The organism is Vibrio sp. CB1-5 (genome assembly GCF_059412285.1).
Genome location: NZ_JBJHPB010000037.1, coordinates 1 through 42,463, shown reverse-complemented (window position 1 = coordinate 42,463; position 42,463 = coordinate 1). Strand labels below are relative to the sequence as shown.

Annotated in this window: 50 protein-coding genes, 1 tRNA gene and 1 pseudogene; 24 read left to right on the top strand and 28 right to left on the bottom strand. The window is 46.2% G+C overall.

The features are described from left to right. Positions 1–108: 108 nt before the first annotated feature. Positions 109–939, bottom strand: coding sequence for a CheR family methyltransferase (locus ACJB0T_RS19980; protein ID WP_479290883.1), 831 nt, complete (start codon positions 937–939; stop codon positions 109–111). Between the two features lie 85 nt (positions 940–1,024). Beyond that, positions 1,025–1,960: a chemotaxis protein CheV gene (locus tag ACJB0T_RS19975; protein ID WP_042496983.1), complete on the bottom strand. Its 936-nt coding sequence runs from the start codon at positions 1,958–1,960 to the stop codon at positions 1,025–1,027. Positions 1,961–2,036: 76 nt separating this feature from the next. Between ACJB0T_RS19975 and flgA the strand changes: the two genes are divergently transcribed. The 3 genes from flgA (at position 2,037) to ACJB0T_RS19960 (ending at position 3,690) form a co-directional block, all read left to right on the top strand. Beyond that, entirely contained in the window at positions 2,037–2,783 is a 747-nt protein-coding gene (flgA, locus tag ACJB0T_RS19970; protein ID WP_479290884.1) for a flagellar basal body P-ring formation chaperone FlgA, read from the top strand. 127 nt (positions 2,784–2,910) lie between these two features. After that, a complete protein-coding gene (gene flgM / locus ACJB0T_RS19965; protein WP_479290886.1) occupies positions 2,911–3,228 on the top strand; it encodes a flagellar biosynthesis anti-sigma factor FlgM in 318 nt (105 codons plus the stop codon). Between the two features lie 36 nt (positions 3,229–3,264). Next, positions 3,265–3,690, top strand: coding sequence for a flagella synthesis protein FlgN (locus tag ACJB0T_RS19960; protein WP_479290888.1), 426 nt, complete (start codon positions 3,265–3,267; stop codon positions 3,688–3,690). A gap of 29 nt (positions 3,691–3,719) precedes the next feature. Here the strand turns inward: ACJB0T_RS19960 and ACJB0T_RS19955 are convergent, their stop codons facing one another. After that, the gene (locus ACJB0T_RS19955; RefSeq protein ID WP_479290890.1) at positions 3,720–5,042 is read right to left on the bottom strand and encodes a GGDEF domain-containing protein; all 1,323 of its coding nucleotides are present in this window, start codon (positions 5,040–5,042) and stop codon (positions 3,720–3,722) included. 353 nt (positions 5,043–5,395) lie between these two features. On the opposite strand from ACJB0T_RS19955, the gene ACJB0T_RS19950 reads away from it, so the two are divergent. Then, positions 5,396–5,743: a PilZ domain-containing protein gene (locus tag ACJB0T_RS19950; RefSeq protein ID WP_479290892.1), complete on the top strand. Its 348-nt coding sequence runs from the start codon at positions 5,396–5,398 to the stop codon at positions 5,741–5,743. A gap of 77 nt (positions 5,744–5,820) precedes the next feature. On the opposite strand, the gene ACJB0T_RS19945 is transcribed toward ACJB0T_RS19950, so the two are convergent. Together ACJB0T_RS19945 and ACJB0T_RS19940 are read right to left on the bottom strand one after the other, a co-directional pair. Then, on the bottom strand, positions 5,821–6,249 hold the full coding sequence (locus ACJB0T_RS19945; RefSeq protein WP_338165006.1) for an LPP20 family lipoprotein: 429 nt from the start codon (positions 6,247–6,249) through the stop codon (positions 5,821–5,823). A gap of 9 nt (positions 6,250–6,258) precedes the next feature. Beyond that, positions 6,259–6,894, bottom strand: coding sequence for a FlgO family outer membrane protein (locus ACJB0T_RS19940; RefSeq protein WP_479290894.1), 636 nt, complete (start codon positions 6,892–6,894; stop codon positions 6,259–6,261). A 159-nt stretch (positions 6,895–7,053) separates the two neighbouring features. Here ACJB0T_RS19940 and ACJB0T_RS19935 point away from each other — a divergent pair, with 159 nt between their 5' ends. Further along, complete coding sequence (locus tag ACJB0T_RS19935; RefSeq protein WP_479290896.1) at positions 7,054–8,190, top strand: flagellar assembly protein FlgT; 1,137 nt, start codon at positions 7,054–7,056, stop codon at positions 8,188–8,190. A 53-nt stretch (positions 8,191–8,243) separates the two neighbouring features. Beyond that, a tRNA-Arg gene (locus ACJB0T_RS19930) sits at positions 8,244–8,320 on the top strand. 667 nt (positions 8,321–8,987) lie between these two features. Here ACJB0T_RS19930 and ACJB0T_RS19925 read toward each other — a convergent pair. Continuing rightward, positions 8,988–9,947 (bottom strand): transposase, encoded by a 960-nt coding sequence (locus ACJB0T_RS19925; RefSeq protein WP_479290898.1) that lies wholly within the window; start codon positions 9,945–9,947, stop codon positions 8,988–8,990. Positions 9,948–10,411: 464 nt separating this feature from the next. Here ACJB0T_RS19925 and ACJB0T_RS19920 point away from each other — a divergent pair, with 464 nt between their 5' ends. From ACJB0T_RS19920 to ACJB0T_RS19880, 9 genes are all read left to right on the top strand, one after another. Beyond that, the gene (locus tag ACJB0T_RS19920; RefSeq protein WP_479290900.1) at positions 10,412–11,194 is read left to right on the top strand and encodes a DUF6851 domain-containing protein; all 783 of its coding nucleotides are present in this window, start codon (positions 10,412–10,414) and stop codon (positions 11,192–11,194) included. Between the two features lie 151 nt (positions 11,195–11,345). Beyond that, positions 11,346–11,921, top strand: a complete 576-nt coding sequence (locus ACJB0T_RS19915; RefSeq protein ID WP_479290902.1) for a phosphatase PAP2 family protein — start codon at positions 11,346–11,348, stop codon at positions 11,919–11,921. Positions 11,922–12,112: 191 nt separating this feature from the next. Further along, positions 12,113–12,472 carry a cupin domain-containing protein gene (locus tag ACJB0T_RS19910; protein WP_479290904.1) on the top strand — a complete coding sequence of 120 codons (360 nt, stop codon included), beginning with the start codon at positions 12,113–12,115 and terminating at the stop codon, positions 12,470–12,472. 96 nt (positions 12,473–12,568) lie between these two features. Continuing rightward, positions 12,569–13,078 (top strand): O-acetyl-ADP-ribose deacetylase, encoded by a 510-nt coding sequence (locus tag ACJB0T_RS19905; RefSeq protein WP_479290906.1) that lies wholly within the window; start codon positions 12,569–12,571, stop codon positions 13,076–13,078. 93 nt (positions 13,079–13,171) lie between these two features. After that, positions 13,172–14,347: an MFS transporter gene (locus ACJB0T_RS19900; protein WP_479290908.1), complete on the top strand. Its 1,176-nt coding sequence runs from the start codon at positions 13,172–13,174 to the stop codon at positions 14,345–14,347. A 122-nt stretch (positions 14,348–14,469) separates the two neighbouring features. Further along, the gene (locus ACJB0T_RS19895; RefSeq protein WP_479290910.1) at positions 14,470–15,471 is read left to right on the top strand and encodes a Gfo/Idh/MocA family protein; all 1,002 of its coding nucleotides are present in this window, start codon (positions 14,470–14,472) and stop codon (positions 15,469–15,471) included. Between the two features lie 216 nt (positions 15,472–15,687). After that, positions 15,688–16,989: a sensor domain-containing diguanylate cyclase gene (locus ACJB0T_RS19890; protein WP_479290913.1), complete on the top strand. Its 1,302-nt coding sequence runs from the start codon at positions 15,688–15,690 to the stop codon at positions 16,987–16,989. Between the two features lie 111 nt (positions 16,990–17,100). Continuing rightward, positions 17,101–17,469: a hypothetical protein gene (locus tag ACJB0T_RS19885; RefSeq protein WP_479290915.1), complete on the top strand. Its 369-nt coding sequence runs from the start codon at positions 17,101–17,103 to the stop codon at positions 17,467–17,469. Between the two features lie 254 nt (positions 17,470–17,723). Continuing rightward, positions 17,724–19,316 (top strand): BCCT family transporter, encoded by a 1,593-nt coding sequence (locus ACJB0T_RS19880; protein WP_479290917.1) that lies wholly within the window; start codon positions 17,724–17,726, stop codon positions 19,314–19,316. Between the two features lie 76 nt (positions 19,317–19,392). Here ACJB0T_RS19880 and ACJB0T_RS19875 read toward each other — a convergent pair whose 3' ends face one another. The 5 genes and pseudogenes from ACJB0T_RS19875 to ACJB0T_RS19855 all read right to left on the bottom strand — a co-directional run bounded on the left by ACJB0T_RS19875 (position 19,393) and on the right by ACJB0T_RS19855 (position 22,997). Beyond that, positions 19,393–20,010 carry a hypothetical protein gene (locus ACJB0T_RS19875; RefSeq protein ID WP_479290919.1) on the bottom strand — a complete coding sequence of 206 codons (618 nt, stop codon included), beginning with the start codon at positions 20,008–20,010 and terminating at the stop codon, positions 19,393–19,395. Positions 20,011–20,289: 279 nt separating this feature from the next. Beyond that, positions 20,290–20,427 (bottom strand): annotated as a pseudogene (locus tag ACJB0T_RS19870) (chitinase); the annotation flags it as partial. Between the two features lie 320 nt (positions 20,428–20,747). Further along, positions 20,748–21,833 (bottom strand): rod shape-determining protein RodA, encoded by a 1,086-nt coding sequence (gene rodA, locus ACJB0T_RS19865; RefSeq protein ID WP_479290921.1) that lies wholly within the window; start codon positions 21,831–21,833, stop codon positions 20,748–20,750. Further along, positions 21,827–22,573: a DedA family protein gene (locus ACJB0T_RS19860; RefSeq protein ID WP_479290923.1), complete on the bottom strand. Its 747-nt coding sequence runs from the start codon at positions 22,571–22,573 to the stop codon at positions 21,827–21,829. Before ACJB0T_RS19860 ends, rodA begins: the two co-directional genes overlap by 7 nt. A gap of 52 nt (positions 22,574–22,625) precedes the next feature. Beyond that, positions 22,626–22,997 carry a hypothetical protein gene (locus tag ACJB0T_RS19855; RefSeq protein ID WP_479290925.1) on the bottom strand — a complete coding sequence of 124 codons (372 nt, stop codon included), beginning with the start codon at positions 22,995–22,997 and terminating at the stop codon, positions 22,626–22,628. A gap of 281 nt (positions 22,998–23,278) precedes the next feature. Here ACJB0T_RS19855 and ACJB0T_RS19850 point away from each other — a divergent pair, with 281 nt between their 5' ends. Both ACJB0T_RS19850 and ACJB0T_RS19845 read left to right on the top strand, forming a co-directional pair. After that, positions 23,279–23,680, top strand: a complete 402-nt coding sequence (locus ACJB0T_RS19850) for a DUF2061 domain-containing protein (RefSeq protein ID WP_479290927.1) — start codon at positions 23,279–23,281, stop codon at positions 23,678–23,680. A gap of 172 nt (positions 23,681–23,852) precedes the next feature. After that, positions 23,853–24,683 carry a transposase gene (locus ACJB0T_RS19845; protein WP_479290929.1) on the top strand — a complete coding sequence of 277 codons (831 nt, stop codon included), beginning with the start codon at positions 23,853–23,855 and terminating at the stop codon, positions 24,681–24,683. Positions 24,684–24,762: 79 nt separating this feature from the next. Here ACJB0T_RS19845 and ACJB0T_RS19840 read toward each other — a convergent pair whose 3' ends face one another. Further along, the gene (locus tag ACJB0T_RS19840; protein WP_479290931.1) at positions 24,763–24,933 is read right to left on the bottom strand and encodes a hypothetical protein; all 171 of its coding nucleotides are present in this window, start codon (positions 24,931–24,933) and stop codon (positions 24,763–24,765) included. Positions 24,934–25,208: 275 nt separating this feature from the next. Between ACJB0T_RS19840 and ACJB0T_RS19835 the strand changes: the two genes are divergently transcribed. Beyond that, positions 25,209–25,550, top strand: coding sequence for a hypothetical protein (locus ACJB0T_RS19835; protein ID WP_446647264.1), 342 nt, complete (start codon positions 25,209–25,211; stop codon positions 25,548–25,550). A 226-nt stretch (positions 25,551–25,776) separates the two neighbouring features. On the opposite strand, the gene ACJB0T_RS19830 is transcribed toward ACJB0T_RS19835, so the two are convergent. From ACJB0T_RS19830 to ACJB0T_RS19820, 3 genes are all read right to left on the bottom strand, one after another. Next, a complete protein-coding gene (locus ACJB0T_RS19830) occupies positions 25,777–26,277 on the bottom strand; it encodes a DUF3332 family protein (protein WP_479290933.1) in 501 nt (166 codons plus the stop codon). Between the two features lie 328 nt (positions 26,278–26,605). Then, entirely contained in the window at positions 26,606–27,952 is a 1,347-nt protein-coding gene (locus ACJB0T_RS19825) for a magnesium transporter (RefSeq protein ID WP_479290935.1), read from the bottom strand. Positions 27,953–28,250: 298 nt separating this feature from the next. After that, complete coding sequence (locus ACJB0T_RS19820; RefSeq protein WP_479290938.1) at positions 28,251–29,057, bottom strand: crotonase/enoyl-CoA hydratase family protein; 807 nt, start codon at positions 29,055–29,057, stop codon at positions 28,251–28,253. A 277-nt stretch (positions 29,058–29,334) separates the two neighbouring features. On the opposite strand from ACJB0T_RS19820, the gene ACJB0T_RS19815 reads away from it, so the two are divergent. Together ACJB0T_RS19815 and ACJB0T_RS19810 are read left to right on the top strand one after the other, a co-directional pair. Continuing rightward, entirely contained in the window at positions 29,335–29,613 is a 279-nt protein-coding gene (locus ACJB0T_RS19815; RefSeq protein WP_479290940.1) for a hypothetical protein, read from the top strand. 215 nt (positions 29,614–29,828) lie between these two features. After that, entirely contained in the window at positions 29,829–30,068 is a 240-nt protein-coding gene (locus tag ACJB0T_RS19810) for a hypothetical protein (protein WP_479290944.1), read from the top strand. Between the two features lie 78 nt (positions 30,069–30,146). On the opposite strand, the gene yihG is transcribed toward ACJB0T_RS19810, so the two are convergent. From yihG to ACJB0T_RS19755, 11 genes are all read right to left on the bottom strand, one after another. After that, complete coding sequence (gene yihG / locus ACJB0T_RS19805; protein ID WP_479290945.1) at positions 30,147–31,031, bottom strand: 1-acylglycerol-3-phosphate O-acyltransferase, YihG family; 885 nt, start codon at positions 31,029–31,031, stop codon at positions 30,147–30,149. 204 nt (positions 31,032–31,235) lie between these two features. After that, the gene (gene pgpA / locus ACJB0T_RS19800) at positions 31,236–31,742 is read right to left on the bottom strand and encodes a phosphatidylglycerophosphatase A (RefSeq protein ID WP_112462109.1); all 507 of its coding nucleotides are present in this window, start codon (positions 31,740–31,742) and stop codon (positions 31,236–31,238) included. Then, the gene (thiL, locus tag ACJB0T_RS19795; protein WP_479290947.1) at positions 31,739–32,710 is read right to left on the bottom strand and encodes a thiamine-phosphate kinase; all 972 of its coding nucleotides are present in this window, start codon (positions 32,708–32,710) and stop codon (positions 31,739–31,741) included. The genes pgpA and thiL overlap by 4 nt, the downstream gene beginning before the upstream one ends. 90 nt (positions 32,711–32,800) lie before the next feature. Beyond that, positions 32,801–33,268 (bottom strand): transcription antitermination factor NusB, encoded by a 468-nt coding sequence (nusB, locus tag ACJB0T_RS19790; protein WP_353496797.1) that lies wholly within the window; start codon positions 33,266–33,268, stop codon positions 32,801–32,803. Then, the gene (gene ribH / locus ACJB0T_RS19785) at positions 33,268–33,738 is read right to left on the bottom strand and encodes a 6,7-dimethyl-8-ribityllumazine synthase (protein WP_004741508.1); all 471 of its coding nucleotides are present in this window, start codon (positions 33,736–33,738) and stop codon (positions 33,268–33,270) included. The genes nusB and ribH overlap by 1 nt, the downstream gene beginning before the upstream one ends. 175 nt (positions 33,739–33,913) lie before the next feature. Next, positions 33,914–35,023, bottom strand: coding sequence for a bifunctional 3,4-dihydroxy-2-butanone-4-phosphate synthase/GTP cyclohydrolase II (gene ribBA, locus ACJB0T_RS19780; protein ID WP_353496798.1), 1,110 nt, complete (start codon positions 35,021–35,023; stop codon positions 33,914–33,916). A gap of 76 nt (positions 35,024–35,099) precedes the next feature. Beyond that, on the bottom strand, positions 35,100–35,753 hold the full coding sequence (locus ACJB0T_RS19775) for a riboflavin synthase (protein ID WP_353496799.1): 654 nt from the start codon (positions 35,751–35,753) through the stop codon (positions 35,100–35,102). A 3-nt stretch (positions 35,754–35,756) separates the two neighbouring features. Beyond that, positions 35,757–36,866, bottom strand: coding sequence for a bifunctional diaminohydroxyphosphoribosylaminopyrimidine deaminase/5-amino-6-(5-phosphoribosylamino)uracil reductase RibD (gene ribD, locus ACJB0T_RS19770; protein ID WP_353496800.1), 1,110 nt, complete (start codon positions 36,864–36,866; stop codon positions 35,757–35,759). Positions 36,867–36,902: 36 nt separating this feature from the next. Then, positions 36,903–37,352 (bottom strand): transcriptional regulator NrdR, encoded by a 450-nt coding sequence (nrdR, locus tag ACJB0T_RS19765; protein ID WP_042496919.1) that lies wholly within the window; start codon positions 37,350–37,352, stop codon positions 36,903–36,905. 82 nt (positions 37,353–37,434) lie between these two features. Next, positions 37,435–38,208 carry a tRNA pseudouridine(65) synthase TruC gene (gene truC / locus ACJB0T_RS19760; RefSeq protein WP_479290953.1) on the bottom strand — a complete coding sequence of 258 codons (774 nt, stop codon included), beginning with the start codon at positions 38,206–38,208 and terminating at the stop codon, positions 37,435–37,437. Then, positions 38,205–38,501 carry a YqcC family protein gene (locus tag ACJB0T_RS19755; RefSeq protein WP_479290956.1) on the bottom strand — a complete coding sequence of 99 codons (297 nt, stop codon included), beginning with the start codon at positions 38,499–38,501 and terminating at the stop codon, positions 38,205–38,207. The genes truC and ACJB0T_RS19755 overlap by 4 nt, the downstream gene beginning before the upstream one ends. Positions 38,502–38,636: 135 nt before the next feature. Here ACJB0T_RS19755 and ACJB0T_RS19750 point away from each other — a divergent pair, with 135 nt between their 5' ends. Both ACJB0T_RS19750 and ACJB0T_RS19745 read left to right on the top strand, forming a co-directional pair. Continuing rightward, positions 38,637–39,686: a DUF3549 family protein gene (locus ACJB0T_RS19750; protein WP_479290958.1), complete on the top strand. Its 1,050-nt coding sequence runs from the start codon at positions 38,637–38,639 to the stop codon at positions 39,684–39,686. A gap of 9 nt (positions 39,687–39,695) precedes the next feature. Then, complete coding sequence (locus ACJB0T_RS19745) at positions 39,696–39,995, top strand: DUF3301 domain-containing protein (protein WP_112462101.1); 300 nt, start codon at positions 39,696–39,698, stop codon at positions 39,993–39,995. Here ACJB0T_RS19745 and ACJB0T_RS19740 read toward each other — a convergent pair. Next, entirely contained in the window at positions 39,886–40,464 is a 579-nt protein-coding gene (locus tag ACJB0T_RS19740; protein ID WP_479290960.1) for a GNAT family N-acetyltransferase, read from the bottom strand. The genes ACJB0T_RS19745 and ACJB0T_RS19740 overlap by 110 nt on opposite strands. An 828-nt stretch (positions 40,465–41,292) precedes the next feature. Here ACJB0T_RS19740 and ACJB0T_RS19735 point away from each other — a divergent pair. Together ACJB0T_RS19735 and ACJB0T_RS19730 are read left to right on the top strand one after the other, a co-directional pair. Further along, positions 41,293–41,580 (top strand): hypothetical protein, encoded by a 288-nt coding sequence (locus ACJB0T_RS19735; protein WP_479292299.1) that lies wholly within the window; start codon positions 41,293–41,295, stop codon positions 41,578–41,580. Next, positions 41,573–42,046, top strand: coding sequence for a YaiI/YqxD family protein (locus tag ACJB0T_RS19730; protein ID WP_479290962.1), 474 nt, complete (start codon positions 41,573–41,575; stop codon positions 42,044–42,046). The genes ACJB0T_RS19735 and ACJB0T_RS19730 overlap by 8 nt, the downstream gene beginning before the upstream one ends. Positions 42,047–42,125: 79 nt before the next feature. Here the strand turns inward: ACJB0T_RS19730 and ACJB0T_RS19725 are convergent. Next, on the bottom strand, positions 42,126–42,463 hold a 338-nt coding region (locus ACJB0T_RS19725; protein ID WP_495292927.1), incomplete at its 5' end, for a hypothetical protein.

Genomic DNA, 42,463 nt, shown 5'->3' with positions numbered 1-42,463 from the left:
ATTCAGGTTTCTTTCAACCTGACGGGTTTGCCAGCTTCGCTGGGCAAACAAAAAAAGCCTTGGTGATACACCAAGGCTTTATGAAGGGATAACCATTAACACAAATTATTAGGATTTGAGCTTATAAATAATGCCCGGATTGCAGCGCACCATTTCAAATTGGTCAGTCAAACCCGTCAGCGACTCTGATGCACCAAGCAGCAGATAGCCACCAGGGTTTAGGCTACGTGCCATTTGGTTAAGTACTTTGGCCTTCATGTCTGGCGAGAAGTAAATCAACACGTTACGACAGAAAATAATATCAAACTTACCCAGCAACGCGTATGAGTCCATTAGGTTCTGCGGCCTAAAGTTGACCAAACGTTTAACGTTGTCTTTGACTTTCATCTTGCCGTTACCAGCATCTTCAAAAAACACCCGGCGACGCTCCGGCGACAAACCGCGCCCGAGAGCTAGATTGTCATATTCACCGACTCGGCACATGTCGAGCATGGTGCTCGATATATCTGTGGCAGTAATCGACACATTTGGCAATAAACCAGGCTTTTTGGTTTGCGTTTCTAAAATGGTCATGGCCATCGAATACGGCTCTTGGCCTGATGAGCTTGCCGCTGACCAAATTTTTATTGGTCTTTTGTTTGCCGCCGCTTCAGGTAGGAGCTTATCAGCCAGCACCGTAAACGGGTAACCATCGCGAAACCATAGGGTCTCGTTAGTGGTCATGGCATCTACTGCGGCAATGCGCAACTCGCGGTTACGGCCAATGACGACCTCTTTTAACAGCTGTGACAAAGTGCCTAAACCAAACTTTGATACCAATGGGCTCAAACGGCTACGCACTAAATATTGCTTGCTATCACCAAGCACAATGCCGCATTGGGATTCCAAAAAGCGGCTAAATTCACGATACTCTTGATCGCTAATGGTTATCGCTGTCATTCAATTCTCTATACTACTTTACTAAAGGCTTGCTTTTTACGGCTGCACGCTACACAGCCGACAAGCTCTCATTGTTTTCTTACTTTTAGTCAGCGATGACTGCCGCTTTTACAGCGCCTCCAAGCTCTTCTGGGTTGAACTTGGCGATAAACTCATTGGCGCCCACTCGCTCAACCATCGCTTGGTTAAATACACCACTCAGAGAGGTGTGAAGGATAATGTGCAAATCTTTCAGCTCAGCGTGACGGCGAACCTCTGCCGTTAACGTGTAGCCGTCCATCTCTGGCATCTCAATATCAGAGATAAGCAGCGAGATTTGGTCGTGAATGTTACCTTCAGCGGCCATTTCCACCAGCTTGTTGTACGCTTCTTTACCATCTTTAACCAAAATGGCTTCAAAGCCAATAGACTCAATAGCTCGTTGTACCTGTTTTCTTGCAACAGCCGAGTCATCGGCAATCATAATGCGTTTAACCATTGGCTTCTGCTTTTTCTGCTCTGCCACGGCAATTTCTTCAACAATGCGATGATCCATTTCCTCACGCACCGGTGAAATCTCCGCAAGGATCTTTTCTACATCGAGAATTTCAACCAGCTCATTATCAATATTGGTAACGGCGGTCAGGTAGTTTTCTTTGCCCGCGCCTTCTGGTGGCGGCAATATCGACTCCCAGTGCATGTTGATAATGCGTTCAACAGAGCTGACCAAAAAGCCTTGAACACTTCGGTTAAACTCGGAAATGACCACAAAGCAATTTTCAATATCGGTGGTGGGTCTACCACCTACTGCTAAGCTCAAATCAATCACTGAAATAGTCTGACCACGGATGTGCGCCACCCCTTTGACTAACGGATTGAGGTTGGGCATACGGGTGAGCTTTGGACACTGCAGCACTTCTTTAACTTTGAACACGTTAATGCCGTAACGCTGGCGGCCCATCAAACGAAAGGTCAACAACTCTAGTCGGTTTTGACCTACTAGCTGCGTTCGTTGATTCACCGAATCCAAGATACCGGTCATAAGTTCATCTCCATCTCAAACTTTTAAGCTAAAAAAGTGATAGTCTATCTCGGCCTCAGAGAATCCGAGAAACAGAATGCTGTATTATAAGACATCTTTTTTGCATACTTCCAGCCGCACTTTTGGGCAAAAGTGTCACTGGCTTTGCCTCTTTATCGTCTGGCACGCGATATTCTTTAGCGTATTAACGCACGCAGCAACGCCTGAGCAAATAGAAAACATTCAAAAGGCTGCCCAAGCTCATGTTTTAGAGACCATTGAGCAACCACTTGGCGGTGAAATCGTGGCAACCCCTGGCCGGATCGACAGTCGCATCCATGCAACTGATTGCCCCTCACCACTCGAAACCTCGTCGTCGACAACGAGAAATACCAGTAGCAATGTGACTGTTTTGGTGGAATGCCCAGAAGATAACTGGCGTATCTACGTGCCGGTTAGAATGTCCATTTCGATGCCACTAGTGACAGTAACAAGACCACTCTCTCGCGGCAGTTTGGTGGAAGCTCACGATGTGACCATGACCATGGTGGACAAGAACCGCGCACGACGTGGCGGTTTTAGCGACATGAACAATGTCGTTGGTGCTAAACTGAAACGCAATGTGAAGCTTGGTGACGTTATCGAGCGCAACGATGTCTGCGTAGTTTGTCGCAACGAAAAAGTCGTGATACGTGCTGTAAAAGGCGAGATGACCATCTCCACCAAAGGCACCGCATTGTCCGATGGCGCTAACGGTGATCAAGTAAGAGTGAAAAATGATAAGTCTCAGCGTATAATTGAGGGAATTGTCACCGGTGTTGCAGAAATTACCGTTAATTTCTGATTTTTTTCTAAAGATTTTGATTTACTCGTCGATATGGACGGTATACACAAATACATTGTGTGATATTCAGGGCTACAATAGGTAGTCACAACCAACGCAAAATTGAGCAATTTAATAAGGCGAAACTATGGCAGGCATTGATAACATTCGATCTGGACAGACGCTAACGACGACAAGTCGCGCACCTGCTCGTTCGGACGCCAGCAAAGAAAGCGTGTCAACTCAAGTTGGTCAACCTTCAGCAAGGCAAGATGCGGTAACATTAAGCCAAGGCGGCAAAGCCATTGGTCAAATGCATCAGCAGATGGCGAGCCAACCTAGCTTCGACTCGGCAAAAGTCGCTGCAATTAAAGACGCTATTGCAAACGGTTCTTATACTGTCGATGCAGAAAAGCTGGCTGACAACATGATGAAGTTTGAAGACGAACTTGGCGGACTACGATAATCACATCCGCAGACTCACTAAGTTTAGGTATAGGTAATGGCAGCACTTGTTGATTTGATTGACTACCAACTCAAAAACGCAAAAGCCCTGTCTCTTCTTCTTTCGGAAGAGACCAAAGCCATCGCGTCGCGTGAATCCAGCGAGATTGAACGTATAGCAAAAGAAAAGATGACGCTGGTCGGCCAATTACAGCAGACCGACAAACGTTTAAGTGAACACCAAGATGTTCACCGTCTCACCGATGAAGCACCACTAGCCCAAAAAGTGGCAGACATTAAGTCAATCGTACTCGACTGCCAACAGCTTAACGATATTAACGGCCAAAGCTTGCAGCGGGCCCAGCTAAGCTTTAATAAACTCAACAACCTAATGCAGCAAAGCCACGGCAAAATAGGGATGACCTATAACGCTGGCGGGCAAACGCATACCTTATCGACACTTGGTACCAATCTAAAAGCATAGAGCTTAAAGCAACCTCTTAGACTGATTCTTTATCCTCCATGAGGCATTGGCTCTGCGGCCAAATAAAAACCCGTCGACACTCGATTTTTTCCATCTTGTTTGGACTGATATAAGGCTTTGTCTGCTCGCTCAAGATTGTCTTGCAATGTGGCTCTCCTATCGACATTCGTCACCCCCACCGAGCACGTCACGCGCAAATAAAGGCTTAACTGGCTGTCGGCAATCGACTTTCGAATACGCTCAGCAATCCGAGCGGCAACAGTGTGGTTTTTAGCACTGCAGATCACTACAAACTCTTCCCCACCCCAGCGTCCAATCACCGCATCCTCTCGTAAATGCGCCCTCAACGTGGTAGCAAGATTCACCAATATAGCGTCCCCTTCGTTGTGTCCATAGGTATCGTTAATGCGTTTGAAGTTATCGATGTCCAACATAATCAAAAACAGTGTCTCTTTATTATCCAGTTGCTGTAAGTAACGCTCCTGAATACCTTGGCGGTTGTAGAGACCTGTAAGTTTATCTAGCGAGGCCAGTTTTCTATACTTGTCCCGCTCTCTATTGGCATGGGTTAAACTCATGTCCAGAAGTGACGCCCTACTTTGGTTTACCTGAAGCGAGCGTTTAAGCGCAACAAGACGCGCTAACACATCAGCAGTGACAGCAAGCACCCATGCTGCGACCAGCAAAAACTGCACTTCAAATAGCGTCAACCATTTGCCGACAAACTCTACAGAGCGCACCGTTATCGTGGTGTTTTTTCTGGCGTGACTGTCGCCAGTCGCAATTTGAATGTCAGTGACATTGTCAAGCCGCGCCGAGTGGTCAGAGATTTTGGCGTGCAAAAATGACCACCATGAAGGCACGTAGAAGTTGGCAATCGGTAGCGAGTAAGAATAAGTAGGCTGATTAACCGGAATAATGGTTTGCAAATTGGCTCTAGAAATGGTCGCGGTTGATATCGCATCATGCTCGGCATTGAGCAAATAAACCAATACCGAGTCCTGAAGATCGGAGGCTTCTGAATAAGACAGCTTGATTTGCACAGAGTGAAAACGCCGCAAATCCAGCCCTTGCAGTGCTCGTGGAGACGTTGGGATCACCACACTACAAAAAGGAAACGTATTGGAACGGCGAGTCTGACACGAAAAACTCAAGGTGCTATCACGCTGAACAAAATGTCCAAGGGAGTTACCTCCGTTGATGGCATCATTCATCATTGAGACTCCAGGAACATCAAGTTCAATATGCTGGGTGATGTTCATTCCCCAGTGATACCACGCCAGAAAGCTCAAACTTAGAACGGCCAGCACTGCATAGCCATTCTCCCTTCTAATAATACGCCGCCAATGCACTATACTTCCCTCCCTGAAAGAAAGCGCTTACTAGATGTAGGGTATCTTAGCTTCTTGCAAATTGCCCGTAATCAACAAAAACGGATCGTGAAACCGTGTTTTCAATCACACCTATAGTGACTAGATTGAGATGAAAAACAACCTTTCCCACTCCTTATTAGCGCCGTATTGATACCTTACACAATCCCATATATTTTTCTTTTAATTAGATACTTAAGCCACTTAATTCCATTGGATCACAAAACTGAATCTCAATACTAGCCAGTCGACAAAGCCTATTGCTAATGTTGTCGATATCACCATGATTTTATAAAGTCACTATTTACCACAATACATGGAAGTGGGATTACAAAATGAAAGCGCTTACTAAAAATACCTCGAGTGAGCTTAGGGAACACCCTCGCTTTGCTATGCGTTACGCAAAAGGCTCTATCAGGAAAATGGGCCTATTTTCAGGCTATACCGCTATGAACATTATCGATATATCCAAAGGCGGTATCGGCGTGGAATGTCGAAAAATGCTAATGGTCGGCGAACGTGTCGAGGTGAAGGTCGGTAACAAAAGGTACACTGGCCAAGTGGTGTTTGGTAGTCAGATCCTAGGCACCCGTCAGCTTCGGGTTGGCATACAGTTCACCGACAAGCTTGGCATATCAGACATGTTGTTTTTTGGCGCCCCTATGCAAATTGCGATGGCTTAACTCATAAACAAACAGGGCGGCAATGGTTTACATTGCCGCCCTGTTATATTCCAACTGCCTTGAGCAAAGCCTCTATATTAGAATAAGGTTTGACGCTTCTTCTCTGGAACGCGGCGAATTTCACCGTAATCACGCAACCTGTCCATTTTTTCAATATCCAGTATTAGCTCGGTGACGTAGCTATCGCCCACTTTGTAACTACGTACAACTTCTGCGCCTCGGATAACGCCATCCACTGCACCCGTCGTCGACTCGACACCTAGGCGCTGATCTTGAAGATCCGCTCTTGCTGAGACGCGCAGGCCATAGACTTGCTCTGCCAGTTCACGATACGCATCAATCTTTGAAGCGCGCATTGCGCGAACTTGCTTCTCTTCATCATTACGACCAGTCTGCTCACTGATGCTGGCATAGCCCACCGCGGTCAATGTGTTCTGATCCATCGCGCCAATTGGAGTACAACCAATCATGACCATCGCGATTAAGGCGGCAAAAATTACTCTCATCTTCATTTCCTATGGGCGTAAAATCACGGTAGTCGGTGTTGTCATGGTTGGGTCTGAGCGAATCAACACGCCATCTTCCGTACGCATTTGGTTGAGCGTATCTAGGTCACGGCCAATTCGATCCGCTGGCAAGAAGCCTTGTGCCGATGCAACAACAACCCTCGACTGCATACCAATCACGCGAGCATTCACCAACACCCCCCCCTCTTGACGAAGCATGGTGCCAGTAAGGACAAATTGAATTTGCTGTTCTTGAGCAAGATCTTTCCAATCTCGACTCAATGCAAAATCACCCTGACTTGTCACTTGAATAGAGCCGGTCGTTTTAAAGTCCACTACTTTAAAACCGCGACGCTGCAACTGATGAATAAACCCTTCTGACACTGAGTTACCTAACCAGTTGGTCGCATCCATATTCTGCAAATCGACAAAAGAGGCCACGGCAACCGGTGTGCGTGATGACACGCTGGTGTTCGACGCCACCAACTCTTCCGTTAAACTCTCTACAAAGTAATCCATGGTATGACGAGGACTCTCCATCAGCATAAACTTGCTGCCCGAGTACGACTCTTTACCGTTATAGATTGGTGAGTAGGCACAAGCGGTCAGCGTTAACACTGATGCCATCAGTAGCCACTTTTTCATTTCACACTCTCCAAAAGTTATTAATTGGGTCGATTGTGGCAACCTTGATTCAGGTTGGAACAATCTTTGCTTTTCTCATTCTGTCCTAAATAAGAAAGCCCGCTCCAATATTCGCTAGAAAATAGTAAGCAAATATTGTTCCGTATTTGGAAAGGTTGTATGAAAAAAATCGTTTCTTCTTTAATTTCAACAGCATTACTGACATTCAGTGTCAATAATGCCTATGCCGAGTGGTATGAAGTCACAGGTACGTCGACCATTGTCTCCTCTGAGAAGGCGGCAAGGATCTACGCGCTAGAGGATGCCGTATACAAAGCGGTCGACTTCTCTGGCGCCGACATCGGTAGCCTTTCGACACTGGCACCAATGCTAGAAGACGATAAGGAGCAGTACCAGTTCATCGACTCCGAGGTTCGCCACATTGTCATCGACGACAAATACGTAAGCGGCAACCAAATGGTGGTAAAAGCGCGTATCGACATCTACCCGACGGCAAAGGCTTGCCATAAAGAGCAATACAAAAAGACCATTGGGGTTGCCATGTTCGACATTGTCGATCCGCAGCAAGCGGTAATGGGACAAATTTATAAGCTGGGTGAAGATTACAGCGCTGTCATCGATAAGCAGCTTGCCGCACGCTCTTACAGCTTTGTCTCTGTCGGCACTACACGCTACGAAATCAACAAACGCCAACCTGAACGAATCAAGATGATCGCCGATGATCTCGGCGCGCAGTACATTGTCACTGGCGCGATTAGAGATCTTACGGCAACAATAGAAGCAGGTGGCTTACTAAAAGACGATCGCATTAATCGCCAATTCGCCATGGACATGGCCATCTTTGACGGCAAAACCGGTCACGAGATCTTCCAACATACCTATCGCGAAATTGCTCAATGGCCATTTGCGAAAACCAGTAAAGTCGATACCAAGAGCGCTCGTTTCTGGACATCAACCTATGGAGAAATGATGCAGCGAGTCAGTCGTAACATCATGCTCGACTTAGAAGCAGAGATTTCCTGCAAGATGACGCTACCTGAAGTAGTGGCCACCTACGGCAACAAAGTGACCATCGACCTTGGCCGCGTACATGGCGTGCAAGCTGGCGATAAACTACGTCTATGGCACACTGGTTCCTTCATTGACCAAAATGGCCTACCACGCAACAAAGTCAGCCGCAGCGACATTACCTTAACCGTCTCACGTGTTTATGAGCGTGACGCTGAAGCGACTGTCGATCAGCCAACGTTAGCCAACAGCATTCAGATTGGCGATGTAATGCACAAACAGAACTAATAGTGAAAAATCGGGCTTAACTTATTCATATTATTGAGTAATATAAGCCCTAAGCTCCCGTGGCACAGCTGGATAGCGCGGCCCCCTCCTAAGGGGCAGGTCACAGGTTCGAATCCTGTCGGGAGCGCCATTTTTAAAGGGCTAGCAAGTTAGTGATCGCTAGCCCTATTAAATTCCCCCCGTTTTTAGTCAAACAATTAGTCAAACAAGAAAAACGTTACTGTCTTGTCTAAAATCAGCTAACTTCGATGCACTTAAAACCAAACTAGACTCATTTCGCTGCGCCTTCAGCACACTTCAACACTTTTAGTCAACGTTCAGACGCTATTTTTTAGACGGCGTTTGCAACTCTATGAAATGCCCTTAGCTGACACCTGCTGCTTTCTCTAACCTAACGACTCCTTTATACGAGATCAGGAAGCCAAGAAATATGCATGATTCAGCACCACCAGCTGAGTGGTTCGCTATTAGCAATGCTCAACTTAGAGATGAAAATAAAGACGAGATTATCGAGGGTCAAGCTAAAGGGTCTTTTTGTAAAGCTGTACACCTGCTTTACCAGGCGGACTTAGTGCTCAATAAAGCCCTTATAAGGACACACACCTCAAAAATCTAACGCACTCAAAATTGAAGCATTAGCAGATAGCCCTCTCGTTCAGACAAAACATGGCAAATTTGAGTATGTTAGTACGTGTAGGAGGTAACTGGATGAGAGTAAAGACGTTTATCAGGCACACATAAAGCAAGCACTGAGTAGTACTTTGAACTGACTTAAAAATTGACTCGAAACTTTAAGCTTACTCTAAACGATACATGTAGAGCTTCTGCTTGTTCAGCACTGTTTTCGTCTGTTCCGCCAACATGGGCGCCCCGAGCGCGGTTGCCCGTGACTTCTCCATCTGCGTGCATACTTTTAGCCAATTCAATTGCTTGATATTTAGACGCCCCAATATTGGTGGAGTTTTGTCATTCATGGAAGCTTTCCCATCCCGAAGTTGACGTGCGGTCCAATCTACTAATTCAATGTAGTCAATTAAACGAAACGGGATACCATCCAACATACGATTGCTTGGATTGCCCACAAAAGGATGAAGACAAGGTGCTGTTTCTAGATTTCGATTGAGTGCGTCAATTCTAACCTGTATGGAAGTATATTCGGAATCTTCTGGTGTTGTCGCTATACCAGCTCGTACTGGGTTTAGATCGACGTAAGCCATTGCGGCCGCCAATGCTTTTTCGTCTAGTAACGCTTGGCTTTTGAATCGGCTTTCCCAAAAGTGACCTGTACAGTTATCCTCTCGGTTTGCTCTACAGGCGATGTCATAATTAAGCTCTTTCATGAACCAACTGAGGCTCCACAGCCTTTCTCTCCACGTTTCTATTATTTCTAGACACTTCTCCTCCTCAGCGTGAGACGAGAGCTGCTGAGTCTGCCAACGTTGAATTAGACTTGGCAGTTTATGCTCCCGGCCCCAACGCTCAACTACATCATCAAGAGAAAGTGCTTGGGCGGATTCCCTGTTGAGATTTAGAACCAAGTGATAATGATTACTCATGATGGCATAAGCACAAATATCAATGCAGTAAATTTGAGCAAGCGTATAAATCTTTTGTTCAATCCATTTACGTCGGTGTTCATAACTCGTGTTGGTTGAGGCGTCCTCACCACATAGGAAACTACGACGAACACAGCGAGAAACGCAGTGGTAATAAGACGTTGCATCTATGGAAACAAGTTGTTTTCGAGCCGTTGTCAACGTTTTATCCTCCGTTTAGCCTGAAGGAACTCTAGCAATCAATCGCTAGAAACACCGTTGACAGACCGCCAAATTAAGCAAAATCATACTATTTTCATACTTTTTGGTGTGTGTCCTAGCAAGTTTCGCAAGTTTCTATTCGATTGGTTTGAGTAGACTAAATTCAAATTAGGATAAACTGCTCCAAAAGTATGCATAGTACCAGAGCAAAACCGCACTATTGTGTCCTCCACACATTGGAGGACACACATCTCACATGCACCTACCCCGCCAACACCCGTGATTCTGCTTCCATATTTGCAATAAATCCTCGTTATTGACCATCTTGTTATTAATTTATTTATCACCTACTCCCGTGATAGGTACAACAACGTCAATCGATGTAAATCGAGTTATGTCAATGAGTTTCAACCCGCTTGAAGCTTATTGATACCAAACACAAACATGTAGAAAAGGATAACAACATGAAAGCTAGGAACTATTTTTCAAGGCTAGTCCTTCCACCTATTCTATTCTCTCTGCCAAATATAGGGTATGCCTTTGAGTGCCCAGAAGGCGCTCCGAATATATGTGCACCCGCTACGGTCATCGAGGCTACAGTCCCCAATCTGTTGTCGACGGTTGCTCCTGGTGACGCTCCTATCGTCCTTCGTACGACAACCTTAATCACCGCGGCCTGGTTCGATGCAATTGCGCCGTATAGCACACAGAGTCAAGGCGTTCACTCAAACTTAGGCCGCCTTGATGCCGGAGATGGAAATAGCAAACGAAACATCGCCATTATGTATGCGAGTCACGAAGTATTGATGAGTTTGATGCCGCAATTTGCCAACGACTGGGATCAGATGCTGAGTTCGGTTGGGCTGGATCCACAAAATCAGACTTTAGATCTCAACCAACCCGCCGGCGTTGGGAACAGGGCAGGTCAAGCGATTGTCGCGGCCCGGGAGACTGATGGCATGAATCAACTGGGTACCGATTGTAATGAGTACTTTCCTAAACCTTACGCCGATTGCACTGGCTATAAACCACGGAATAAGGCAGAAGCACTGAAAAATCCAAGACGATGGCAACCAGATACATTGAGCTCTGGAAATGGCCTGTTTTTTTCACAACAGTTCGTTGTGCCACAGTTTGGTCAAACCACGCCATTTAGCTATCAAACACCAACTCTAAAAGCGCCGTTTCCTAGTAAGTCTTACGCAGTTTCGTTCTCTGGAATCCCCTTACCAGCATCAGGCGGATGAAGTCATTGAGGCGCAAATCAACTTAACCGATGAGCAGAAACTCCTATCTGAGTTCTATGACAATAAAATCATTAGCTTAGGTTACTCAACTCTCGCAGCTAGTTTTTATCACGGCTTGTCACTTGAACAGTTTGTTCAACTCGACTTTCTAGTGAACGTAGCAGCATTTGATACAGGAATTACCATCTGGGACAACAAAAGAAAATACGATGCCGTCAGACCCTTTAGCGCCATTGGCTATATCTATGGAGAAGAAGCTATTAGTGCTTGGGGTGGTCCTGGCTTTGGCATCGTCAGCAATCTAAAAGGCAATGAATGGCGTCCTTATCTTCAATCGGCGAATCATCCCGAGTACCCTTCAGCCAGTGCGAGTTTCTGCCGAGCACATGCCACGTCAACTAAGCGATATTTGCATGAGGAAATGGGGTTATCGCCGCAAGAGGCAAACGACCTAAGCTTTTGGGTTCCCGGTTTTCTACCACCTCAATTTGCTGTGTTGGACAAGCAGCCGGGAACATCCATCGTCGAACCTGGTGTGACACCACAATCCCACACCGTTTTGGGATGGAGTACATGGGATGAGTTCTCCGATGATTGTGGTATCAGCCGCCTTTGGGCTGGGGTGCATTTCTATGACTCTATACCAGCGGGTCAGGCGATTGGCGATCCTATAGGTTCACAAGCCTATGAATGGTTGAAAACCTATATTGAAGGTAGCGCCTATTAACGGCACTTGACACTGCGGCGCAATAACTGGGAACACAGAGTAGCCTCGACGGAGTGGTCTACCTTGTGTTCCCTAAAAGTTGTAAAACACAATCATTGTTAAATTAATGTTAATGCGGTAGCGTGGTACTACAGCGCCTCAATGATCTCACTGAGCGTTGTAACTTCTCACCCTCACTAAATGGAATGACTATGACAACAGAGAAAACACTCCGACGAATCTCTCCAGATTTGAGCCAGCAACAAGCCACCAGCACTGATCCGAAAAAATGCCTCTCAGGCAATCCTATGCAACGAGTTCACAATCAATTCGCCAACAGCAAAGAAAACTTTTTCTGTGGCACTTGGGGCTCTACAGAAGGTAAGTGGAATATCAGCTACAGTGAAGATGAATTCTGTTACATCATAAAAGGTAAAGCCATTATTACCGATCAGGCAGGTCATAGCGAAACCGTCGTGCAGGGTGATGCATTTGTTATCCCAGCTGGCTTTGAAGGGACTTGGGAAACCATAGGCGAAGTGGAGAAGTTCTACTCAATGTATGAGGAGTAATCCTCAGCCAATTAAAAAACGGCAAGTCACCGTTATCCGCCTTTGCGTTATTTAGCTTAGAATGCATCATGACCTATCATGTTAAGGGCTTTAACTATGCAAAACATCTTTTTAATCAACGGTGACATAACCAAGGCTAGCGTCGATGCTGTTGTGAACGCCGCCAATACAAGAATGCTGGGAGGCGGAGGTGTTGATGGTGCGATTCATCGCGCAGCGGGACCTGAGCTGTTAAAAGCTTGCTATGAAGTGAAAGAAGTGGACGGCAAGCGCTGTCCGTTTGGCGATGCGCGTATCACTAGCGCAGGAAACTTGAAGGCCCGCTACGTTATCCATACCGTGGGGCCAATTTACGATAAGTTCGCCCATCCCGAAAAGGTGCTAGCCTCAGCATACAAACAATCACTCGATCTGGCTCTAAAGTACGACTGCAAGAGTGTTGCCTTGCCTGCTATCTCGTGTGGCATCTATGGCTACCCACCCCAAGAGGCGGCGCAAGTTGCCCTCGAAGTTTGCCAAAGAGAAGAGTATCAATCACTAACGATGACCTTTTATTTGTTTGGTGATGAAATGTTGGCTATTTGGCAGAGCGTGTTCGATCACTGAATCAAAAGGATGCACACCAAAAGAGTGTGAGATTGCTTTTCTGTCAAATTCCGTCACCATTAACACCATCAAAAGCACCACATAAGAAAAATAATGAAATCACTACCATGGAACGCCTGGTTGCTCGCGCTAGTGCAGCCTTTTGTCTTGTCTGTTGGCGCACTGAATGTGTTTTTAGGCGGGATTGTCGGCGCGCAGCTTCATTCTGATCCTACGTTCGCCACCTTGCCAGTCACGGCGTTGATTGTCGGTGTATCGCTGAATGTTTTTCCTGCTGCTCGAATTCAAAAAAAGCTTGGCAGAAAACGTGCATTCGTTTTAGCCGCTATCGTAAGTAGTGTCAGTGCTCTTGGTGCTGCTTGGAGCATTGAGGGTGGCAGTTTTTGGGGATTCTGCGCGAGTGCATTCTTGCTTGGCACTCAATTGGCGTATGTGGGCCAGTATCGTTTTGCCGCGATTGAAAGCTGTGAAAGTCCCGCTCAGCACCCAAGTGTTATTAGCTTAGTTTTAGTCGGAGGCATCGCTGCGGCGTGGGTTGGGCCTGAGCTACTGAATATAGGTCAGTCGATTACTCTATTCGATGCTGAATATGCTCGCGCCTATGCTGCGCTTGGCATTTTAGAGCTGATTGGCGCTGCTATTCTTGCTTTAGCAATGAAGCCGCTCAATGTTCAGGAGAACACAGCAGAAGCGGGGGACGCTAGAAGCTTATCCATACTATTTCAGCAGCCCATGCTGTGGCTAGCGATAGGCTCTGGTCTCACAGCATACGCAGTCATGGCTTTTCTTATGACGGCAACCCCACTGGCTATGTCAGGACATGGACACGATATTCAAAGTGCCAAGTGGGTTATCCAAAGTCATGTTATGGCAATGTACCTCCCTTCACTCATCACCCCACTTATCATTAAACGTATTGGTGTCTATAAGCTTATTACTCTCGGCTGTGTGGTCTTCCTCGCTTGTATCGCGGTAGCCTTGCTAGGCCACTCTGTTCATCATTATTGGTGGGCATTGGTTGCACTAGGAGTCGGCTGGAACTTTCTGTTTATTGGTGGAACCTCGCTATTGCCGCAAACCTATAAACCTAGTGAGCGCTTTAAAGTGCAAGCAGTGAACGACTTTTCAATCACAGCCTTTCAAGCCTCTGGTTCGCTTGGCGCTGGGATCGTGCTCTTTACTCAAGGCTGGACATGGATGCTGCTTGCCTCGCTATTCCCGGTAAGCTTGTTGCTGTTGCTCAACTTGGTGATGAAGAGGCAGCAATAGATTGGCAAACGAGTATCTAAATACGTAATCAAACTTGCATAACCCAATAAACTCATTATTTTAAATAGGATTAGGCCATACAAAGCACCTATTATTGCAGAGAAGGTGCATAGGAGAATCACTTGACCAAAAAAATACGCTGGGGCATCGCAGGCTTGGGCAACATTGCCCATCGATTTGCAAAAGATCTAACCGTTCACGTTGAAAACGCAGAGCTTTTTGCAGTTTCAGCAAGAGACCTCAGCCGTGCCAAAGAGTTTTCTAAACAATATGGCTGCGAAACAAGCTATGGCTCATACATGGAGCTCGCCAGCGATAGCAATATTGACGCTGTCTACGTGGCGACCATCCATCCATTTCACAAAGAGCTAGTAGAGCTTTTTCTAAACAACGGCAAACATGTGCTGGTTGAAAAACCCGCTCTCACTAATTTAGCTGACTGGGATGCGATGGCTGCGCTCGCGAAGAGCAATGGTCTGCTGCTCGCTGAAGCGATGAAAAGCGTGACGTTTCCGGCGTATCGCGCAATGAAGCAGTTTATCCTCGACAATAAGGTTGAAATTACCTCAGTTGAAGCGTCATTTGGCAACTGGCACGAGTACGACAGTGCTTGGCATCTGTTTAACCCTAAGCTTTGTGGTGGCGCTACGTTAGATGTCGGCGTTTATGGTCTTTGGTTATACGCGGATTTATGTCGGCTTGCGGGTTGTGCGATTGACACACCTACAGTCGAGTACGTTCAAGACAATGAACAAAGTAAAGTCGACGAGAACGCTACCTTTTCATTTGATGGTCCATTGAAAGGCCGCATTTGCGCCTCAATTACACGCGACCTGCCACGAAATGCCATTATTCGAGGGCCAGAGCTAGAAATCGTTATGCACGAAAAATGGTGGAGTTCTTCGACCATAGACATTACCTACCAAGGTGAAGTGACCCAAATCGCTATGCCAATCAAAGGTGGCGGATTTGCTAACGAAATCGAGCACTTCTCATCATTGTTGCAAAACAATGTCCACCACTCGGACATCCTAGGCCATGAAACAAGTAGAAGTGTCATTCGTGTTATGGAGGCCTGTTTGACCCATGGCGGTTATGCAGATTTAGTTAGCAAAAGAAACTAACAACTATCGCACAAGGGGCTACCCAAAAGTGCATTCTCATACTTGATCGGTATCTCGAACGCTTCATACCGATCAAGTTGCCACTTTCAAATGCTTCAGGCTTACGGCCTTAGTTAACAGGAGCGATGCTGTAGAATTTATTGAGTGTACTTTGACTCTCTCAATTCAAGACCTATTATAATAGTGAAGCTTTTTGAGTCACTAAAGGTGTTTCTATTGGACAATACAGCAATCAACCCGGAAGCATTGTTAGAAGTATTTGAAGCCTCTCCCGTAGCCGTGCTTATAATGGATGACCACGGTAATACAAAATACAGTAACCGTGCCGCTACACACTTATTTGGTTATACTCACGATGAACTTTCCAGTATCAACACAGCGCTTATTCACCCACAAGATATACAAAGGCAGTTGATTGCCCACCAATCTCTTCACAAACAGCCCAAAAACACCCAAATCATATCAATTCGTTACATAGATAAAGCCGGCCATTTAATTGTAGCTAACCTATATATTACAGCTAATTATGACGACTCAGGTAAGGTAATAGGTTTTATACATCAAATCATCAACCTTTCGACCGAAAGGCAACTTCATGCCGATGAGGTACTGCAAGAAATGCTATTTTACTCAGGTGATGGCATATATGTGGTTGACGCCGAGTTTGGGCATATTCTTAGTTGCAACCATGAAGGGCATCAACGGCTCCAGTACTCTAAGCAAGAAATCCTCAGGCTTAGAGTCTCTGATATCAGTCCACACTTTAATGATGACATCGATGAAAAAATCCCAGATAGCGCACCAGATTTTGTACAAAGTTTTACGTGGCAACAATATACATCAACCATAAAACAAGCCAAAACAATGTGTATTGAAAGCAATCACAAACGCAAAGATGGTACGATTTTTCCAATAGAGATAAACGTAACTTACGTAGAGAAAAGTGGGAGAGAGTATATTGTAGCGGTCGTACGAGATATTTCTAAGCGACGACTACAGCTGGAAAATAAGCTAGCAGAAATGAATCTAGACCCATTAACCAAGCTGGCTAATCGACGACTTTTCAACCAAAAGTTAGAGTCTCTATTCAGAAAAAACATCGGTCGCAAGGCAGCATTTTTGTATATTGATGTTGATAAGTTCAAATCATTTAATGACTTATATGGCCATGCATGTGGGGACCTTGTGTTGAAACACGTTGCTGATAGTTTGAAACGATATACGAGGGAAGATGATATTGTTGCTCGGTTTGGTGGGGATGAGTTTTTGGTTATGCTTTTAGGTATCAAAGATGACCATCATTTGCAGGGCATAGCTAATTACCTTATCAAAGCACTATCAATTTCTCTTCAACTACAGAATGGAATCACCTTCCAATGCGAAGTGAGTATAGGTGGAACGATACAAAGACTGCGAAGTAAGGATTGTAGCTCTGCTATTGAAGTCGCAGATAAAGCCATGTATCACGCGAAAGAACTTAAAGGCAGCTCATTTATTTTTATTGATAGTTACACGTAACTCGACTTTGTTTCTTGATACTTCCCGAGTTAAAGGAACGCCACCCCATAAATGCAGTGCTTCTACCGTTTATGTACCAAGAGAGTACCCAGTAATCAAAAAGAGGTAATTTTGGCCAGCGTTATCCAAGAATGTAACCGTGAGCTTAATAAAGTTGTCCATTATTACCCGGAGGAAGCGCGCAATAGTGTGGATTGCCTGATGGCTCAGCTATTGTGCTGCGAAATTTTTCTGATCCAATTTCCAATCCTTAACCATTTTAGAGGCAAAAGTTCTCCTTGGTATCATGTGCAGAACTTGCGCCATGCCCTGCTCACTAGCCCTCATCAAGGTGCTGTAAAGTGTTATGAAGAACCGATATTCCAAGGCTGGTCGATGGCCAAAATTGATGACGCTCGAGTCTATGAAAAACCAATTCCAGACAGAGTACGTAAAGCTTATCTCGACTATCAAGGCTTTCTTGAGCAGCTAAGAGCTTAGGTCACAAGACAGCAATACTCGTCCTAGTGAATAAATCGATTCAACCAGTAACTATCGAGCTTCCAGAACCCCCTCAACCATGTCATACCACACTCATAGCAACAGCTTGAGCGCTCAAAAAACTTCTGAACCTGAATACGCTTTGTGTTAGGATGCTCGACCATTTTATGATGTAGGTCACATTTTTACTGCATGGCCACATTTAAATCCACAGCGCGATAAATAAACTGCGCTCCGTGAACAGTGATTATTTAATGTCAAATTCCAATACGGTTGAGGCTTGCTCAGCCGCATCGATATCCGCGTATGATGCGATTTATCCACCTGAACGCATCAAGAGCCTTGCTGAAAAACTAGAAATGAACAACCCTGTATTCTGGCTCAGCGGCTCTTTCCTAACGCTCTTTGTCCTCCTTGCATTGACACACCCTATCGCCCTTTCCAACGCCGTAAATTCAGGCTTTGACCTTGCCACCCGTTATTTTGGTGCCTTTTGGCAGCTGCTTTTGCTGGCTAACTTCATTATTGGTCTCGCGCTTTGTTTTGGCCGCACGGGTGATGTAAGGCTTGGTGGAATCGCACGCCCTGATGTTGAAAGCTTCAAGTGGATGTCGATTGTACTTTGTACTCTGCTCGCAGGTGGCGGCGTCTTTTGGGCCGCAGCCGAACCTATCGCTCACTACTTATCTCCACCACCACTATTCGGCTCTTCTTCACCAGAAAACAACGCTATCAACGCGCTGTCACAATCCTTTGTTCATTGGGGCTTTCTTGCTTGGGCAGTGTTGGGTGGACTATCATCGATTGTGCTGATGCATTTGCATTACGATAAAGGCCTGCCACTTAAACCTCGCACTCTGCTCTACCCATTGCTCGGACAGCGCGCTATTGAAGGCTGGGTCGGTAATACCATCGATGCCTTGAGCATCATTGCAGTCGCGGCAGGCACCATTGGTCCAATTGGTTTTCTTGGCCTCCAGATCAGTTATGCGATGCAAGCGCTGTTTTCTATTCCCGATACCTTTGCCACTCAGGCCACTGTGGTCGTCATTGCGATGCTGTTTTATACCTTGTCGGCATTGAGCGGCGTAAATCGCGGAATTCAATTGGTCAGCCGCTACAATGTCATTCTTGCTGCGGCGCTCATCATTTTCATCTTAGTTGCAGGGCCAACTGGCTTTATCATCGACAGCTATGTTCAAGGTCTTGGGACCATGATCGATCAGTTTGTGCCGATGGCAATGTACCGCGGAGACACTCAATGGCTAGGTTGGTGGACCGTGTTCTTCTGGGGCTGGTTTATTGGTTATGCGCCAATGATGGCCATTTTTATCGCACGAATTTCACGTGGCCGCACCATTCGACAGTTAATTCTCTCCATAAGTATTGCCGCTCCATTAGTGACGTGCTTTTGGTTCACCATCGTGGGTGGCTCTGGACTGGCCTTTGAGCTAGCTACTCCTGGTATCATTAAAGCCGGTTTCGAAGGGTTCAATATGCCAGGCGCGCTGCTGGCGATCACTATGCAGCTTCCCTTCCCGATGCTGATTTCAATCCTGTTCTTAATTTTAACCACCACCTTCATTGTGACCACGGGTGACTCAATGACCTATACGATTACTATGGTGATCTCCGGCGACAAGGAGCCGAATGCTTTGATCCGCGCTTTCTGGGGAGTAATCATGGGCGCGGTGGCGATCGTGTTGATTTCAATGGGCAGTGGCGGCATTTCTGCATTGCAATCTTTCATTGTGATTACTGCGGTACCAGCATCATTCATTATCGCCCCAAGTCTTTGGTATGCCCCTAAAATCGCGAATAGCATGGCGAAGGCACAAGGCTTATAAATCACGAAGCCGACCTAAAAGGTCGGCTTACTTTTTGTCATTAACGTCGAATCCAAACAACTCAAACTGCGTTGGGTTATTTGGTTTCTAATCCAATCACGGTTTGTTGATTATCGAGTGTTAGGTGAATGGTTCCACTCCCTTTCGACTGTGCTTGATTTTGGATGTCCACAATTTCCGGCGCTAATTTCACCATTGCACCGCTGCTCATTTTTATCAAATAGGCTGTGTTGTTAACGAATGCACTATTTCCAATCACTGGAAAGTAGAGTACGGCGAACTCTTGTTTATAATCTTCGTAGATATTAAAACAGCGCTTAGACTCGGACTGACATTCTGCTATCTCTGCTGGTACCGTGGTGCGGTATTTATCTGTCGTATCGCGCAAAATATGAATGTACTGCGCTTGATTATGTGGCGGTCCGTAGAAATGGTCATCATCTTGGCAATAAAGCCTAGCCAGCTCACCTTTGCTGCTGTGAGATACCGTGAGGTGTTTATCGACTGCATGATGGGCTAACGTACTCTCACTAATCCAAGGAACATCGTAACCGCGATACTCCATTTCTGATAGCAAATATACCGCTTCCATATCGCCATATAGCGTATCGAGAAACGTGTATTGGTAGCTGCCATTTTGTGCCTGATACTCTTGCGCAGCGCCTTTGGAATAGCTTTCACTCAATGTGAGCATAGAACCTGGCTTTTGCTCCGCGATTTCCCGTTTCTTAATTCACAGCCAGCAACACGCTGCTCCTCAGTCATACATAAATCGTTTGATTGCACCATGGTCGAAAATAAACAAAGCGCGGCAGTTCCTAGGTATTTCAATACAGCTTCCTTATCGTGAACATCCACCTATTATGCGCGAAGTTTATCGATTTAGATTCATCAAGCCAAGTCTAGGCTAAAAAACAAACCGACCTCTTGGGCCGGTTTCATTTATTCTCTATGAAGACTACTTCTTGAGCAGTTCTGACATAGTCCAGCCACCAAATGACGGTAGGATTTTCAGTTCTGGATGACTCTGTTTAAGCTGCGCGAGTTGAGCAAAGTACCCTTGATAATTAACATCAACATCGACCTCACCAAATTCCACTTCTAGTGCTAATTTTACTGAAAACAATTGTTTTTACACAACAATTATCGACAGTAATTAGAAGGTTCGCCGCGCTGAGTTCGCTTAATAAAGCGATGATTGTCAATAGGTTGGAAAGTTTTCGAGCGAGCTATCAGTAAAGCTAAGAGACAATAAAGACCCAGCATTCTTCATGCCTACTCACTCACAAAATGTCACTGGCCTATCACCGCAAAAAGTCTCGGTCATTGGGCAATGTCCGAGTATCCCGCTTTGATTGGTAACTGGTCCTACGTTTATTGACTCTCACTCAAGCGCCTTCTTTTTAGTAAGGCGCTTTTTCTTACCTCAAATTAATCGTAACGCGATGTCGCTCGGCAGAGGGACATAATGATCCCAAAACACACCCCCTGAGTGATCATTGCGGTGCCACCATAGCTAAAAAACGGTAGCGGGCTGCCCATGACAGGTAATAGACCACTGACCATACCGGTATTGATAAACGCGTACAAAAAGAAGCTGAGCGCTAGTGCGCCGCATACCAAACGGCTATAAGCATGGTGACAATGGCAAGCAAGCCACAATGCTCTTAGCGTAATGAACAGATAGAGCGACAGCAGCAAAACACAACCAACAAACCCCCACTCTTCCGCAAACGCAGAGAAAATGAAGTCAGTGTGACTTTCAGGAATAAAACCTAATGAGCTTTGAGTAGCGTTCGTCCAGCCTTTCCCTATCACCCCACCAGAACCAATAGCAATATGGGACTGGATAATTTGATACCCCGAACCGAGCGGATCGCTTTGCGGATTCAAGAACTGCAAAATGCGTTTCTTTTGATACGTTTCTATCACAAAGAACCATAGCAAAGGCGCAGAGGTTGCTACTAAAGCGACAAATCCTCCGATGATCTTCCAACTCATGCCAGCAAAATAAAGAACAAACAGCATGTAAATCACGCCAAAGATTGCCCCATCCAGGTCTGGCTGAATAAAGATTAGACCCGCAGGGATGGCCGTCATCAAAATAGCCGCAATCAGTCGCAAGCCACTTGGCCTAGTACCTTCCCTTTGAATAAACCAAGCCACCATCATTGGAATAGCAAGCTTAACCAACTCTGAAGGCTGAAAGCGAACCCCAGCAAGACTGAGCCAGCGCTGAGAGCCATTGCTGCTGTCTCCTGCCAGCACCACGCCGATTAACAGGATAATAGTGAGTAAGTAAAGGTGCGGTGAGAAACGTCGATACTGTTTTGCCGGGATCGAAGCCATGATCAGCACGCAAGTCAGTGCAATGCCGCAACGCATCAAGTGATTGGTCATCATCGCTTCGCTGTAGCCACTGGCACTCCAAATGGTCAGCGAGCCAAGCATCATGATCGAGATAATAGCCAGCAAGATACTAAGGTCGAGCTGAGGAGCCTTAAGATTTTTCAACATGGGATTCTAATCAGAGGTGCTGCCAACGCCTCTTGTGTGTTAACTAGGAAATAGGACGCTATTAAAAGCTTGTTGAGACGACGTTTCTTGTCACCGATAAGCCTGCGCAGGCGCCAGGTCGCAAAGGTGAAGATCGCCGCGCTGAGCGTCGCGACAGGCGCAGCCATCAACACCATAGTGGCAAAACGGCTAATAGGTTCAGGTAAAGATGGTAAGAGGAATCCTACACCGGCTAGCAGAGCAATCCACAAGCTGGCACTGAACCAAGCAAAGTAGTGGAAGCGCTGCACTTCATGCAGTCGAATACCCATCACCATCGGCACCAGACAGCGAACACCAGGGGCAAATCGAGCCATGAACAGAGCAATAAGCCCATGGCGACCCAAAAGGTTATCCACCATCTTCATGTTGCTCTCGGGGACTTTGTTTACCCAGCCTTGGACGACAGGCAGGCGGTTTAACCAGCGCCCTTGTAAATACGCAAGCCAACTGCCCACAGAAGCGGCAATGGTAAGCAGCGCAAATGCGAGAAATGGATTGAGTACACCCACCGCCGACAAGGTACCCATCAGAACCACTATGCTGTCGCATGGCAAAGGCGCAGCCGGCAAAAAACTGCTCTCTAGAAAAATAAATAAAGAGACCAAAACATAGATCAGTACGGCACTGCTAGGCGATAGCAGTGCGTCGAAGTCTTGATGCCAAATTGCTATCAAAACCTCTTGAGTCGCATCCAACATAGACACTCCAAAAGCTTAACAAAATTAGGAAGTTAAATCTTTGAAAGTGTGACTAACGCGAGTGAATGAAACGAAATTGTAGGTTGGACTCTTGCCAACCACCGAGCCTAGGACTGGCAAAGGCAAGGTAGCTTCGAGGAATTGTACAATGAGAGGCACAGAACACAGACCAAAGTGATAACGGCAATACAACAAACCAAGGCAACAACGGCTCATGATGAGACTGTACTTTTTGAGTTGGCACTCTTAATGTCGATACCCGTAGCAGCTGATTATCACCAGCAATATCTGGACTGCGTTCAGGGACGAGCGTCACCGACGGATACAAAGATACACGTTCACCAGAACACTCCACGATGCTACCAAGCAGCAATATCATCAGTAATGTCATCAGTAACGGAGCAAAAAGTATCGGTCGCTTCACGCTAAAAGCCTATGTGTGGGATCTGCTTATATGTACTGCCAAGCGGAGGAAAAAGCAATCAGAAAGTGATTCCCGCTAACCATTGATCATGGCTAGGGGTTCTCTTCTAGTTTAGACGCCATGGCATGACAGTAAAATATAAAATCGGCAATAGCTATAAGCAACTGGCCTATTGATAGGAATAAACTATCAACTAAATAGGAGTAATTTACTTCTGTTACTGAGAATAATTATCAATAATAATCTCATCAACACAGATTAACGTTCATGAGGGTAACGTAATGATCAAGACACTCACTTTTGCAGGTATCCACTTCTCTATCGCGACTATGGTTGCGTTTGCTCTGACTGGAGACTTCTTGCTTGGTAGTCTGGTCGCTATGGTGGAGCCGACGATCAACACTGGTGCGTTTTATCTTCATGAGAAGCTTTGGCAAAAACTGCCTTACCTAAAACGCCGTGAGTCAAAGACTCAAGTGAAAACGGCAAGCTTTGCTGTCATTCACTTTAGCGTTGCGTTTATTGTTACTTATTTACTGACTGGCGATGCCTTTATTGGTGGTCTAATGGCAACCATTGAACCCGCTATTAACTCGATTGCTTATTTTTTCCATGAGCGAGTATGGCAGCGCAACAAACACAACATGGCACCCCTTAGCATCACTAAAGCGGTAACCGCATAAGCCGAAAAATCTTTACCATCCAATAGTGTCAGCACACTCCTATCAAAAGTGCTGACATATTGGACAACGCATCACGAGCAAATCCAATAGGGGTCAAGTCTTGCATTTTGCCTTTCGAAGCTGATCCTTTATAGTAGAACGTTCATACACTTATGAGACGACCCCCACCGTTATGAGCAGACCACTACGAATCGAATACCCAGGCGCCCTCTACTATGTGAACTCGAAAGGCAACGACGGACAGTCTGTTTTTCAAGATCGCGAAGATTTTGAACTGTTCCTTCAAGTGCTCGATCACACCGCAACGCGCTACAACTGGGTGGTTCATAGTTACTGTTTGATGAAGAATCAGTATCACCTACTCCTTGAAACGCCAGATGGCAACTTAAGCATTGGCATGCGCCAACTTAACGGAGTCTACACACAACGATTTAATCAAAAGCATGGTCGCAGTGGACACCTATACCAAGGTCGTTTTAAGTCGATTCTTGTTCAAAGAGACGCACACTTCCTCGATGTCAGTCGCGACATTTTGCTCAGCCCAGTGAAAGCGAATATGGTCGTCGATCCAGAAAGTTATCCGTGGAGCAGTTGGGGCTACCTCAACGGCAGCAAAACTGCACCAGCATGGTTTGTCAGTAAGCCCACACTCGAATCATTTGGCACAGATCGCGAGCAAGCATTAGGCCACTACAAGCAGTTTGTTCTCGAAGGGAAAGAGTGCAACCCTTGGCAGCACCTAAAGCGTCAAATTTTCTTGGGCGATGAGGCCTTTATTCAGCGCCACCTGGCATCGCTTAACGGGGAACTTGGAGAGATCCCAAGCGCCCAACGACGCGCAGCACCGCTTAGCCTGAAAGAATATGAGCAGAAAGCCAACAGCCGAGATGAAGCCATCAGCCTCGCGTTTCGCAGCGGTGGCTACACACAAAAACAGATCGGTGCCCACTTTGGCCTGCACTACTCACGCATCAGTCGAATTGTGTCTAAAGGCCAAGATTAATACCCTCTACCTATTAGACATCTCTGCATTCGCCTTAACTCGACTCTGAAACACAGTTAAGGCGAATGGTCACTACTGACTATCTGGCCTCGCCTCCTTTTTGCCTGCAAGCCGTCATTGGCATTCGAGTTGATTTCCCGTCAATGGTGCAATCCACCAAAAAGCCAATTTTTCCGCTACCTTGACCAGCAACGCTGGCATTTGAGAGCAAGAGTAGCACTCCTATACCAGCTGCAATCATCCATTTCATAACATGTCTCCTTACTTACAAAAGACATATTTAATTATGTATGAGAATGGCAATTTCGCCATGAATGTCACCGCCGGCTACTGGATAAGGCTAGGTACGATCGGAAACGAATTGTGCGATACAGCGCACTTACGACATTTAACTATCTGAATAAATGAACAATTTGTGCATATTGATGGAAGAGTAAGTTAGAATCGGCAGCCTAATAGCAGAGAGTCGGCATTAAGACTGACCCAAAAGGCATATCAGAGTAACAATAGCAGTAAGGTAAATAAATGAATCGAATCGTTCATGTACCCGCGCATTTTTGTGAAGTGGGGAAACATGAAGCTGTCGATTATAGCGATTCTCCCGTTTGGCGAAAAACGGGGTATTCCAAATCGGTAGTGGATAGCGTCCGTCTAGCAGAAGACTTGCAGAAAGCGGTCGCGACACTCAATCATGACGGCTTTGAGGTGGTCTCTATTACCCCAATCACGAGCGGTGACTACGATTATAAAGCGATACTTGAGGCAGGAGGAAGAGGTGAGAATGGTTACGGCGGTTATGGTTATGGCTACGGCTTTAGTTATACCCAAGGATTGATTGTTACCGCCAAGCGCATTCAAGGTCTCTAAACCTTATTAAAAATGTCCAAACACGACTAAGTGTTTCTGCAGAGAAGATTACATACCGAATTTTACATTCTGCCACGCTCTGCTCATCGCGCTTTTTGAACAATGTGTTAACATCTTTTTATACCAATTCGCTCCTTTCCGCATCCTATTAATTGGTAAAAAGGCCGACCGGGATCAGCACCCAGTCGGCCTTTTAGTTTGTTCGTGTTTTATCTAGCTAAGCACATTAAGAAGCTGTCGCGTACTGCTCTAGCTCTTGGTGTGTCGCTGTTGTCACGTACTGACCATCTAGATAGAAATCAACGCTGTCTTGGCCGCTAACGCCGACTAGAGTACGAGCTTTGCTCTCGTCATCCAAAAACTCCATTTGCATTGTGCTGTCGTCCAGCTTTGAAAGCTTCACTGGCGCTGTAGAAAACTTCTTACCTACTTTATGGTTTACTTTAATGTAAGCCTCAGCCGGTGTGTCAGCGACGGCTTTTTTCTTAGTGATAGGGTTCGTACCCGTCCAGAACTCAATAGAGTTCACAACAAATAGGTCAGCAGCCGCGGTGATCGCGTACACTGGCGACATCAAAGTATATAGACCTGCACGCGCGTAACGGTTGTCGACACCTTTTAGGTTCACTTCGTACATGAGTGCACCTGTGGTTGCCATTTGGCCGATACAGCCTGTTAGCATAGTAGACATTAGCGCCGCAGCAATTGTTGTTTTGATCAGTTTCATCACTTAAACACCTATTGCCTGTCCACATATTCAAAGACAAGCAAGTTGATTGAAATCATTAGAAAAACACCAGCCAATACCACTGACGTTTTCATTCTCACCACCAATAAATGGCGCGGGATTATAACTCCAATCCAACAGAGTGCTAGATAGGCAAAACCGGAAAAATAGACGCGTTAACAAAGGCGATCAAATTCGCCAATATCTGGATTAAAACGAGGATAAAACTAACTTTTTATTCAATGATTTACGTATGATTCGTTTTTTTGTAGGCCAGCTGATGAGATCACCAGCTGGTTACAAAAAAGCAAACTAGGCCAGCCTTTCCCTACAACAGCACCAAACTTGCCGTACCTAAGAAGGCGAAAAAGCCGACGACATCAGTTACTGTGGTTAGGATAACCGAACCTGCCAGAGCCGGATCAAGGTCGAGTTTATCGAGAATTAATGGAATCAACACCCCAAACAAGGCTGCGGTGATGATATTAACGACGATCGCCAGAGCAATCGTGCCGCCGAGCAGTGGCGATTGAAACCACAGCCCAGCTACGGCGCCAATAACCAAAGCCCACAGCAGGCCGTTAATCGCGCCAATACCAAGCTCATTTTTAATTAGCGCAAACCGGTTTCCTGAGGTGATCTGATTAAGCGCCATAGAACGCACCATCAAAGTCAAGGTTTGGCTGCCTGCAATGCCACCCATAGATGCCACAATAGGCATCAGAACCGCCAGTGCGACCACTTGCGCGATCACATCTTCAAACAGACCGATCGTTACAGAGGCAAGAATAGCAGTGAGCAGATTAATACCGAGCCACACACCACGTTTTTGTGAGCTTTTTAGAATCGGCGCAAACAGGTCATCGCCTTCGTCCATACCGGTACCCGCCATAAGGCGCGTCTCATAGATTTCACGCTGAGTACTTAGTGCAAACTTCCAATCGATCTCACCTAGCAATCGCTTACGCTCATCAAGGACAGGAAGCGAGGTAAACGCAGAGCGCTCCATTGCATCGACAGCCTCAGCGAGCTCCAACGTGGCACTTAACGTACTCACATGCTCCAGCACTAAGGACTTAATGCGTGTCGATGGCTCTGCACCGACCAACTCAGCGTATTCGACCATACCGCGAAAGCGGTGTTGCTTATCAATCAGATAAACGTAACCCGATGGCTCATGGGTGTACTTATCCACCAGCACTTTGGCACGGGCAACGGAAATATTAAATGGCAGTGCCACTACTTTACGCTCAACCCAGCGACCCAACTCTTCTTCTTGGTATTCATTCGCAAGATCGTAAAGCTCTAGCTCTGCAGGCTCTAGGAGGGAGATGGCCTCTTCGATGATCTCGTCAGGCAGTGAGTCTGCCCATTCAATCAAAGATAAGTTGTCGAGCTTAGCAAGGGTAAGCTTTAACTCGGTTTCTGATAGAGCATCGAGGATCGATACACGCACTTCACCACGAGACTCGGTAAGGACATCAATGTGGCTTTCGAGCGGCAGTTCACGCCAAAGCCTAACCCTCTGTTCAATGGGAAACGCTTCCAGAATAAGCGCAATCGATGCGGCGTCTAGACCTTGCTCGATATATTGATTGAGGATCTGTGGCTGCTGCGTGTCTTCGGCCTGTGAGATTTGATCGATGTGAATTGAGAGATCTTGAAATTCGCTCACTAAGGGCTCCCTGAAACCATTCGCGTTAATAGAGTACCCTCTATCATAGCGAATAGGTCATAGAGCCACATTCACAATATTGATAAATATGAGCAATTGTTCGTCGAACAAACCATTTTGATTACTGATCAGTCCATTGAAAGACGATATCGCCCTGATACAAAAATTGACTCTCAACCTGTCACTCTCATTAGAGTGAAACGCAGTTTATGGCACAAACTCTCTAACATCAAAGAGCTTTACCGCTCCCAAGAATGCGGCGAGCCGCTTGTCGTCCACTAATGTTGGGATGACAACATTACCAATAACGCTGCCTAGGCTGAAACTCAGGCGGCGTTTTTTTTCTTAATGCACTTTGCATCCGCCCAAAGTTCCTTCCTAACATAATGCGTATTTGACTGTAGGTTTCATAGGCCAATAGCTTCCAGGCGGGCGCTGTCCAATATCGAGTGTACATGTGCTTCATCGCTGCGTTTACATCCGGAGACATACGTTTTACTTTGTTTGCTAGCGCTTGGGCTGCCTCTAATGGCTCTTCGCAGACCTCTGTTACCAATCCATATTTTAACGCTTCTTTCGCTGACAACTCTTGACCACAGATAGAGATAAGCATCGCTCTGTCCTTAGGCATTACTTCACGCAGGGCAATAGAGCCAGCCATGTCCGATGTTAACCCCATCTTTGATTCCATAATGGATAGATTCGCCTTTGGCGAGCAAATACGAAAGTCAGCTCCAAGCGCAATTTGCATCCCTGCGCCCCAGCAGTAACCGTCGATTGCCGCAATGACAGGGACTGATAATTTGCGCCAGTTACTGCTCACCTGTTGAGCTCGATTGGACTGACCCGGCCACCATTTGAACAACAATTTCGCCGCATTGCTTTTATTGGTCATCATGGATTTAAAGTCGAGACCCGAACTAAAGTTGTCCCCGGACCCCGTTAAAATCACCGCTCTGAGCTGGCGATCTTTACGTAGCGCACGACTCACGTGAATCAGCTCTACGAACATCTCCATATCGACACCATTAAGCTTATCAGGGCGATTCAACGTCACAGTCACCACATCCTCTGTGCGGCTGACTTTGATCCTTTCGTAGTCCATCGTTATTCCTTTATTTTGCTGACTTTTTCATCAGTGTAGTGAGGGCTGGCAGAAGCGTTAGAATATTTACTCAATAATGAGAACCCCATCGTGTATAACACTGGCCTTATTTACGCATTATGACAAAACCCCAACCGAATGTGATGTCTGACCAAAACTGATCATACAATCTCTTATTTTTTCGATGTCGCTTACGTTATTGAGCTGTGTTACTTGTTTTGAGCATTTCGCGTGATTGAATGAAAGCGTTAGATTGGATGAATAGGAAGTAGAATCCATGATTAAGGAAAATCAGCAAAAACCTCACAACCACTCGGCCACAGTGATCAAATATCAGGACAGCGATCCATGGTGGTTTAGTGTCTTGTTAGTCGCGTTTACCTACCTATTGCTAGCCTTTGTGCTCCCAGATCAATTGTCTAAAGGTGATCAAGATACCGCTGCCTTCATTGACACTGTAAGTCGTTTTGCACTCCCCATTGCGATGACATGGTATATTCCTTCACTGGTAACACGAGCCAAACAACTTATCATTAGCAAAAGACAGTACGCTTAAGAATTAGACATTTGTCACTTTTAACGGAGGATGCTTAATTCATCCACCAAAAGTTTATTTTTTCACCTAATAGGCAGAACTTCTCAGGTTTACAGACAGTTAGCTCTAGCACGTTATATACACCTATAAAATGTGAGCAAGATCACCTTGATCGTGCTTTTTCATGGTGTTATCGTGGCTTTGATGACGAAAATATGACCACAAAGGAGTGTGCTTTGCCCAATATTCAAGTGAGCCGTTGGCGTGTTGAATCTTGCCCTAAAGCATTAGAGCAAAAAATCATCTCTGCCGTCGCCTACAAGGAAATGAAGGGAACTATTTCTGATTTTGAGTTGTGTCAAATATTCGGAGAAACCGTTTGGAAGAGCGGTGAGGATTACCATACTCATGCAGTCTCGGTGTTAATTAACGAAGCCGAAAAGTGCTGCAAAGTGATACCTAGACAGTTTGCTTAACTGTTTTAGTCGCAATACAAAGGTCTACCCTTGGGTAGACCTTTTTTGTATCTGGCTTTGTTATCTCTGATACGGGGCTTAGCTCTGAGAATAAATCGTTTCTAGTGTCTCATCTTTACGCTTCCAGACATCATTGAGCCAATTGTGGAAACGGCGCTTGAATACTTTGTCATTAAAGTAATCACCATTAAGATTTTCATCCATTTGATAGACATCTATCTTAACCACTACTTTAGTGAGTTTACCTTTCAACAAGTCCTTAAACGGATCTTCGCGGTTTTCTGGATACGCTAGTGTAATGTCGACGACACCATCTAAAAGGTGATTCATTGCATTAAGTGTGAACGCAACACCACCTGTTTTTGGCTTCAACAGATGTCTATAAGACGTTTTAACCGTTGCCAATTTTTCTTCGCTGTAACGCGTACCTTCAACAAAACTGATCATAGTGGTAGGTACATGTTCAAACTTCTTACACGCCTTGCGAATCGCATTGAAATCGTCGTTGCGGCGATCTGGGTTCTTGACAAGGTAAGCTTGCGAGTGCCTTTTCATGAATGGCATATCCAGTCCCCAGCACGCGAGGCCAACAAACGGGACATACAATAGGCTCTGCTTAAGCAAGAACTTACACATCGGCATTCTGTTTTTCATAACCGAGGTAATGATAACGATGTCCGCCCAACTGAGATGGTTAGATAGCAGCATGTACCACTGCTCTGGTGTCAACTCGTCGCCACCTTCTATATCCCATTCAATATCGTTGTTCAGGTTAAGTAGCCACAAATTAATCGTTGCCCAAAGCCACATCTGCTTATTCGACAAACTCGTCATCAGAGTCTTAACAGACGCGAGAGGTAGGGCTAATTTAATGATCGAGAATGTGCAAACCACGACAGCCGTGATAGCCGTATTGACCATGACAAGAAAAGAATTAATGAAAAGACGTAGATTGCTAAACATACCAATTGTTACAGAGCGTAAAAGAGGCGGCAATCATAACAACTTTTAACCAAACGTATAGTAAAGCTTTGTCATTCAGATATGGGTTTGTAAAAACCACGAAAATAAGAACTTTAATTACAATAACTTAGCAAGTTACCGAACAACAGTCCTCCGACCAGAAATGAAGAAGCCTTGTGAATACACAAGGCTATACGAGAACGTTTATGCTAGCCAACCAGCAAAATGACCTACTAAGTACAAACAGAGCCCTGCCATAATACCGGCAACGATGTCATCAATCATAATGCCGAGGCCGCCATGCATGCGCTTGTCGAGCCAGCCGATAGGCCAAGGTTTTACCATGTCAAAAAAGCGAAACAGCACAAAGCCTGTGATTAACCACTTCCAATCATCGGCGGGCAGTTTAAGCGCAGGTACAATCGCCATAGTGATCCAAAAGCCAGCGAACTCATCCCAAACAATTGAGCCATGATCATGTACACCCATGTCTTGAGAAGTGACGTCGCAAATTTTGATGCCAATGATACAAGCGATAACCACGGCTATGAGGTAAACGCTTAACGGCAGCTGAACCAGTAACAGGTATAAAGGGATCGACGCGAGTGTTCCCATGGTGCCGGGGATAATCGGCGACAAACCGCTTCCAAAACCGGTTGCTAATAGGTGCCAAGGGTTTTTAAGTGAGATTAAGTCGAGAGGATTGCTCATTGATTTCCCTTAAAATGATCAAAACCGTCGAGTTGCCAGTCAACTGGCGCATCGTCGTTGTGAAGCTCTAAATATTCGGTGCCTGTCAGTTGCCCAATACAGGTAAACGGCGTATTACTTAACGCCACTTCAAGTTGACCGCGATTGGCCTCTGGTACCGTAAAGCATAGTTCGTACTCTTCACCACTGGTCAGTGCATATTGCTGAGCAAGTGCCCGGCTACCGACAAACTGCAGCAGTTCTTTTGATGTCGGAAGCGCTGCAACATTAAGCCTTGCGCCAACCTTAGAGCGTTTCAGAATATGCCCTAAATCAGCCACCAGCCCATCAGAAATGTCGATGGCTGCTGAAGCAATATCTCGCAACGCTATACCCGCTAGTACGCGTGGCGTGGCTTCAAAGTGACGTCGTTGTAGCTCTTGATTGAGGCTGGTATCCGCGCTGATGTTGTTCTCTAAAATCACATCAAGTCCCGCTTTGGCATCACCAAGTTGTCCGGTGACATAGACCCAGTCTCCTGACTGGGCACCATGGCGAGTCAACGCCTTACCTTCAGGTAGTGTGCCTTGAACAGTAAGAGTGATAGTAAGTGGACCTTTAGTGGTATCGCCGCCAATCAGTTGAATACCATAGTAATCGGCAAGCTTAAAAAACGCATTGGAGAAACGCTCTAGCCATGCCGTATTGATTTCAGGTAACGAAATACCCATAGAAACCCAAGCAGGGGAAGCGCCCATGGCCACGAGATCACTGATGTTTGACGCGAGGGCTTTGTGAGCAATTTGCGCAGGATTAGCGTCAGCGAGAAAATGAGTGCCCGCCACTAAGGTGTCGGTACTAATGGCAATATGAGAGCCAGCAGTAGGGGCGACAATCGCACAATCGTCTCCTTGAGCGAGGATCACATCCTTTCGGTTTTGCTGCTTATGAGCAAAGTACTTATCGATTAAACTAAATTCACCAGACATCTTGTCGACTTGGCAACGAAAAGGTGAACAGAGTATATAAAAAAGGCCAGCAAATTGCTGACCTTTTTACGAATAGACAAACGTTGTTTGTTACTTCTTACGAACGTGTGGTGCTGCTTTATCTAGTACACCGTTAACAAACTTGTGGCTGTCTTCTGCAGCGAATACTTTTGCAAGTTCGATCGCTTCGTTAATAACCACTTTGTAAGGTACGTCTTCACGGCGTGTCATCTCGTACATCGCTAGGCGAAGTAGCGCAAGTTCCATCATGTCTAGATCTTGCATTGGGCGAGAAACAAATGGACGTAGCTTGCTGTCTAGCTCCGTGTGATTCAACGCGACACCCGTGAGTAGGTCACGGAAATATACAACGTCAGTCTCTGGCGCAGTCAACGCAGGCTCAGCAGCATGATGTTCTTCTTCATCATACTTACCACCTGATAAGAACTGTTCTTCAACAGTGGCAACATTTTCTTTAGTAATTTGCCAAGAATAAATTGCTTGCAGAGCAAATTGACGTGCATTACGACGTGCGGCTGGTTTCACACTGGCCCCCATTAGGAATCGATTTCAGAAAGAACGTTGATCATTTCAAGCGCGCTTAGTGCAGCCTCTGCACCTTTATTACCAGCCTTGGTTCCTGCACGCTCGATAGCTTGATCGATGGTATCAACAGTCAATACACCAAAGGCTACTGGTAGGCTATACTCCAGAGACACTTGTGCAAGACCTTTATTACACTCACTACAAACATAGTCGAAATGTGGTGTACCGCCACGAATGACTGTACCTAGCGATACGATTGCATCAAACTTACCTGTTTTCGCAACACGTTGAGCAACAAGTGGTAGTTCAACTGCGCCTGGGCAGCGTACAACCGTGATGTTGTCTTCGCTCACTTGACCGTGACGTTTCAAAGTATCGATAGCACCCGATAGTAGGCTTTCATTGATAAAACTATTGAATCGTGCAATTACAATAGCAATCTTTGCGTTCGGTGCTGGGAAGCCACCCTCGATAACTTTCATATGCTTTCCTTATAAACTATGTTCATCTCGCGAGAATCGACGGATTCTAGCACAAGTCATTTATTAATATCTACCGCTAACTTCGTCCAGACAAGGCTTTAGCAAGGTGTCCAAAAGTAGGGCGCAGTCTTGATAACAAAAAGCCTTTGCTTATCAGAAGCAAAGGCTTGATAGGTTACTCTGTGACGTATTCCGTGACCGTCAAACCAAAACCACCGAGGGCATGGTATTTTTTGTCTGCTGATGACAGCAATTTCATTTCATGCACGCCAAGGTCAGCTAGAATTTGAGAGCCCACACCTACGCGGCGAGATGTGCCCTGCTTTTTCGCCATAGTAGGTGCTGTGCCGCTATCTTGCTGTTCGAACATTTTCATCTTGTGAATCAAGAAGTCAGTGCTCTCTTCATTACCCAGTATGACCAGCACACCACCTTCATTGCCAATGCGCTTCATCGCTTTTTCCAGTGTCCAGCTGCGATCTGAGTTACGGTTTGAGCGCAGAATGTCAGTGAACGTGTCTTGCAAGTGAACACGAACCAGTGGCGTGTTTGCCGTCAAGTCACCAGCACACATAGCGTAGTGGATTTGGTTATCGATGGTATCGCGATATGTGACCAGCTCAAACTCACCAAATTCTGTCGGCAAGTGACACGCAGCAACGCGTTCAATCGTTGTTTCGTTGTTGTTGCGGTACTCGATAAGGTCAGCAATCGTACCTAGTTTGATGTCATGCTTTTCAGCAAACACTTCAAGATCTGGGCGACGCGCCATAGTGCCATCGTCGTTTAAAATCTCAACGATCACCGATGCTGGCTCAAGTCCCGCCAGTTTTGCTAAATCGCAGCCCGCTTCAGTGTGACCTGCGCGAGTTAGTACACCACCATCTTGAGCAGCAAGTGGGAAGATGTGTCCTGGCTGAACAAGATCGGCCGCTTTGGCATCTTTCGCAACAGCCGCTTGCACAGTGCGCGCGCGGTCGGCAGCAGAAATACCGGTAGTCACACCTTCAGCGGCTTCAATCGATACGGTAAAGTTTGTGGTGTATTGCGCGTTGTTGTCTTGCACCATAGGAGGCAAACCTAGGTTTTCACAGCGCTCTTTGGTCATGGTTAGGCAGATAAGGCCACGACCATGGGTTGCCATAAAGTTGATAGCTTCAGGGGTAATTTGCTCAGCGGCCATAATAAGGTCGCCCTCGTTTTCACGATCTTCATCATCCATTAGGATGACCATTTTCCCTAAACGGATATCTTCAATGATTTCTTGCGGCGTACTAATTGGCATTTCACGTTCCTGTTATTGCGCTTGTTTTTATCTGGGTTTTGCAATTCTTAGATTTTCGAGAACTAGATTCGCGAGATTAGGCAAAACCGTTTTGTTGTAAGAATTCCATCGTCAGTCTCGACTCAGGCTCAGAGTGAGTCTGCGCTTGAAGTAATCGCTCCATGTAACGAGCCATAACATCGACTTCAAGGTTTACTTTTCGCCCTACCTGGAACTGGTCGATGGTGGTCTCTTCTGACGTATGTGGCACGACAGTTAGCTTAAACGCATCTTTGCGAAGATCGTTCACTGTCAAGCTAATACCATCCACAGTAATCGAGCCTTTTTGGGCGACATACTTAGTGATTTCCGATGGCATCTGTACCCAATACTCAACTGCACGACCGACTTGCTGTCTGTCGACAATCTCACCCACGCCATCGACGTGACCAGAGACAATATGACCACCGAAACGCGTGGTCGGTAACATGGCTTTTTCAAGGTTGACCTTGTCACCCACGCTGTAGTTGGCAAAGCCGGTTTTCTTTAGCGTCTCTAATGATAAATCCGCTTGGTAACTACTGTCAGTGAACGCCACCACAGTTAGACACACACCATTGGTCGCAATACTGTCGCCGAGTTTTACATCGGCCATATCCAGTTTGCCAGCATCAACGGTAACACTGATGTCTTCCCCTTTTGGCGTAATCGCTTTTAGGGTACCAACGGCTTCAATAATTCCTGTAAACATCTTCTATTTCTTTTTTAGCTGTGGCGTGGCAACGATTCGAATATCACTACCCACCATACGAATGTCTTTAATATCGAGATCGATAACCTGTTGCATCGACTCAAGCCCAAGCGCGCCGATCAGTCCTCGGCCATCAGCCCCCATAAGCTTAGGTGCTAAATAGACGATAAGCTCATCGACAAGCTGCTGCTCTATCATAGAGCTCGCCAGAGTTGCGCCCGCTTCCACCCAAACATGGTTAATTTGGTGCTCTTCGGCTAGTACATCTAGCGTTTGGGCAAGGTCTAGCTGCTCGCTTGAACCTGCTGGGATGTTAAGATCGCCACCTTCATGAGCCACTCGGAGGATAACGCCTTCGGTGCTGAACAGTTTTAGATCAGAGCTGAGCTGATTTTGTCTGTCCAATATGACACGAACTGGCTGACGAAGCTCTGTGGAGTCAATCACCGAATGAACTTGGCTTGGCAGTTCATTCCAGCGAACATTTAGAGATGCATTGTCGTCAATAACGGTGCGGCTAGTAGACAAAATAGCGCCAGCTTCAGCACGATACGCCTGTACATCGCGGCGCGCTTCAGCGCCTGTGATCCACTGGCTTTGACCATTAGCAAGTGCGGTTTGCCCATCGAGACTGGCCGCCATTTTAAGCTGAACGAAGGGACGATTGGTTTCCATTTTCTTTAGAAAGCCTCGATTTAGTGCTCGCGCATCTTGCTCCAAGATGCCAACCTGCACTTCAATACCCGCCTCTTCAAGCATGGCAAAACCACGCCCAGCGACTTGCGGGTTTGGATCGGACATGGCACAGACGACTTTCGCGACACCCGCTTTAATCAGCCCTTCGGCACAGGGTGGCGTGCGCCCATAGTGGGAACATGGCTCTAGGGTGACGTACGCCGTCGCGCCCTTAGTTTGCTCACCCGCCATACGCATTGCGTGCACTTCGGCGTGCGGCTCACCCGCTTTCTTATGGTATCCCTGCCCCACAATGACATCATTTTGCGTTATCACGCAGCCGACATTCGGATTTGGAGCAGTGGTGAAGCGGCCTTTCTTGGCAAGGTCAATCGCTAAACTCATCATCTGATAGTCAATAGCGCTAAACTGACTCATAGTAATCCATACCTATCGCTGATTTTGGGGTGGCAGTTAGTCTTCCAAGCGAGCGATTTCTTCACCGAACTCGCGAATGTCTTCAAAACTACGGTAAACAGATGCGAAACGGATATAGGCCACTTTATCCAGCTCTTTCAGCTGAGTCATGACTAGGTTTCCTATCATTTCACTTGGGACTTCACGCTCGCCGGTAGCGCGAAGTTGAGATTCAATATGACTGATCGCAAGTTCAATCGAGTCAGCACTCACCGGACGCTTTTCTAAAGCTCGCTGAATGCCACCGACCATCTTATCCTTGTTAAAAGGCTCACGATTACCATTGGATTTAATCACCTTTGGCATAACCAGTTCGGCGGTTTCAAAGGTGGTGAAACGCTCACTGCACGCCAAACATTGACGACGACGACGCACCTGATGGCCATCGGCTACCAGTCTGGAATCGATAACTTTTGTGTCATTTTCTGAACAAAATGGACAATGCATAACACCTCCTATGGTTTAGACCACAGTTTAGCGAAAATTCACCTATTAAGAAATCCACTATTTAGTCCGTAAAGTAACGTAATTAGGTGTAATCTTGGATTGCGTCACACTCTTGCCAGCCAAATTCACTCATTAGACTCTGCCAAACCGAATCAAACCCTGCTTGAATACGTATTGGCTCGCCAGTAATTGGGTGGTTGAACGCCAAACAAGACGCATGCAACAGCATACGATGGGTATCGTAATGCTCCCTAAACAAGCGATTATGCCGGCCATCACCATGAGTCGTATCACCGACAATCGGGTGACTTAAATGATGCATATGACGACGAAGTTGGTGCTTACGACCCGTCTTTGGCTTCATTTCCATTAAGCAGTAGCGGCTAGTTGGAAAACGACCTGTCGAGTATGGCACTTCAACCTTAGCCAATGGCTGATAGGCGGTGACCGCTGGCTGCGCCTCTTTTTCTTGGTCGGCAAACTTATCGGCAATTTTGTCGAGTTCCACTTTCAGTGGATAGTCTAAAACATCGCCTTGCTCAATCCAGCCACGAACAATGGCGTGATAGGTTTTCTCAATATTGTGCTCGGCAAACATCGGCATCGCTTTCGCTGCTATCTCACTCGAAAGTGCAAATAACAGCACACCCGATGTTGGTCTATCCAAGCGGTGCAAAGGAAAAACGTGCTGACCAATTTGATCACGCAAAGTTTGCATGACAAAACGTGTTTCATTTTTATCTAGCCATGAGCGGTGTACCAACATACCCGCAGGCTTATTCACCGCAATGAGGTACTCGTCTCGGTAGACAATCTCTAGTAGCTCAACCTCTGGCAAAACTGTCGATTCACTCATTTTGCAGCCTCATCTATCTGTTTAAGTACCATTAGAACCTCGGCCAACTCAGGACGTAGCTTCCACACTTCTTCAAAGTATGGCGTGATTTCAAACCCTTTTGGGGTGTCGCCACCGGCCTCAATCAGAGACTCCATTCGTGCAATAAAAATCCATTGCAACCACTCTTGAGGCTCAAGGGTATCGACTGCGAACGGCTGTTGGCTACTCAATGCCTCAGCATCTGGGGCGTGCTGCTGCCAAAGTGAGTGTTTTTTAAGCTGCTGTTTCAGCTCAACAAGTAATAACTTCATAGATCTATCTAGTAGCGCGACGAACTATTTCACGACTTTGCATCATCGCTATTGAAAATGGTCGTCAATGACTTGAAAATTGGCGATAGAATACCATCTATTGTTCTATACCCAAACCGTACTAGGAACCCCTCCATGGAAACCATTCATACTTTGACGGATCTATTGGTCAACAGTGGCTGCCAATATCACATCTACGATATCTCAAGACGCGTACAACTGATTGATAACGATCAGTTTGCTGCCGTCGAGCGCGCTAGTCAGCCTTACCCTTATCCGATTCAAAGACAGGCTCAGTTTGCCATCGCCTACTGGAACGAAGAAAAACAGCCTTGGATTTGGTTCCTTAAATTCCAGCTTGATGAGCGTGGATTACTGAGCCAAGGCGATGTCGGCCAGTTTCTAAAATACGTGCTTGAAGCAATGGGGACACGTCTTGGAAAAGAGATGAGCGAGGAGCAGCAACAAAAGCTGTCAAACAACCCATTTACGTATAAACCAACAGACGACAAGTTAGCTGTATTCCATAGCTTATTAAGAGCTGAACTGGATCTGACCACCAGCCAATACTACCAGCATGCTCGTGAATACTTCCGAGGCGACCTTGGCTGGGACAACTGGCAAACGGTTGGACTGCAAGGCATCACCGATATGGCAGCTAGGCTTGGACGTGATGAAAACGGTCGCTTGATCCGCACTAGCCTGCGTCACCTTGCAAGCGAGCCACGATATGCGCTACTTGGCGCGCTTGAGCATGTGGCGTTGCCAGAAAAGCTCTCTACAACGCTGCGCGAACTTGCTCAATTTGAATGTGAGTCCGATGAGCCGGATCTATTCTTGTTAGCGGCTTATGCTCGGGCGCTATCGGGTGGCAAGCCAGAGCAACTTGAGTCATTGGTGACTGAAATTTTGGCCAGTGCACGTTTGAGTCATCAAGAAGTACTGATTGCCATTGCCGGCCGTGCTTGGCAGCCTCTGACTACCCCAGCCTTAGCCGAGAAGTTCTTGGTACGGCTAGCTCAAACTGGCAACCAAGGCTTGTTTAATCAGTTATTTGCCGATCTGGTTATGATGCCGAGTCTGCGTTTGGTGCTTTTGCCATTGCTGCACTCTAGTCCATCACCAGAGCTCGCCAGCGCACTGGTCGCGCTACAACAGGCGGCAACACAAGGAAAAACTCACTAGGAAGGTGAAATGATAGATAATCTTTTGATGATATTGGCGCTGAGCATGTTCTGCTTTGTATTTTGGCAGCAGCGGCGTCAATCTGAGATTGCTAAGGCGGCGGTGACACGTCGCTGTAAGGAGTTAGATCTGCAAATGTTGAGCGTCTCGTTTGGCGCTCACAGGCTAAGAGATGCCAACGGCCGATTCGGTTGGCACACTATTTATGAGTTTGAGTTTTCAGCGCTTGGTGACGACTATTACCAAGGAAAGCTGGTGATGAAAGGTTTTCATGTGCTGAACTTTCACTTTCCAGCACACCGAATGTAGATTGAAACTGATAGTACGGGCCATGCTCATCTTCCGCTTGTCCGTACTGCTCAAACCCGAGTTTACTCAGCAATCGAATCGAAGAAGCATGGTCAATATCGACGTTCGCTTCGAGCCTGTTAAGTCCTAATGTATGAACGACATCAGGAATAAACGCTTTTAATACCTCTGTTGCAATCCCTTTATTCCAGTATTGCTTATCAAAGATATAGCCTATCTCTCCTTTACCCTCTGCGCCACGCTGAATAAAAATATGCCCCATGTAATCGCGCGTACGCAGATCCAGTGCCGCCATCGCATAGAACTTTGAGTCGCTCAATATGGTTTGAAACAACTGGCGCGCAGTGGCAAGAGTATGAGGACCATTCATGTGTTTACGATTTTTCGCGCACACGTTAAGCATCAGAAAATCCGACTCTAGATAGTCGGTATAGGGGACGAGAATGGTTCTGCGAGTAACTATTGTCATTGACTTCCTTTTCGTAACTAAATACCCAAGAAACCTAATAGAGGCTTTAGACTCTGTGTTCTTTAGATTAAGTGCGACACTTACATGAGAAGTATGAACGTTAGGGTTTATAAATAAGAAAAGCCCCAACACTTGCGTATTGGGGCTATAGTCTTACTCGCAGCAGTCCGGCTACTAAAAATGCTCCATGCATCATCCGTAATAGTGGCTGAATCCGTCAGCTATATCCATTCGTCGCCGTCCTAGCGGTGTCCATCTCATCCAATGACGCTAACCATCCCAGTCAGCTCGCTTCACTTGTTCCTTGAGCGGTGTCCTTGACCATCATCCTGATGGGGTTCCTGCACTCTTCCTGAGTGTATCCATTTCCCTAAAAATCACCGTCCTGATGATTGTTCGCTTCCCGCGCTATCCTAACTTCCGTGCTGGTTACGTTTCCCTTGGTAACCAAATCTTCTTCCTGAAGATGACCTTCCAATGTCATTCCTGTTCCGTGTCAGCATCCTTCCGACAGGTTCTAATTTACCCTAATCGCGATTCTGGACAATCTACCCAATACAAAAAGTTTTGCACTGACGCTGTTAAATTAAGGTTAAATACGATACTAAACAAAAACTTAAGCTCTTTTCCTTCCAATTTTCTGGCGATCTTTTCTCTTTATCTCACAGCTCGTGTGAGAGATCTCGCACAGGGGGTTTCCAAATTGGCTAATGTCTTAGATTCGCGGACCACTGTTAACTAGTGATGCCCGTCACACAAGCTCCGCCTGTACCTCCCCTAGATTCGAAGGTACTATTAATGGAAAGCCTATTTAACGGAATAACCACCATGATTACCAAAGATGTCTCTGCTGAGATTGAAGCTGCAATCAGCTCATTGCACGCCGAGGGAAAAGAGCCGACCGTCGCCCTAGTGAAGGCGCGTTTGAAGACAAAAGTACCTATGCCTGCGCTGATCACTGTGATCAAATCTTGGAAGAGCGGTCAGCACGTACCTAAAGTAGAAATCGCAGCTGAAAAGGCCGAGCAACCTCTAGAGCTAAGAGTGAAAGAATTAGAACAGCAAGTTGCCGCGCTGACTCAGCGATTAGCTGCATTGGAGCAATCTCGTGACTGAATCTTTAAAACAAGCTGTTAAGATCTGGGTCGATGCCGATGCTTGCCCAAAAGTGATTCGAGAAACACTGTGCCGCGCCGCCGAGCGCACTGGCTTAACCTGCACCTTTGTGGCTAACCACACCGTTCCTGTACCAAAGAGAGACAATATCCACTCGCTGACCGTACCTGCTGGGTTTGACATTGCGGACAATGAAATCGTGAAAAGAGTCAACGCTGGCGACTTGGTCATTACGTCTGATATTCCTTTGGCAGATGAAGTCATTACCAAAAACGCTGTGGCACTTAGCCCACGCGGTGAGCTTTACACCAAAGATACGATCAAGGCTCGCCTCAATATTCGTGACTTTATGGACACCATGCGCTCTAGTGGCGTTCAAACTGGCGGACCAGCCCCACTTGGGCAGACAGAGCGCCGCGAGTTTGCTAATCATTTAGATAGATTTCTGGCAAGAGCTACACGATAAAGAGGTCGTGCACGATATGATTGCTAGGCAAGTATCTAGCAATCACTCATCCTCAATTTACATTCTGGATTCATCACCCCTAACTCCGCGCTGCGACAGTACTCAAACATTGTTTCATTCTTTTGTGCAGTCCCGGCTCTAATGAATCCCAGTCAAACTGTTCGATGTGTCCAGCAACGCTTGTACCCTTGAACTTTTCTTTGGTTTCTTTTTGCATCTGCCAATAGTCAGGTGGCGTATCATCCCAGTGCTGATGGTCAGTTCCTCGAAGGTAGCCGTAACAATACAAATACTGCATATAATCTGCGCTAAATGGTTCATCCGTTTGAGCTTCTGGAATCAAGTGAGGCAGGTAACTATGGGTGAGCTTACGGGAGCATAGCTTGCGTAAGCATGTCGAGGTGGCTCTAGCCGAAG

Bases quoted from the DNA above. Each gene is read 5' to 3' on its own strand.
- ACJB0T_RS19980 (WP_479290883.1), bottom strand. From the start codon at position 939: ATGACAGCGATAACCATTAGCGATCAAGAGTATCGTGAATTTAGCCGC.
- ACJB0T_RS19975 (WP_042496983.1), bottom strand. From the start codon at position 1,960: ATGACCGGTATCTTGGATTCGGTGAATCAACGAACGCAGCTAGTAGGT.
- flgA (WP_479290884.1), top strand. From the start codon at position 2,037: ATGCTGTATTATAAGACATCTTTTTTGCATACTTCCAGCCGCACTTTT.
- flgM (WP_479290886.1), top strand. From the start codon at position 2,911: ATGGCAGGCATTGATAACATTCGATCTGGACAGACGCTAACGACGACA.
- ACJB0T_RS19960 (WP_479290888.1), top strand. From the start codon at position 3,265: ATGGCAGCACTTGTTGATTTGATTGACTACCAACTCAAAAACGCAAAA.
- ACJB0T_RS19950 (WP_479290892.1), top strand. From the start codon at position 5,396: ATGAAAGCGCTTACTAAAAATACCTCGAGTGAGCTTAGGGAACACCCT.
- ACJB0T_RS19945 (WP_338165006.1), bottom strand. From the start codon at position 6,249: ATGAGAGTAATTTTTGCCGCCTTAATCGCGATGGTCATGATTGGTTGT.
- ACJB0T_RS19940 (WP_479290894.1), bottom strand. From the start codon at position 6,894: ATGAAAAAGTGGCTACTGATGGCATCAGTGTTAACGCTGACCGCTTGT.
- ACJB0T_RS19935 (WP_479290896.1), top strand. From the start codon at position 7,054: ATGAAAAAAATCGTTTCTTCTTTAATTTCAACAGCATTACTGACATTC.
- ACJB0T_RS19920 (WP_479290900.1), top strand. From the start codon at position 10,412: ATGAAAGCTAGGAACTATTTTTCAAGGCTAGTCCTTCCACCTATTCTA.
- ACJB0T_RS19910 (WP_479290904.1), top strand. From the start codon at position 12,113: ATGACAACAGAGAAAACACTCCGACGAATCTCTCCAGATTTGAGCCAG.
- ACJB0T_RS19905 (WP_479290906.1), top strand. From the start codon at position 12,569: ATGCAAAACATCTTTTTAATCAACGGTGACATAACCAAGGCTAGCGTC.
- ACJB0T_RS19900 (WP_479290908.1), top strand. From the start codon at position 13,172: ATGAAATCACTACCATGGAACGCCTGGTTGCTCGCGCTAGTGCAGCCT.
- ACJB0T_RS19880 (WP_479290917.1), top strand. From the start codon at position 17,724: ATGTCAAATTCCAATACGGTTGAGGCTTGCTCAGCCGCATCGATATCC.
- ACJB0T_RS19875 (WP_479290919.1), bottom strand. From the start codon at position 20,010: ATGCTCACATTGAGTGAAAGCTATTCCAAAGGCGCTGCGCAAGAGTAT.
- rodA (WP_479290921.1), bottom strand. From the start codon at position 21,833: ATGTTGAAAAATCTTAAGGCTCCTCAGCTCGACCTTAGTATCTTGCTG.
- ACJB0T_RS19860 (WP_479290923.1), bottom strand. From the start codon at position 22,573: ATGTTGGATGCGACTCAAGAGGTTTTGATAGCAATTTGGCATCAAGAC.
- ACJB0T_RS19850 (WP_479290927.1), top strand. From the start codon at position 23,279: ATGATCAAGACACTCACTTTTGCAGGTATCCACTTCTCTATCGCGACT.
- ACJB0T_RS19845 (WP_479290929.1), top strand. From the start codon at position 23,853: ATGAGCAGACCACTACGAATCGAATACCCAGGCGCCCTCTACTATGTG.
- ACJB0T_RS19840 (WP_479290931.1), bottom strand. From the start codon at position 24,933: ATGAAATGGATGATTGCAGCTGGTATAGGAGTGCTACTCTTGCTCTCA.
- ACJB0T_RS19835 (WP_446647264.1), top strand. From the start codon at position 25,209: ATGAATCGAATCGTTCATGTACCCGCGCATTTTTGTGAAGTGGGGAAA.
- ACJB0T_RS19830 (WP_479290933.1), bottom strand. From the start codon at position 26,277: ATGAAACTGATCAAAACAACAATTGCTGCGGCGCTAATGTCTACTATG.
- ACJB0T_RS19820 (WP_479290938.1), bottom strand. From the start codon at position 29,057: ATGGACTACGAAAGGATCAAAGTCAGCCGCACAGAGGATGTGGTGACT.
- ACJB0T_RS19815 (WP_479290940.1), top strand. From the start codon at position 29,335: ATGATTAAGGAAAATCAGCAAAAACCTCACAACCACTCGGCCACAGTG.
- yihG (WP_479290945.1), bottom strand. From the start codon at position 31,031: ATGTTTAGCAATCTACGTCTTTTCATTAATTCTTTTCTTGTCATGGTC.
- pgpA (WP_112462109.1), bottom strand. From the start codon at position 31,742: ATGAGCAATCCTCTCGACTTAATCTCACTTAAAAACCCTTGGCACCTA.
- thiL (WP_479290947.1), bottom strand. From the start codon at position 32,710: ATGTCTGGTGAATTTAGTTTAATCGATAAGTACTTTGCTCATAAGCAG.
- nusB (WP_353496797.1), bottom strand. From the start codon at position 33,268: ATGGGGGCCAGTGTGAAACCAGCCGCACGTCGTAATGCACGTCAATTT.
- ribH (WP_004741508.1), bottom strand. From the start codon at position 33,738: ATGAAAGTTATCGAGGGTGGCTTCCCAGCACCGAACGCAAAGATTGCT.
- ribBA (WP_353496798.1), bottom strand. From the start codon at position 35,023: ATGCCAATTAGTACGCCGCAAGAAATCATTGAAGATATCCGTTTAGGG.
- ACJB0T_RS19775 (WP_353496799.1), bottom strand. From the start codon at position 35,753: ATGTTTACAGGAATTATTGAAGCCGTTGGTACCCTAAAAGCGATTACG.
- ribD (WP_353496800.1), bottom strand. From the start codon at position 36,866: ATGAGTCAGTTTAGCGCTATTGACTATCAGATGATGAGTTTAGCGATT.
- nrdR (WP_042496919.1), bottom strand. From the start codon at position 37,352: ATGCATTGTCCATTTTGTTCAGAAAATGACACAAAAGTTATCGATTCC.
- truC (WP_479290953.1), bottom strand. From the start codon at position 38,208: ATGAGTGAATCGACAGTTTTGCCAGAGGTTGAGCTACTAGAGATTGTC.
- ACJB0T_RS19755 (WP_479290956.1), bottom strand. From the start codon at position 38,501: ATGAAGTTATTACTTGTTGAGCTGAAACAGCAGCTTAAAAAACACTCA.
- ACJB0T_RS19750 (WP_479290958.1), top strand. From the start codon at position 38,637: ATGGAAACCATTCATACTTTGACGGATCTATTGGTCAACAGTGGCTGC.
- ACJB0T_RS19745 (WP_112462101.1), top strand. From the start codon at position 39,696: ATGATAGATAATCTTTTGATGATATTGGCGCTGAGCATGTTCTGCTTT.
- ACJB0T_RS19740 (WP_479290960.1), bottom strand. From the start codon at position 40,464: ATGACAATAGTTACTCGCAGAACCATTCTCGTCCCCTATACCGACTAT.
- ACJB0T_RS19735 (WP_479292299.1), top strand. From the start codon at position 41,293: ATGATTACCAAAGATGTCTCTGCTGAGATTGAAGCTGCAATCAGCTCA.